The following is a 53,559-nucleotide window of genomic DNA, read 5'->3' on the forward strand; positions in this document are numbered from 1 at the left end:
CTCATGGGCAGCCCGCGCGCCCGCGCCCACTCGGCCGCCGCGCGGTTCCAGCGGTGACGGGACAGGCGGGAATTGAACGTCTCGACGATATCGATATCCGCCGCGATGCGCTCGGTCGCCTCGGGACGCAGGCGATAGCGCTTGAGGGGATCGAAGCCATGCTGCAGGAGCACCAGCCCCCCCTGAGCCTTGATCTCGCGCACGGTCTCCTCGGGCGTGAGTTTCGGGGGGATGCGCTCCTGGAGGAACAGGCCGATCAACTCGCCCTCGCTGGTCGTGACCTCCTCGCCGGGGATGACGCTCAGGCGGTCGTCCAGGCCCTGGTCGCGGACGATCGCCTGCAATTCCGGGCCGCCGCGCTGCTGGTCGTGGTCCGTCACGGCGATCACGCGGGTATTCGTGCGGAGCATCCAGCCGGGAATGTCCCGCAGGGGCGTGCGGCAGTCGTGACTCACCTCGGTGTGCATGTGCAGGTCCATCCGCATGACCTGCACGCCGTCGCGCCACACGAGGTTGTTCTGCATGGTCGCCACAGGGCGCGGCGCCCAGCCCAGCGCGCCGCCCACCCGATCCTGCACGGCGTGCACCACCGCGACCGGCCACGCGCGGCGCAGCGGCACCTCGCGGGCCTCCTGTGGATTCGGAGGGGGCAGGGGCGGGCCGGGCGTCACCTCAGGCCTCCCCGGCGGCCGGGTCGGGCATGGGCACCAGGACGCTCAGCGCGCCGGGCCACGCCTCGATGAGCACGCGGCCCGTCACGCCCTGCATGGGCGGCCGGACCTCCGCGTCCACGTGAAACGCCTGCCCGGTGTAAGGGATCTCCACGCGGCCCGCGCGGGTACTCTCGACACTGCTCAGGGCCTCGAAGTCATCCCGCGCGAGCGCCGCGAGGTACGTCAGCAGCCCCTCGCGGCCCGTCGCGTCGATCCGCACCACGTCCAGCTGCCCGTCCGCCGGATCGGCGTTCGTCGCCAGGCGCAACCTCGGCCCGGTCGCCTTCGTGTTCATGACCTCCAGCAGTGCGAACGGCGTGTCCGGTTCCTCCTGCCCGTCCAGCATGATCCGCACAGGCGGCGGGTCGAAGGTCGTGAGGGTCGTCGTGAGGGCCTGCACGGCCCGCAGCGGGCTCTTGCCTTCCTCCGGGTCGTACTCGGCCATCACGTCCGCGAACGCCCCACACCCGCACGCCTCCAGGAACAGATCCTCCCCCCAGGGGGCCTGGACGCGGCCCAGGTCGAAGGGCCGCACCTCCGCGCGGCCGTACGCGGCGATCACGTCCAGCGGCTCGCCCTGCACGCCCAGCGTGCGCGCCACGTTGTTCGCCGTGCCCATGGGAATCACCGCCAGACTCACCTCCGGGCGGCCCGCCAGCGTCAGGGCCACCGCCCGCTGCGTGCCGTCCCCGCCCGCCACGAACACCGTGCCCTCCACGCCGTCCAGGGCTTCTTTCAGGTCCTCCTCGGAGCTGGTCGCGCGGTACACGGGCGTGAACCCGACGGCGTGAATGGCGCTGACCAGATCGTCCGGCGAGGCGTGTTTGCTGCCCCCCGCGTTCGTGTTGTAGATCAGTGTCGCGGTGCCACGCTGCGGGGCGGCAGGGGCGCCCTCCGGGGCGAGGGAATGGGGTGCGGTCATGCCGCCACTGTAGCCACCCCGCACGGCGCGCGCCTTGAGGAAATCATGACCCCTCCCCAACCCGCCCCGCCCGCGCCCGGTACAGTGCAGGTCATGCCCCCCGCGCCCGCCGTGCTGATCCACAACCCCGGCGCCGGTACCAGCCACCGCGCCGACCCTGCCCAGCTGCGGGCGGCGCTGCGGGACGCCGGATTCGACGCCGAGTACCGCCCCACCCGCACCCCGCACGACCTGGGCCCGGCCCTGAGCGGCCCGCTGCCCGGCCCCGTGTTCATCGCCGGGGGGGACGGCACGTTCCGCGCCGCCGCGCTGCACCTCACCGGACGGGGCGCCACGGTCGGCGTGATCCCACTGGGCACCTCGAACAACATTGCCCGGACGCTGGGCCTGACCGGCGACCCGCTGGACATTGCGCGCGCGTACCGCACCGCCACGCAGCACCCGTTCGACGCGGGCCGCGTGCAGGCCCCCTGGGGCGAGGACGTGTTCTTCGAAGCGTTCGGCTGCGGCCTGTTCGCCGACCTGCTGCACGCCTACGACCCCACCGCGCCCAAGAGCCCCCTGCGGGCCGCGCAGGCCGTCCTGACCACCCTGCCCGGCTTCCAGGCGCAGCCCGTCCCCACCCACGTGGACGGCCAAGACAGCCCCGCGCCGCCACTCGCCCTGCTGGAGATCATGAACATCCAGTCCACCGGGAACAGCCTGCGCCTCGCGCCCGACGCGCACCCCGGTGACGGCCTGCTGAACCTGATCCGCGTGAACGGCCAAGAGCGCGACAGCCTCGCCGCGTACGCCACCGCCATGCTGCGCGGGCAGTTCGACACCCTCCCCAGCGTGCAGGAAGACGTCGCCGCCACCTTCACGCTGCACGCCACCGGCCAGCACGTCGGGCAGGTGTTCCACGTGGACGGCGAAACCCGCACGCACGCAGGCGGACCCGTCCACGTGCAGGTGTGGGCGGGCGCGCTGTACGTCCTCCGACCCGACTGAGGCGGCAGCTGAACAATTGCGAATCAGGCGAGGTCGCCCGGTCGCCCCCTCACCCTTCCGGCGCTGTGCGCCTCTGCTGCGCCGCCCTCCGAGTCCCGCAAGGGGAGAAGGTAGAAAAGAAGATCACCCCTCCGCGCGACCCTCCCGCTCCGACCGCATGGCCGCCGCGTCCTCCAGCATCAGCGCGGGCAGCAGCGCGAAACTCCCCGCGAACAGCGACGCCACCGCCGCCGGAAGGCGCACCCGCGTCCGCCCGTTCAGCACCAGGTACAGCGCGCCCAGCGTGCTCAGCGCCCCGATATCCATGAACATCACCCGCGCGAACGCACTGCGCCGCAGCGTCTCCCGCGTCCCCAGCTCCCCCGGACGCCGCCGCCCCACCACCGCCGTCAACACCAGCATCACCAACAACGACGCAAACAGGCGGAAACGAGCAGGGGAGGGGCGAGCGTAATCAGAGAGAGGCATACGGGCAGCGTACCTGCCTGCACGTTGCGGAATGAATCAGATCACACTGGGCCGCGCCAGATCACCGAGGTTTGGCTGCACCGTGGACAGCCGCTCCTCGAATACATCCACGTTCGCCTCGTCCGCCTCAATGAATGCCCTCTCGGCAGGGTGCAGTGGAATGACCCACATCACCTGAAGGAGCAGATTCGCGACTTTCAACTGCCCATCCGGTTCACCGTACACCTGTGTGTCGTCCTCGTACGGGTACGTGATGTACACGCTGTCGAACGCCCACCCAGGCTCGCTGAAGTTCAGCGTGTCGAACGTCACGACCTGCCCGGCACTCAGGCACCGCTGATTCATGTACGGCCAGTGCGCCAGGTGCAGCAGTAGATGCGCCAGCTGACGAGCATCCTGCGGGTACCCGTGAATCAGGTACTCGTACCGCACGCCACTCACGTTGTGGAACGCCCGATCCGACCCCGGCACCATGAATCGACTCGCCCCACTCGACACCCACGCCAGCGGACGCGTCACACCACGGTCAAATGAAGGATTCTGGGTTTTCGACGCGTAACCCAGCAGGCTGAATTGCTCATCTACCCACGGATGCCTGCCATGTAACTCGATCATGTGCAGCCGTTCCCCGAGCCACTTCTGCCCATGCAGCAGCGCGAAGCCACGCACGTCGTCAAGATTCAGAATCGGCTTTTCGGTATCCAGTTGCATTGTGGACAAGATAAAACCCCGCTCGGGGCGGGGTTAAGCTCGAACAGAGCGTTTCAGTGAGACAGGAGTACTAGCCGCTCAATGAGCGGCTGAAATGTCGTGCAGCACGGCTGAATCTGAAGTTGTCCAGCCGCCCAGCTGACTTCTGCGTGTCCACCGCAAAAGGGGCAGGTGTGGTGCTCAGCTGTCAAACGGGCTCGGTACACAGCAGCCATTTCAGCGTTGATGCGGGCCGCATCTTCGGGGTGATGCATCCAGATCATCATTTCTTCCCCTTCCGCTCTACTTGACTCAAAGCGCTGGCGGCAGCACGTTTCTGAGTGGTCGTGCTCTTGCGATCAGAGAGGACTTTTGACGCGGCAGAGGCGGCTTTAGCACTGGTAGATTTGGTGGCCATAAGGTGTTCATTTCCTCCAGTCGAGAGAAAGGCAGACGAATTGTTGCCGGGTTGCCCTTTGGGCCTCGAAGGGGGTAAGCTCTTGGCACTTTGACGAGTAGCCGGATTGCCTCCCTCAGTGAGGCCGCAGTGATCTGGTTTCTGACGTTCTGGGCGTTGCTCAGAGCGTCGATTTCATTGGAATCACCTCCAATCCAGGGGCGAGAAAGGGGGCCGTAGCCCCCTCCTTTCTTACCCGCATTTGCTGTAGCCGCAGGCTTGGCATTTCAGGCAGCCTTCCTCGCGGATCACGGCTTTCTCCTCGCACACCGGGCACCGCTCACGCCCCATGCCCTCCACGCTGACGCCGCTGGGCGCGGCGCTGGTGGTGACGGGCTGGGCGGTGTCGGTGCTGCCTCCGGCGAGGGGGGGGAGTTTGGCGGCGTCGAGGTCTTTCTGGAAGGTTTCCAGGGCGACGGCGATCAGGTCGGCCTTGCTGCCCACGAGGCGGCCGTTGTAGCTGCCGTACAGGCCGCCGTTGATGCCGCGGAGGGTTTTGACGATGGCCTGGGCGGGGACGCCGTGCTGGAGGGCGATGCTGACGACGCGGCCGAGGGCTTCGCTGTCGGCGTTCGCTTCGTCGCCGGCACGGCCGCTGATGACCATGACTTCGACGGGTTTGCCGCCGAGTTCGTTGACGGTGACGAGGAAGCTGCGGCGGTGGCCGCTGGTGGGGTCGGTGAGTTTGACCATGTCGGTGATGCCGCGCAGTCGGGTGGGGCGTTCGTAGTGCGGCTTCGCCGGGGCGGATGGCTGCTGGCGGATGGCAGTTGCCTGGGTGGTAGTTGCGTCCTGGGCCTTGGCCACCTGCTGTTCGCCTTCTGCCTGTTCGCCCATGACGTCGGCGCTGGCGCTGGTGTCGGGGGTGGGGTCTTCGGTCTTGGCTTTTTTCTTGCTGGTGCTCAGGACCTGGAACTGCCTGGAGCCGTCGCGGTACACGGTGATGCCTTTGCAGCCGGTCTTGTACGCTTCGCTGTAGGCGTCCTGCACGTCCTGGACGGTGGCGTCGTTGGGGAGGTTGATGGTCTTGGACAGGCTGTTGGCGGCGTGCCCTTCGGCGTCGAAGGCGCGCTGCACGGTGCCCTGCATGCGGACGTGATCGACGGGTTTGATGTCGTGCGCGCAGACGAACACCTGCTGGAGGGCGTCGGGGATGAACGGCAGGCCGACGACCGAGCCGTGGTTTTCGCTGACGGCTTCGGTGACCTTGTCCCAGTCCCAGCCGCCATCCTTCGTCATGCCCTGGGGGGCGGGGTACGTTTCGAGCAGTTCGACGAACAGCGGAGCGAGGAGGGCGCGGTATTCGCTGCCGATCTTGCGCCAGATGAACGGGCTGAAGATGGGTTCGATGCCGCTGCTGACGCCCATGAGCATGCTGGTGGTGCCGGTGGGGGCGACGGTCAGCACGGCGACGTTGCGGCGGGGCGCGTGGGGGATCTGTTCGGCGTTGCGGGTGTACACGGGGTAGATGCCGCGTTCCTCGCCGAGGCGTTCGCTTTCGGCGATGGCTTCCTCGCGCAGGGCGCTCATGATGTCGTAGATGGTGTCGCGGCCCGCTTCGCTGTCGTAGCGCAGGCCGAGTTTGATGAGGGCGTCGGCGAGGCCCATGACGCCCAGGCCCAGGCGGCGCAGGTCCTGGCTGGCGACGCGGTTGTCTTCCAGCGCGAACACGTTCACGTCGAGCACGTCGTCCAGGAAGCGCACGGCGGTGCGGACGTCCGCGCGGAACGTGTCGTAATCGAAGGTGCTGCTGTGCACGTACGCCGCGAGGTTGATGGCGCCCAGGTCGCAGGGTTCACCGACGGTCAGGGGAATCTCGCCGCAGGGGTTGGTGCTGCGGATCTGGTACCGCTCGCCGAGGTTCTTCAGGGCGCTGTACTCGTTGATGCGGTCCACGAAGATCAGCCCGGGTTCGCCGGTGCTCCAGGCGTGCTGCGCGATCTGATCCCACAGCCACTGGGCGGGGATGCTGGTCTTGCCGCTCCTGTCGGTGTACACGGGGACGCCCTGCGCGTCGTCCTCGGCGCGGGTGGGCAGGCTGGGGAGGGTGCCCTTGAACGTGCCCTTCTGCGGCGCGAGGTAGTACTTGCCGGGGACGTCCTGCGCGTTCACGTGCCACAGGCCGCCCGCCTGGAGGGTGTCCCAGAAGGCGCTGCTGACCAGGATGCTGATGTTGAAGGTGCTGATGTCCCCCTCGGCGGCCTCGCGGTCGAGGTCCTTGGCGGTCAGGAAGTCCAGCACGTCCGGATGCTCGATGCTGATGGTCGCCATACCCGCGCCGCGCCGGGTGCCGCCCTGACGGACGACGCGCAGCACCGGAGCGTACACGAAGCGCAGGGTGTTGATCGGGCCCGACGCTTCCGCGCCGCGATTGGCCCATTCGAGGAAGTTGTCGAAGATCTCCAGCAGGAAGCTGACAGGGCCGCTGCTCGTGCCGCCCGAGCCCTTGATCGGGGCACCCTCGGGCCGCATGCTGCTCAGGTCCAGGCGGGGCTCCAGGCCGGTCTTGGCGTCCTCGGCGATCTTGCGGGCCGCGTCGATGATGCCGCCCATGTCGTCCGGGACGGCCTGCACGCCCTCGGGCATGGCCTTCACGACGGACACGCCGTTCGCGCGGGCCAGCGCGACCAGTTCCGGCTTGATGACCTGCCCGTACACCACGCGCGTCCAGTTGCGCACCGCGATGGGCTGCTTCTCGCCGTCGGGCTGGGTGGGGGGGCGCATCAGCCCCTCGATGAAATCCTGCACGTCCGCGTGCGCGGCGCTCATGTACACCCAGCCGCGCACGCCGGTGTCGGGGCGGCTGCTCTCGGCGCGGGGCGTGTACACGTCCAGGTTCACGCCGTTCCCGCCGCCGACCTTCGTGACCAGCGCGAGTTTCTTCGCGACTTCCATCACGCCCTCGAAGGTGTGCGGGGCGTGCTCGGTGGCGCCCTGCACGAAGCAGTTCAGGACGTTGCCGTGCTGCGTACCGGCGCCGGCCAGGACGCGCCCGCCGGGGCAGAATTTCTTCTCGGCCATCAGGTCGTAGTACGCCTGCGCCCAGTGCTCGCGCGCGCCCGCCTCCTCGGCGCCGGCCACCCAGGTGGCGATGCGGCGGAACATGCCGCTCAGGTCGCCGTCCGTGCCTTGCAGGTACTGCCGCTTGGCGATGTGGTGGGCGTTCTCGTCGAAGTTGGTCAGGGGCTGGGCGCTCAGGGTGGTCACGGTGGGTCTCCTTGCGGGCGAGGGGGTGATGGCGTGAAAACACAGCACAGAGCCCGCACCGCCCCGGTCGGGGGCTGTGAGGTGAGCTGCTGTGGGTGGCCGGTGAAGTGGGCCTTGCCTTAGATGGCTGACTGTACCACCCGCCCGCAGGAGGTACAAGCACTTGTACGTGCCTTCAGATCCGCATACAACATGCAGCAGAACATGCGGATATGAAGATCCGCCCAAGGCCGTGTGGCACGTTCATTTTCCGTCCCGGGCCAGCCCATGAACCCCCGGTGGGCGGGGTCGATCCGGGCTGCCGGAACTCAGTGCTGCTCGGGTTTCGCCTCGCGTTCCATCAGTCGGGCCACGCCGTCCCCCGGCGTCCACTCGCCCCGCGTGACGTGCGCCACGGCCCGCACGATCGGCAGGTCGTGCCCGTGCGCCGCCGCCCACGCGTCCAGCAGGCCCGCCGTCCGCAGGCCCTCGACGACCTTCCCGCCCTGCCCCGGGTGTTCGCCGCGCGCGATGGCCTCACCCGCGGCGCGGTTGCGGCTGTGGCGACTGGTGGCCGTGGCGACCAGATCGCCCAGGCCACTCAAGCCGTACACCGTTTCTTCGCGGGCGCCCAGCGCCGTCAGGTAGCGGTTCATCTCGCGCAGCCCGCGCGTGATCAGCGCGGACTTGGCGTTGTCGCCCAGGTTCAGGCCGTCCACCAGTCCGGCCGCGACCGCCATGACGTTCTTCAGCACGCCGCCCAGTTCCACGCCGGTCTCGTCGTCGCTGGTGTACACGCGCAGGCCCGGCGTCATCAGCGCCGCCTGCACCGACCGCGCAAACCCCCCGTCCCGGCTGGCGACCACCGTCGCGGCGGGCAGGCCCCGCCCGATCTCCTCGGCGTGATTCGGGCCGCTCAGGACCGCCACGCGCATGAAGCCCAGCTGCCGCGCCAGGACACTCAGCTGCCCCCCGTCCGGCGCGAGGCCCTTGGCGCACAGCACCACACCCAGATCACGCGGCAGCGCCGCGAGCAGGTCCGGGACACCCACGCTGGGCACCACGACCAGCGCGAACGGTGCGTCCGTGATCGCCTCGCCCAGGTGCGCCGTGACCTCCAGGCCCGCCGGGAGCGTCACGCCCGGCAGGTACTCCGCGTTCACCCGCTGCTCCGCCAGCGTCCGCGCGAACTCCGCGCGGCGGGCCCACAGCCGCACCGGGCCGTTCCGCGCCGCGTTCACCGCCAGCGCCGTGCCCCAGCCGCCCGCCCCGAGCACCGGCAGGGCGCTCACACCTCACCTGCCCAGGCGAACACCCACACGCGCGGCGCATCCGGTTCCGGCGGGGCGTAGTCCGGGTACTCCACGATCTCCCAGCGCGCGAACCCCGCCGCCGAGAGCAGCGGCTCCAGGTCCGCCGGGTCGTACCCTCGCTCGCGGTGCGTCTCCACGAACTCCTGATCGTCCACCCGGCAGAACGCCTGCACCACGCCCACATCCTCTTCCGCGTCGTAGTGGTGCGACCAGTGGTAGTGCACCTCCCCACCGTCCGGCAGCGGCGCGAGCCCCTCAATGGCGTCCCCCTCCCACAGTTCCCGCACGCCCAGACGGGTGTTCACGTCGAACGCCAGCAGCCCGCCGGGGCTCAGGTGTGCCCGCGCCCGCGACAGCGCCGCGCCCAGATCCCCCGGCGTCAGCAGGTTGTTCAGGCTGTCGAACACGCACGTCACCAGCCCGAACCGCTCCCCGAGATCGAAAGTCCGCAGGTCCCCCTGCACGAACGGCACGCCCGGCAGCCGCGACCGCGCCTCGGTGAGCATCGCCTCGCTGAAATCCAGACCCGACACGTCCCAGCCCGCCGCGCGCAGTTCGCGCGTGAAACCGCCCGTCCCACACGCCAGATCCAGCGCGCGGGACGGCGAGCCCAGCCCACCGTCCCGCGCGTACGTCAGGACGAAATCCGCCCAGTGGTCATACTCCACGTCCGCCATGATCGCGTCATACACGGCCGCCAGAGCGGTAAACGGCTGCCTCTGCATGCCTGGGAGTATACCCGGGGACTCAGAAGTAGCCTCACTCTCAGGGAAGGTGAGTGCCGCCAGCGCCCGTATCCGAAAAAGCTGTCGCGCCCGGCATGTCAGCACTCAGGGCAGTCGGTGTGACAGTGAAGACCCGGCTGCCACGACGATTCCAGACATCAATAGCGTACTGCGACACCAAAGTAGTCGGTGAACTGCGATCTTTGATGTAGACGTTCTCTGACTTGCAGGCCGCGTTGATGCCATCAGTCAAGGAGTTCAGGCTATCCGGTCCGGTACCAACTATCATGTAGGTCTTCCGGTCTATTTGTGAGATTGCCTGCACGGTCTCTATGCTTTTAGCGCACGCCTGCGCACCCGTATCGTATGAGCGTTTCTGAGCGCCGATAAGAGCTGGGATCGTAATGGCGACCAAGATACCGATGATGGCGATAACGATAAGCAACTCGATGAGGGTAAAGCCTAAGTCGCGATTCAAATGTCACCCCCAGTAGATGGGTATTTCTCTGAATTGTTGAGGAGTACCCTATCTGAATATAAGTTCTTGTTCCATAGTATGCCTGTGATGATTACAACCAAGGATGTTGTCGGGACAGTTATAAACCAAGCAATTAAATATATTGAATAGCCAATAAGAGGAACGGACATATATGCTATGTGTGATGTTGAAAAGTTAGGATTTCTAAAGATAGATAGCAGGATAGCCGTAAGGAATAATCCAACTCCTAAAATACCTTGGCTGTATGCCAAGTCTAGAAGTGCGCTGTGTGAAGAGGTGTAGTTGAGAATGACCTGTTCGGTCTCGCCCTTCGTATTTTTATAAGCGGCCGAATCGTTAATCCTTACCATTTTCTGATTATCTGACAATCCCAGTTCCATTCTGAATAAGCGATCTCCTTTATTTTGAGATATATTATTGTACCACTGGTTATTGAAAGTTTGTAAGCCCCAGCCTAAAATTGGCTTCTTTAATGTCATTTGAGTTGCGGATTCCCATAATATAAGTCTCGTTTTAAATGTTGTTGGATTGGTGATTACCTTATTCGCTGTAGATTTATTAACTACTCCATTAGCTGCAAGATAGTCTGATAAGTTTTTGAGAGGTTTATATAATAACATAGAGGAAAATATAACGACCGGAATCATAATATGATGCAGCCTATGACGTTTCCTAGAAAGAATAAGAAATAATGCTGTTCCCAAAATTGCGGAATAGGATGATGTATTATTGGTGCATCCAAGTGCAACACTGCTAATAACTAAATATAGCCAAAATTTATAATCTAAATTTCTTTTAATATATATAGGTATTATAAGGAGCGTGGTGAATGTAAGCAAGCCAGCTAGATGTTGTCTTAGTCCTATGGTTGCTGCAGGGAAAAGGGATGTAAGTGAAATACTTCTTTCCAAAATGAAGGCCAGTGGCCTGAAACCTAAATACTCTGAAATGGTTATCAGATTGATTATGAAAATTGAAAAAATAAATGGCGTCCAGCTAAAATTTTTTGCCGTATTGTATATTAAGAAAATAAATAAACATATAATTAAAAATATACCCCCAGTCCGCATTGAATAAACGCCAAACCAAGAAGCACTTGGGTCAACAGAAAAAATACTTGACATAACTGTTGAGGCAATAAAGAGTAAGTAGAATAATATATGTATTGGTGTTTTAAATATTTTTTTAAAAACTTCCTCCGTGCCACCTTGTTTAAAATTTATAGACTTTAGAATTGCCATAAGAAAAATAAAAATTACTAAAGAGTATAATCTTAACGGCACAAATTCATCTGAGGCGATGCTTGCTGGCATAACTAAAAATAGATAGATTGCTGGAAAGCAACTTAATAGCCAGTATTCTATTTTCTCTGTATATATATTCATATATTTAAAGGGCGACCTAAGGGCCGCCCCATTACATATTTAATAAATCAGTTGCCGGAGATGTTACTGGGGGTAACCGTGTAGGTGGTTTTACCGCGGGTGTCGCTGATGGTGAAGCTGTAGTTGGACACCGTGAAGTTGGCGGCAGTGACACCCATTGCGATCTCGTTCTTAGAGCAGCCGGCGCTCGCACCGTCCAGAGCGATCAGGTCGGCCTTGCTGGTGGGGCCAGCGTAAGTCTGCTTGTCGATCTGCTGGGTGGCCAGCGCGGTCTGGAGGCTCTTGGCGCAGGCCTGGGCGCCGGTGTCGTAGGCACGCTTCTGGGCGCCGAGCAGGTTGGGGATCAGCACGGCCGCGAGGATGCCGATGATGGCGATGACGATGAGCAGCTCGATCAGGGTGAAGCCTTGGGTGGTGTTCTTCATGCTGTGCTCCTGGTGCGACCACGCCGGTTGATGGATAGATGGGTCCGGGCGGTCTGCGTATGGCGTTGGCCGGGGTTCAGGGGTCCTGCCCTGGCTTGGTGTGAAGTGTAATCCTCATTTTCTCACAGAGGTCTTACGTGACGTGGCATTGTGAAGTCCTCGACTGACGGCTGGCGCTGCCGCTTGACCGACGTCTGAGACGATATGAACGCTTCTTTTTTGACCCTGGGGTGATTTGTGCCGGCCATGTCAGACCGTCAGGGGTGGGATGGGGTGGTATGCTGCGGGACAGTTCGGCCTGCCTGGCATGGGGAGGCGAATGGGATGACCTGCGGGTGTCCCCACACTTGAATTCAGATTGGACGGCGGGAGCGGTTCGGGGTGCTGGTTGCGCCTCGCGCCGCGTGTCCTGCCGGGAGAGAGGCTGCATTTGGAACTCACGCCACGCGTTCCGCCGCACAGCAACGACGCTGAGATCAGCGTGCTGGGCAGCATTCTGCTGGACAACGACACCCTGAATACCCTGGGCGACACGGTCACGCCGGAGATGTTCTACCGCGAGGGGCACCGCAAGATCTTCACCGCCATGCGCACGCTGCAGGAGCGTGGCGAGCCGGTGGATCTGGTGACGCTCAGCGAGGACCTGCGGGTCAAGGGCATGCTGGATGAGGTGGGGGGTCTGACGTACCTGATCGGCCTGTCGGATCAGGTGCCGACGGCCGCGTACGCCGAGCACTACGCGCGCATCGTGCAGGAGAAGGCCACGCTGCGCGCGCTGATCAGCGCGTCCGGGAAGGCCATGCAGCTGGCGTACGAGGCGCAGCTGCCGCTGGAGGATCTGCTCGACCGCGCGGAGAAGATGATCTTCGAGGTCGCGGAGCAGAAGAAGAAGGGTGAGGCGTTCCAGGCGATGAACGAGGTCGTCACGGAGACCTTCGAGTACATCACGCTGCTGCACCAGAACAAGGGCATCCCGGACGGGGTGAGTACCGGCTTCCGCGACCTGGACGAGCAGATCTCGGGGTTGCAGAAGGGCAGCCTGAACGTGCTCGCGGCGCGTCCCTCGATGGGGAAGACGGCGTTCGCGCTGTCCATCGCGCAGAACGTCGCGCTGCGCGGCGAGAAGGCCGTCGCGGTGTTCAGTCTGGAAATGCCCGCCGTGCAGCTCGCGCTGCGCATGCTGTGCAGTGAGGCGCGCGTGGACATGAACCGCATCCGCTCTGGGCAGCTGAATGAGCGGGACTTCGAGCGGCTGGCGCACGCGGCGGGCCGGCTGGCGGACGCGCCGATGATCATTGACGACGAGGCGGACCTGACGCTGAACAACCTGCGGAGCAAGCTGCGGCGGATCGCGGCGCAGCACGGGCGGCTGGGACTGGTCGTCATCGACTACCTCCAGCTCATGTCGGGCAGCAAGGGCGGCGGCGGCACTGAGAACCGCCAGCAGGAGATCAGCACCATCTCGCGTGGCCTGAAGGGGCTGGCGCGCGAGATGGAGGTGCCGATCATCGTGCTCTCGCAGCTGTCGCGCGCCGTCGAGCAGCGCCCCAACCACCGCCCCATGCTGTCGGACCTGCGTGAATCGGGCGCGATCGAGCAGGACGCGGACATCGTGATGTTCATCTACCGTGACGAGTACTACAACAAGGAAACCGATCAGCAGGGCATCGCGGAGATCATTGTCGGCAAGCAGCGCAACGGCCCGGTCGGCACGGTGAAGTTGCAGTTCCACAGCGCGCACGTCCGCTTCAACGACCTCGCGCCGGAGGGCGTGTAATGGCGGAAGAACAGGTCAAGGGAGCTCAGCAGGGCGGCGGGCAGCGTCGCCGCCGTCGCCGCCGGGGCACCGGGGGGGCGCAGGCGCGGCCCGGTCAGGTCACGAACACGACCGCCACGCCGGTCCCGGCGGCGCCCAGCAAACGCGGGCAGAAGCGCCCGCTGGCCGACCCGCGCATCGGGGTGGGCTGCATCGTGCTGCGCGGGGACGAGATCCTGCTCGTGCGCGAGCGGGGCCGCTGGTCGCTGCCCAAGGGTGGCCTGGAGGCCGGGGAGCTCGTGCAGGACGGCGCCCGGCGCGAGACCTTCGAGGAGACCGGACTGGTCGTGGAACTGCGCGACCTGGCGTTCATCGTGGAATTCCAGGCGGTCACGTGGGGCCACCACCTCCAGTTCTTCTACACCGGGCGTGAGGTGGGCGGGAAGCTGGAGCCGCGCGACCCCGACCGGGACGTGCAGGAGGCGCGTTTCGTGCCGATCCGGCAGCTGCGGGAATTCATCCGTTTCCGGCCCCGGCTGGTGGCGCTGGAGACGTGGCTGCGCGAGCGCCGTCCGAGGCACTTCGTGTTCAACCTGGACAAGGAACCCGCGATGCTGCGTAAGCGCCGCCGGGTGGGCGAGCCCTCGCCGGGCGCCCGTGCGCCGGAACCGGAGTTCACGGACGAACCGGACCTGTAAACGGACCGGAGTGGAGCGGTGGGCGGTGGCCCGCCGCTTTTCTTGATTTGAAGAATGCCGACTGCTTATTCTGCTAAAATCGAAGTATGAAGCGAGCGTTCCGCCAGCAGGCCGACCCACTGCCCGCCAGCGGGCGCGGCTACCAGCACGTCTGCCCCCACTGCGCCCAGCCCATGACCCTGCACGACCTGCGAGACGGCGACCAGGGCTACTGGTGCCACGCGTGCGGCTGCGGCCACCGGGCCGGCGATCCACCCGCCCAGGCGCTGCGGCCCCTGCCCCAGGCGGGATAAACGCCGCGCCCACTCCGCTATGCTGAGGAACATGACCCAGCAGACCCCCATCGCTGCCGTGCCCGCAGACACCCCCGTCGGTGAAGTGCTGGCCGGCCAGGTGATCGCCGTCACCGGGGCGGATCAGGGGTACGGGCGCACCATCAGTGCCGCCCTGGCCCGCGCCGGTGCCAGCGTCGTCCTGATCGGCAACAACAGCGAGACCCTCGCCGCCGCCGCCAGCCAGCTCGAACAGGCCGGCGGCAACGCCATTCCCATCAAGGCCGACGTGGGCGTGCCCCTGGACTGGCTGAGCGCCCAGACCCGCATCCTCGACATCTACGGCGCGCTGCACGGCATCGTGCACCTGGCGGACAAACGCGCGCACGCCGAATTCACCATGCTCAGCGAGAACGAGTGGATGGACCTGTTCAACTGCAACGTCAAGAGCAGCGTGGCCATCACGCAGATCCTCCGCCGCCGCCTGCCCGGCACCTGGCTGACCATCATCGGCCCGCACACCGACGAACGCGGCCTGCACGTCCACCCGCAGCGCGGCGCCGTGCAGGGCCTCGTGGAGCACGCCCACCGCGAGCAGCTGCGCCTGAACCTCCTGCTGCCCTCGCGCGGCAGCAGCGGCGAGGACGCCCTCGACCGCCCGGTCGCCAACGCGGTCCTGGCCCTGGCCGCGCCCGGCATGAGCGCCCTGCGCGGCAACGTCATCGAGGTGCCCCTCCCGGCCGTGCCGAAACTGCGCGTGCAGGAGGACTACCCCCTGTGAGACGGATTCCGTCTGTTTCGTTGACAACCCGGAACACCACCGGGTTGCCAACTCCACGCCCGGAACCCGCCCGGCTCCTACTCGCATCCGCTCGGATGGAGCAGGTGCTGCGCACCCTTCCATCGGAGTGCGCATGAGATGCCCGTACTGCTCCGCGCCGGACAGCAAGGTCGTGAACTCCCGGCCCAGCGACGACGGCGCCAGCATCCGCCGCCGCCGCGAGTGCCTGAACTGCGCCCGGCGCTTCACCACCTACGAACGCGCGCAGCTCGAACCGCTGATGGTTGTCAAACGCAGCGGCCCGCGCGAGGCGTTCAACCCCGACAAGCTGCTGCGCGGGCTGGTGCTCGCCACCGAGAAACGCCCGGTGGATCAGGATCTGCTGCGCGCCTTCGCGTACGGTTTCGAGGACGAGGTGCAGACCGGCGAGATCCGCAGCGAGGAGATCGGCCGCCGCGCCATGACCTTCCTGCGCCCCCTGGACGACGTGGCGTACATCCGCTTCGCGAGCGTGTACCGCGACTTCGACAGCCTGGAGCGCTTCATCGAGGAGATCCGCGGCCTGAAAGACGAGCAGTGACCGCAAAAGGAGGGCCGCCCGGCTAGGTGCGCGGGCGGCCCTCCTCCTGTGCCCCCTACCGGCGGCGCCGCCAGTGTTGCAGGGTGCCCACCACGCCCCGGCGGAAGAACAGCACCACCAGCACGAACACCACGCCCGTCACGATGCCCACCGGGAGGTTCGCGGTGGTCAGCACGTCGCGCAGCAGCAGCACCAGCCCCGCGCCGATCACCGGCCCGAACAGGGTGGTGGTGCCGCCCAGCAGGGTCATCATGACGACCTCGCCGGACGTGCGCCAGTTCACGACCTCCAGGCTGACCACGCCGTGCCCGAAGGTGTACATCGCGCCCGCCAGTCCGGCCAGCCCGGCGCTCAGGAGGAACGCCGTGAACTTGAAGCGCGCGGGGTTGTACCCGACGCTCTGCGCGCGCTGCTCGCTGTCGCGCACCGCCTGCTGCGCCTGCCCGAAGGGACTGCGGACCGCGCGGTACGCCACGCCGAAGCCCAGCGCGAACAGCACGAGGCACACGTAGTACCGCAACTGCGCGTCACTGAAGTCCAGCCCCAGGAGGCTGGGCCGCGCGAAGCCCTGCAGGCCGTTCTCACCGCCGGTCAGGTCCGTCCACTGCAGCGCCAGGAACGACACCATCTGCGCGAACGCCAGCGTGATCATGCTGAAGTAGATGCCGCTGGAGCGCACGCTGAGGAACGCCACCGGGACCGCCAGCGCCAGCGCGCCCAGCGTGCCGCCCGCGATGGCGACCGGGACGCTCTGCCCATGCCCCAGCAGGAACGCCGTGAGGTACGCGCTCGTGCCCCAGAACGCCGCGTGCCCGAACGACAGCAGCCCGCTGAACCCGAACAGCAGGTCGAACGCCACCGCGAACAACCCCCACGCCAGGATGTCCAGGGCCAGCACTGGATAGATCAAGTGCGGCAGCGCCAGCAGCAGGACACCCAGGCCGATCAGCCACGCGGCGCGGGTCACGCGGGCCGGATCACGCGTCGCCCCCACCTTCGAGACGGCGCTCACCGCGCCCCCTCAGGCAGGCCGAACAGCCCACTGGGCCGCACGAGCAGCACCAGCGCCATCAGGATGAACACCAGCGTGTTCGCGATCGGTGGGTACACGGCGGCGCCCACCGCCGCGAGCACCCCCACCGCGAAGCCCGTCACGACGGACCCCAGGATGCTGCCCATCCCGCCGATCACGACGACCGCGAACGTCGTGATGATCAGCTCGGCGCCCATGTACGGCTCGACCGAGTAGATCGGGGCGGCCAGCACACCCGCCAGTCCGGCCAGCGCCGCACCCACCGCGAACACCCCGGTCACCCACAGGCTCACGTTGATGCCGAACGCCCGCGTCACGACCGGGTTCTCGGTGCTGGCGCGGATGATCGCGCCCACGCGGGTCTTCTCGATCACGAACCACGTGAGCAGGCACACGACCAGCGACAGGGCGATCACGAACAGGCGGTATTTCGGGAACACCACGAAGCCCAGGTTCACCACGCCCGACAGCAGTTCGGGCGGCGAGTACGGGGCGCTCGACACGGCGAAACGGCTCAGCATCACCTGCTTGACCAGATCCTGCGTGAGTAGCGTCAGGCCGAAGGTCAGCAGCAGGTTGTAACTGGGTTCCAGCCCGTACAGCCGCGACAGCAGCCCACGTTCCAGCACCACGCCCAGCAGGCCCACGAGCAGCGGCGCCAGGATCAGCGACGGCCAGAAGCCCAGGCCCAGCAGCTGCCCCAGCGCGAACGCCGCGAACGCGCCCAGCATGTACAGCGCGCCGTGCATGAAATTCACGATCCGCAGCATCCCGAAGATCACCGCGAGGCCCAGCGACAGCAGCGCGTAGAACGCGCCGTTCACCAGCCCGTTGAACACCTGAATCAAGAGTAACTGTGTATTCATAAGTGTCTGAGGGTCTGAAGGTCACAGGGTCTGAGCATCCAGGGGCAGCGTCTGCCCTTCGACATTCAGACTCTTGGACCCTCAGACCGCTTTCCTCACATGCGGCACTTGTTCTCGCTCAGGGGCATGAAGGCCTTCGCGGCGGGAATGGTGTTCAGGCGCTTGTAGATGTCCCCGGCCTCCTTGGACTCGCTCTTGCCCTTGACCTGCACGACCTGCACGTCGAGCAGGACGCGGTGGTCCTGCGGGCGGATCGTGGCGTTGCGCGCGAAGAAGTCGTCGAAGGCGTAGCCCTCGAGGGCCTTGACGACCGCGTCGCTGTTGTCGGTCTTGGCGCGGGCCACGGCGCCGAGGTACTGCATGGTCGCGGAGTACACGCCCGCCTGCGCCCAGGTGGGTTTCTTCCCGAAGGCCTTCTCGAAGCGGGCGGCCCACTGGCGGGAGCGCGCGTCGAAGTTCCAGAACCACGGCACGGTGGCGATCGCACCGGAGAACGCGTCCTGGCCCAGCGCGGCCACGTCGGTCTCGAACAGCAGCCCGATGCCCAGGCCGATGCCCTGTTTCTTCAGGCCGAACTCGTTGTACTGCTTGACGACGTTCACCAGATCGTTCCCGGCCTGCATCGTCCCGAAGATCTTGGGCCGCACGCTCTGCGCCTTGAGGAGGTACGAGCTGAAGTCGGTGTTCGGGAAGGGGGTGGCGTCGCTGGGCGCGGCCAGTTTCCCGCCGTTTTCCTGCACGGCCGCGACCATCTGCCGGTTCAGGTCCTGCCCGAACGCGTAGTTGGGGTAGATGATGTACCAGCTGTTCCCGCCGCGCTTGGTGACGGCGGTGCCGGTGCCGTTGGCGAGCATGTAGTTGTCGTACGCGTAGTGGAAGGTGTACTTGTTGCACTTCTCGTTCGTCAGGGCGGTGGTAGCGCCGGTCACGACCATGGCGACCGTCTTTTTCTGCCGGGCGACCTCGGTGGCGGCCAGCGCGGCGCTGCTGGTCGGCATGTCCACCAGCATGTCCACGTTCTGGCGGTCGATCATCTCGGCGGCCTTGTTCCCGGCCACGTCGGCCTTGTTCTGATGGTCCACGCCGATCACGCTGACCTTCCCGGCGTAGGCGCGGTTCGCTTTCATGAAGTCCTCGGCGGCCATCTGCGCGGCCTTCACGCTGCCCTGCCCGGACAGCTCGGAGTACACGCCGGACAGGTCGGTCAGGACGCCCACCTTGATCCCCCCGTCGGACAGGGACTGGGCTGAGGCGGCGGGTGTAAGAAGCAGGGCGGTCAGGGCCAGGATGGCGGTGCGGGTCTTGTTCATGGGACAACCTCCAGAGGAGTGAATGGCAGTACGGGAATGGGAGAGAGAAGGGCGGGCCTACACGCTGAGGTACCGCAGCAGGTCCTCCCGGCGGGCCTCGACCTGCTCACGCAGCACCTCGTCCACGATCTGCCCGTCCACGAACACGTAATGCCGGTCCGCGAGGCGCGACGCGAACTTCAGGTTCTGCTCGACCAGCAGCACCGCCATGCCGCTCTGGCGCAGCGTGTCGATGATCTCGCCGATGCGCTGCACGATCACGGGTGCCAGGCCCTCGCTGGGTTCGTCGAGCAGCAGCAGCTTCGGCCCGGCGCGCAGCACGCGCACCATCGCCAGCATCTGCTGCTCGCCGCCCGAGAGCTTGCTGCCCGGGTGATGCCCGCGCTCACGCAGGACCGGGAACGCGTCGTAGATACGCTCGGTACTCCAGCCCCTGGGGCGGCTGGGCGGCAGTTCGAGGTTCTCGCGGACGGTCAGGGTGCTCAGGATCGCGCGTTCCTCCGGCACCCACGCCAGCCCCTGCGCCGCCACGCGGTTGCTGGGCAGGCGGCTGATGTCCTGCCCACCGAACGTGATCTGGCCCGTGCGGCTGCGCAGCACGCCCATCACGCTTTTCAAGGTGGTGGTCTTTCCGGCGCCGTTGCGGCCGATCAGGCTGACCACCTCGCCCGGGTTCACGTGCAGGGTCACGCCGCGCAGCACGTGACTCTGGCCGTAGAAGGCGTTCAGGTCCTGCACCGAGAGCAGCGGCGTCATGCGTGCCCCCCGTCGTCGCCCAGGTACGCCTCGATCACGCGCGGGTCGCGCCGCACGTCCTCGTAGCGGCCGCTGGCGAGCACTGACCCGTACTGGAGGACCGTGATGCGGTCGGCGAGTTCCGCCACGACGCTCATGTTGTGTTCCACGAGCACCACCGTCCGTCCGCGCGCCACCTGCCGCACGAGCGCGATCACCCGCGCGATCCCCTCCGAGCCCATGCCGGACGTCGGTTCGTCGAGCAGCAGCACGCGCGGGTCCTGCGTCATGGAAATCCCGATCTCCAGTTGCCGCTTCTCCCCGTGGCTCAGGTCCGCCGCCAGCCGCTCCGGCATGCCGCCCAGGCCCACGTCCGCGAGAATCGCGTCCGCCCGCGCGCCCAGCGACTCCAGCCGCGAGAGGGGCACCCAGAACCGGTGCGGGAGCGGTGTGGGCGACTGGAGTGCCACCAGCACGTTCTCCCGCACGCTCAGGGTGGGAAACACCGAACTGATCTGAAACGACCGGGACAGCCCCCGGCGCACGATCTCGTAGGGCCGCAGGGTGTCCACCCGCTCGCCGAAGAGGCGCACCTCGCCCGCCGTGGGTTTCAGGAAGCCCGACAGCAGGTTGAACAGCGTGGTCTTCCCGGCCCCGTTCGGCCCGATGATCGCGTGAATCTCCCCGTCATGAATCTGCAGGTTCACGTCGTTCGTGGCCCGGAACCCCCGGAAGTCCTTGACCAGCCCCCGCGCTTCCAGGGCAACGGGCGGCGCGGGGGCCGCCTTATCCATGTGAACCGACGTCGCCGTCACGGCGCGCCGGATGCCTCGTGTCGCATCGCTCCTCCCCTGTGTTGTGTGGTCTGGGAGGAGCCTAGCGGCCGCGCGTCACGCTGCCGTTACAGTCTGACCGGCCCGGACCGGGACAGTCGAGGGGAGAGGAACCAGTTCAGGCCTTGCTGGGGCCGCCCGCCGAGGCCGGACGCGGCACCGCCGGGGTCTCGTTGCCGGGCGTGTGGCCGCGCACGTCGCGGAGCATCTCGCGGATCAGGGCGAAATCCGCCTCGATGTCCCCGGTGGGCGTCACGTACCCGATCACGCCCACCTGCTTGCGGCCCCAGTCCAGCGCGGTCACCGCGACCGGCACGTTCGCCTCCAGCGCCATGTAGTAGAAGCCGGTGCGCCAGTACTCCCCGCGGCTGCGGGTGCCTTCCGGCGCGACGACCAGCATGATCTCCGGTTCGCGTTCGATCAGGGCGACCACGCCGTCCACGAAGTTCCCCCCGGCGCGGCGGCGATCCACCGGCAGGCCCCCCACGGCGCGCATGAACAGCCCCACCGGGAACGTGAACAGCTGGTGTTTCGCCACGAAGTGAACCGGGGCGCGCGTGGCGAACTTGAACATGATGCCGGGCCAGAAGTCCGCGTCGTGCGTGTGCGGCGCGACCGCGCCCACCACCTTCGGGCCGGGTGGGGGGGCCAGCACCGGCGTCCAGCCCGACAGGCGCAGCGCCGCGAGCGCCAGACGGGAGAACAGGGTGTGACGGCGACCGGGCCAGAGAGCAGACATCACTGTGCAGCGTAGCGGGGTGTCACGTCACTGCCCGCAGGTTTGAACGCGGTTCAGAAAAACCATGCTCTGCCGGAAACGGACGCGCCGTTGCCTGCCCGGCGGTCCGCTCAGCGGCGGTCGCGGCGCGGCGCACCGGGGCGCTCCTGCCACGCCGCGAGGATCAGGGACACCACGATGACCAGACCAGCCAGAAGTAGTTCCATAGGGGGATTCTCCTTTTCTTTATCTGACGTTAAGGTCACAGCCCGGTGTCAGGCCATGAAAAACGTCTCAAGATCAGATGAAGACCGCTGAGGTGGAGTGAACCGCCCCACGATACCCACGGCCCGCGAACCCTGTCAAAACCCCACCCCCACCAGGCCCACACCCTGTCAGCTCAGCCCCGCCACCTCCTCCAGGCTCAGGCCCGCCGCGTCCAGCGTCGCCCAGAATGCCCCGGCGTCCACGGGCAGCACGCTCAGGCGCGAGCCCCTGCGGGTCAGCGCCGACCCCTCCCACTCCGGCATCTCCCGCAACGAGTCCAGCGACACCACCTGCGGAAACGCAATCAGCGGCTCCACATCCACCATGCTCCAGCGCGGCGCCTCCACCGTGGACTTCGGATCGAAATACCTGCTCCCGGGGTCGAACTGCAGGTCATCCGCGTACGCCGCGCGGCACACCCGCGCCACCCCCGCCACCCCCGCCGGTTTCGCGTTCGAGTGGTAGAACAGGCACAGGTCACCCTCGCGCATCTCCCGCAGGAAATTCCGCGCCTGATAGTTCCGCACGCCATTCCACGGCTCGCGCCCCACCCGCACCAGATCCGCGAAGCCGAACACGTCGGGCTCCGATTTCAACAGCCAGAAACGCATGGGGGGCAGCTTAGGGCATGCGGCCTCCACCGACGCGTTCGGTTCCCTCTGCCACCGTCCCCGCGCGCGGGGCGTCCTAGACTGACGGCGTGCGCGCCTCGCCCTGGCTTCCTGTCCTGCTGATCCTCGCGCTGGCGGCGTACCTGCTGCCAGAGGCGGACGTGCCGTTCCTGCCGCGCGTGAATGTGGCGCCCCGCGTGGAGACGCAGGCGCCCACGCCCCCCGTCACGCTGCCGGAGGACGCCCGCGCGCTGTTCGACAAGTCCCGCCCCGCCACTGTCCGCGTGGAAAGCGTGAACACTGAGCGCAACAGGGGCGGGATCGGCACCGGCTTCTTCATCAGCGCGGGCGGGCAGCTCCTGACCGCGTACCACGTCGTCAGCGGCGGGCAGGTGTTCCAGGTGAGTACCCTCTCGGGCCGCAGCTATGGCGCGCGGGTCGTGGCCTTCGACGCCTCCGCGGACGTGGCGCTCTTGCAGGTCAACGGGCGCGGCACGAACTTCCCGTACCTGAACCTCACGACCCGCGCGCCCCGCCCCGGCGAGACCGTCCTGGCCATCGGGAACAGCGGCGGGGACTTCCTGCAACCCCGCCGGGGGCGACTGCTGCGCCTGAACGCCGAGGCGGGCCGCGCGGACTTTCCGCAGGGCACGCTGGAGATGACGGCCCCCCTCGCGCCGGGGGACAGTGGCGGGCCGATCATCGACGGGAACGGGCAGGCGATCGGGGTGGTCAGTTACATCAGCCTGGACGGCAGCGGGCAGACGCGGCGCAGCTACGCTGTGCCGGTCGTGGAGGGCAACGACCTGATCAGCGCCCTGCGCGCCGGGATCACGAACGACGTGCCGGTCGTGGGGCTGGTCTTCGACGCGATTCACAGCGGCCAGACCGACCCGCCCGGCGCGATCGTCCGCGAGGTCGCCCGCCGCAGTCCCGCCGAGCAGGCCGGGTTGCGGGGCAGCACCTTCGACGAGCAGGGCAGCCTGACGGGTCTGGGCGACGTGATCCTGCGCGTGAACGGCCAGCGCACCCGCGACGCGAACGAGGTCATCACCGCGATCCGCCGCGCGAAGGTGGGGGATACCGTCACCCTGACCTACCTGCGGGATGATCAGGAACGGCAGGCGCGCATCACGCTCGTGCCGAAAGCCAGCGTGCCCGACCTGCCAGAGTAAAGCAGCGACTACCCTCCGCCCACCCGCGCGTCAGCCGCTCCCGGCAGACTGGAGGGATGTCGAGAGCGTTCGTGAAAGAGGACGAGGGGGAGCGCTGGACGCCGCCTCCCGCGCCGCGCGCCTACCGCGTGCTGTGGACGGGCGACCCGGACGCCCCCGAGGTGCTGAAGGAAACCGATGACCTGCTCGAGGCCCTGCGCTGGATGCAGGCCCGCGACCGCCGCGAGTTCGAACTGCGCGACGGACGAGGGGCGCTGCTCGCGACCGGGTAGGGGAGAGGCCTACCAGTCGCCGTCAAGGGTGACGCGCACGGTGCCCGCGAGCGTCTGCCCCGGCGCCAGCACGCGCAGATCGACCCCAGGCACGCCCTGCGCCGCGAGGTTGAACGCGTCCGTCGCGTGCGACACGGGTTCCAGCGCGAGGCTGCCGTCCGGCGCGGTGAACACCACCAGATGCGAGTACACGTTGTCCGCCGTGAGGGTCAGCGCCCGCGCGCCCCAGTCCAGTCGGGCCACGCCGTCCCACGCCGTGTACGTCGTGTTGATCTCCCGCGCGCCGACCGGTGCGGGCCTGCGGTAGTCCTCGTCGGGGCGCAACTCGCGGGCCGCGCCGACCGTCAGGAACCGCTCGTCCGTGTCGTAGATCAGCTCCGCGCCCACCGTCAGGGCCGGATCCACGCCCGGCAGGTCCGGCTGAAGGCGCGCGAAGTACGGGTGCAGACCCATCCCGGCGGGCATGTCGCTCGTGTCCTCGTTCGTGAGGGTCAGCGTCATGTCGAGGTGCGGGCCGTGCAGGCGGTACTCGACGCCCGCCGTGAACGCCCACGGCCAGTTCACGTCCGCGAAGTCGCGCGAGTCGAAGGTGCAGCGCAGGTGCGTGTCGTCCACCCGCTCGGCGTGCCAGGGTCGGTTACGGACGTCCCCGTGCTGCGCCAGTCCGTCCTTCGTGTTCGGGCGGAGCTGAATTTCACGGCCTCCGAACACGAATGTCGCGTCGCGCACGCGGTTGCTGAACGGGATCAGCGTGAAGCTCGCGCACTGGCTGCTCGTCTCCACGCTCCCCAGCTCGACCGGGCGCAGTACCGGGCGGCCCGAGGCCGCGCGCAGGTTCAGCACGCTGGCCCCCACCTCCGGCAGCACCTCCAGCGTCAACTGCTCACCGCGCAGCACCTCCACCCGGCCGGGGTGGGTCACGCGCGGCCCCGGGACGCCTCGAACAGCAGGATGCCCGCCGCCACCGACGCGTTCAGGCTCTGCACCCGCCCCCGCACCGGAATGCTGACCAGCGCGTCGCACTTCTCGCGCACCAGCCGGCGCATGCCCTCGCCCTCCGCGCCGATCACCAGCGCCACCTTCCCGCTGAAATCCACCTTGCGGAGGTCCTGCGCCGCCTCGCCCGCCGCGCCGTACACCCACACGCCGTCCTTCTTCAGGGCGTCCATCAGGCGCGGCAGGTTCTTCGTCTGCGCGACCGGCAGGTAACTCGTGGCGCCCGCCGCCGTCTTGGCCACCACCGGCGACAGCGGCGCGCTGCGGCGCTCCTCGACGACCACGCCGTGCGCGCCCAGCACCTCCGCGCTGCGGATGATCGCCCCGAAGTTGCGCGGGTCCGTGATGCCGTCCAGCAGCACGATCAGCAGCTCCTCGCCGCGCTTCTCCGCGAGATCCAGGATGTCGTCCACCGACGCCCACTCCAGGTCCTCCACCTCGGCCAGGACGCCCTGATGCTGCGTCGTGCCCGCCAGCTGATCGAGCTCGATGCGCGGCGCGAACTTCAGGCGCACGCCCGTCGCCTTGAGTTGCGCCACGAACGCCTCTTCCACCCCACGCGCGACCAGCACCTCGGACACCCGTCCGTCCTGCAACGCTTCCAGCACCGGATTCCGCCCGTACAGCAACATAGAGGCCAGTGTACGCGCCCGGAGCCGCAGGCGGCCCGCGCGCCGACGGGCGGGGCAGAGGCAACAGGAAAAACCCCCGCGCGGGGCGGGGGCTTCTTCGTCTGGTGGGTCGTGTAGGAATCGAACCTACAACCCGCTGATTAAGAGTCAGCTGCTCTGCCAATTGAGCTAACGACCCAGAGCGGAGGGAAGTATACGGTGCCCCCCGAGGCGTGTCAAGCGCCCCCCAGGAGCGTGCGGGTCTGCCCGGCGAGGTACAGGCTTCCCGCGACCAGCAGCGTGCCGCCGGGCGGCGTGAGCGCCAGCGCGTGCGCCAGGGCCCGCGCTGGGTCGGGGATGGCGTCCCCGCCGTGCTGCGCGGCCAGGTCCTGCGGGGGCGTGGCGAGGTCGCCGGGCGCGGTGAACACCCGCCGAGACGCGACGCCCAGCAGCGGCGCGAGGGTCGCCCCCGTGTCCTTGCGCGCGAGATTCCCGAACAGCAGCACGTCCGCGCGCGGCACTGCCAGCGCCAGCGCCTGCGCCGCGTGCGGGTTGTGCGCGCCGTCCACGAGGACCGTGCGCCCGTCCACGTCGAACCGTTCCAGGCGGCCCGGGTGCGTGGCGTCCAGCGCGCCGTCCACGCCCGCCCCGTACCCCAGCGTTCGGAGAGTGGCGGCGGCCAGCGCGGCGTTGCGCGCCTGATGCGGCCCCGCCAGCCGCGGCGGGCGCGGCAGCGCGAACAGGTCCGGGTGCGTGTCCGGGGTCAGCAGCGGCGCCCCCACCCCCGCCGCGACCTCCGCGATCACGTCCAGCGCCTCCCCTGCGGCTGTGGTCAGCAGCGGCACGCCGGGCCGGGCCGCGCCCGCCTTGTCCCGCGCGATCTGCGCCACCGTCCCCCCAGCACGCCCACGTGATCGAGCGCCACGTTCGTCAGCGCCACCGCTGCCACGTTCTCCAGCGCGTCCGTCGCGTCCGTCGCGCCGCCCACCCCGGCCTCCATCACCGCGACCTCCACCCCCCGCGCCGCGAACACCCGTGCCGAGAGCGCCAGCGTCAGGTCGAAGAACGCCGCGTCCCCCCCGTGCGCGCGCGCCCAGGCGATGAACGCCGCCGTCTCCGCTGCGGGGATCGGCTCGCCGTCCACCCGCACCCGCTCCTCGAACTGCGTCAGGTGCGGACTCGTGAAGCGCCCCGCCCGCACGCCCGCCGCGCGCAGCCCCGCGTCAAGCATCGCGCAGGTGCTGCCCTTCCCGTTCGTGCCCACCACCCGCACACTCCGGAAGCGCGCGTCCGGGCGGCCCAGCGCGTCCAGCAACGCCCGGGCCGCACCCGGCCCCCGTTCACGACCCGCACGGGTGCGGGCGAACAACCACTCGTAATCCGGCACAGACGAGGCACTCACGCCGGTCAGGGTACCGGTCAGCCGCTCCCCAGGTCACGCGGGCGGTAGGTGACCGCCTCGGCCAGATGCGCCTCGCGGATGTCGTCACTGCCCGCCAGGTCCGCCACGGTGCGCGCCACGCGCAGCACCCGGTCGAAGCCCCGCCCGGTCAGGCCCAGTTGCCGCGCCGCCGCCCGCGCGAAATGCTCCGGCCCGGCCCCCAGCGGCGCGGCCCGCCGCAGCGCCTGCCCGCTCAGGTCCGCGTTCCGCACGCCCTGCCGCGCCAGCATCCGCGCCCGCGCCGCCAGGATGCGCGCCCGCACCAGCCCTGAGCCCTCCGGTTCCGGCGCGCGGGTCAGCTCGTCCACGGTCAGGCGGGGCACCCGCACGAGCAGGTCGATGCGGTCGAGCAGCGGCCCGCTCAGCCGCGCCGCGTAGCGCGTCCGTTCGGCCGGCGTGCACGCACACGCCTTCTCCGGGTCGCCGTGATGCCCGCACGGGCACGGGTTCATCGCCGCGATCAGCTGGAAGCGCGCCGGGTACTGCACGCTGGCCCGCGCCCGGCTGATCGTCACGTGCCCGTCCTCCAACGACAGTCCGGTTTCAGTATCAGAGTGCGCTTAAAGCGCCGCCAGCTTCAGGTCAGCCCGGCCGTCGGGGTGCAGCGTGACGTGCAGGTCCAGCGTGCGGGCCATCTCCGCCAGGTCCTCGCCTTCCAGCACCTGTGAGAGGCGGTCACGGGCCTGGGTGAGGTTGTTGGGTTGCAGGGGGACGTTGGCGGGGGCCATGAGGGCGTCGCGTTGCGCTTCAAGTTCCTGGCGGGTTTCCTTGTACTCGGTGGGGGAGAGGCCGCCGTCGAGCGCGAGGAGCTTCAGGTTCTTCAGGCGCTTGTCGATCGCGGCGATGGCGGGCGTGACATCCAGGGGTTGCGGGGTGGGGACGTCCAGGGCCGCCATAAGGGCCGCGTCATCAGTGAGCAGGGCGCGCAGCTGCTCAAGGATGAAGGGGTGGATGGTGCGGGCGTTGTAGTACCGGCGGTGCGTGCACAGCTCGCCTCTGGAGCCGTCGCGGCGGTAGATGCGGTAGCAGTGGTAGAAGCGCTGCGTGGTGCGCTGCTTGGGGCGGCTGGGGCCGGGTTCGTTCGTGACGGCGCTGAGGGTGCCGCCGCACTGGCCGCAGTGGAGGCGCTTGGCGAGGGGGAACTCGTGGGCGTCCGTGCGGGTGCCGGGGCGTCCGCCGCGCCGGCGGCCCTGGATGACGCGCTGCGTGGCGTCCCAGTCCGCCGGGGGGATGATGGCGGGGACGGTGCAGGTGACGAGGTCGCGCCCGTCGCCGCGGCCTTTGCGTGCGCGACCGAACACGTACTGGCCTTTGTGGAGGGGGTTGGCGAGGATGTACTTCACGCTGCTCTCGCTCCACCTCGCGCCGCGCCGGGGTGCGCCGAGGCGGTTGAGTTCGGTGGTGATGGCGTGGGCGCTCTGGCCTTCGCGGGCCCAGGTGTAGATCTGCCTGATCCACTGGGCTTCCTCTTCCTGGATTTCGCCTTTGTGCCAGCCGTACCCGCTGGGTGGGATGACGGGCCGTCCGGCTTCGCGGACTTTGGCGAGCATGCCGCCCCGGAGGCGCTTGGCGATGCGCATGTGCTCCGACTGCGCGAAGACACTGCGCACGCCGAAGTTCATGCTGGACATCTCGTCCTTGGGGTCGATGAGGCCCATGTCGGCGCTGTGCACCTCGGCGCCCGTTTCGAGGAGTTCCTCGAGGACGGCGTACGCGATGGCGGTGCGGCGCGCGAGGCGGTCCACGGCGCTGACCAGCACCGCGTCGTACTGGTGGGCGACGTTCAGGAGGGTGTCCAGTTCCTGCCGGGTGGCGCGGGTGCCGGTGATGACGTCCTGGAAGGTGCGGACGATCTGCAGGCCGTGCAGCTGCGCGTACTGCTGCGCGGCGCGGGTCTGGACGGCGAGACCGAAGCGTTCGTCACCGGCCTGAGCGGCCGTGCTGACGCGGAGGTACAGGGCGGCGGTACGGGTAGGGGAGGTGGTCATGGCTTCAGTTCAGTATGACGTGGAAGACAACCTCTTCCCGAAGTGTCATGTGCTGAGGAGTCTGTCAGTGGCACAGCATGGAACTCTTAAGCGCCCACCCACCTCCCTCTATCCTGGCGATGCGCTGGAGGGAGCCCAGGTATTCGTCACTGTGAGTCACGTGGAAGCTGACGATGTCGTGCGCCAGCTTGGCCCTACCTGAGCGTGACCGCCGCCCGCCGAACTGCCTCGTCTCTACAGGCGAAGGAACGAAGCTGTCGGGTGCTGAGCACACCTGCCCTTGATTTCCGCCAATACTGTAGGGAATGTCCAACGTTGGTGCGTCTGACCTTGACCGTCTCCATGTGCTCCTCGCGCAGCGCACCTTCCTGCTTACTTTCAATGACGCAGTGAGGCCACTCGCCGACCCGGTCGACATTCAGACAACGGCAATTCGCGTGCTGGGCGAGCACCTGGGTGCTAACCGGGTTCTGTACTTCGAGATCCATGGGAGCGATTACGTCGTCGAGCACAATTACGTCCACGGCGCGGCGGCGCTCACAGGCACCTTTCCGGTGGATTCATTCAGTCCGTGCGTGCTGGAGGCCCAGCACGCCGGCCGCACCGTGGCCATCGCCGAGGTCGCTGCCGATCCCGACTTATCCCCGGAGCGGAAAGAAGCTTATGCGGCGATTGGGGTCAGTGCCCTGGCAGACGTGTCTCTGGTCAAAAATGGCGTGTTCATCGCCGGCCTGGCCGTCCATTTCTCCCAGCCTCACACGTGGACCCCTGAGGAGATCACCCTGTGTGAAGATGTCGCCGAACGCACGTGGGGCGCCGTGGAACGGGCCCGCTCCGAAACCGCGTTGCGGGAATCGGAGGAGAAATTCCGCAGCCTGTTCAATGCCATCGATGAGGGGTTTTGCATCGTTGAGATCCTGTTCAGCAAGAACGGGACACCGGTGGATTACCGCTTCGTTCAGGCGAATCCGGCGTTTGTGGAACTGACAGGACTCCCCGCCGACGCTCTCGGCAAAACCGCACGGGAACTCGTCCCGGATCTGGAAGCGTTCTGGGTAGAGACGTACGGCAGGGTCGCGCTGACGGGCCATGCCGTGCGGTTTGAGAACCGATCGGACGCGATGAATCGCTGGTTCGATGTGTACGCCTCTCGCATCGGTGGTGCTGGCAGTCACCAGGTCGCCATCGTGTTCAACAACATCAGTGAGCGGAAACAGGCGGAAGCCGACATCAAGGAACTCAACCGCTTCTTGGAGGCGCGCATTGAGGAACGGACTCGCAACCTCGCTGCTGAGCGCGCCGCCCTGGAAGTATCGAACGATGAGCTGCAGGCCTTCAACCACAGTGTTTCGCACGATCTGATGACCCCGCTGCGGCATATCGCCGGCTTCGCGCAGCTGGCTTCCAAGAGTCTTGACGATCCGCAGAAGAGCCGCCGCTACCTGGACATCATCGTTCAGGGCGCGCAGCGCATGGAGACGATGATCGAGGGCATGCTGGCTCTGTCAAGAACCGGACAGCGCGAACTGAGCGTGGGAGTGGTGGATCTGAACGACCTCCTCAAACAGTCGCGGCTTGATGTGGAGTCCCAACTTGACGGCCGGACCATCGAGTGGCGGTTGGGCCAACTTCCTGTCGTTCAGGGCGACCGCGTGACGCTGCAGCAGGTAATGAACAACCTCGTGGAGAATGCGGCAAAATACAGTCGGGAACGCGATCCGGCGGTCATTGAGGTCTGGGCTGAAGAGGCGGTGCAGCACTGGACGGTTTTTGTGCGGGATAATGGAGCGGGCTTCGATCCGGCGCGGGCGGGCAAGCTGTTCGGGATCTTCCAGCGCCTGCACCATCAGGATGAATTCAAGGGTACTGGGATTGGACTGTCGCTGGTGCGGCGGATCATCACCCGACATGGCGGGACGGTGAGTGGGACAGCGACCCTGGGTCAAGGAGCAACGTTTTGCTTCACTTTGCCCAAACCTGAACGTGCGCTGACCATAATGTAAGTGTCCACGCTTTCGATACTGACAAGCAGGATTTGCATCTGTCTCCGTTTCAATGACGTGATGCAGATCCCGTACTGGGTTCAGGACGCGATTGCTGTCGAGCTCTTACCGCGTGGTCACTCTCCCACCTGTGCTTGCCACTCGTCTGCTGGGATGCCCAGTGCTTGCCGGAGGGCTTCCAACCGCTGGGGTCCAAGTGAGGTGAGTTTGATCCGACCGCACTCGACGTGGGAGAGCCGCGTCCGGGAGATGGTGGACTGTGGGCCGAGTTGGGCGGTGTAGGTGGAGATGTGCTCTTGGCTGAGCCGGCGGGATTGGCGCGTGTGTTTGAGCCAGAGGCGTGGGGGGATGGGTTGGGTGGGGTCGGTTGGTGGGCGTTTCTTCTGCCGTGCGGTGTGCCAGGTCACGCCGACTCCCACTGCCCCACAGTCACTCCCCCCACGCCTCCAGCAGGAGGCCGGAGTTGAGTGGTCGGAGCGCCGATGGCGCGGGCTGCTGCGCAGGGTGTTACTGTCCTGCGCCGGGCCTGTAGTAGCACACGTCCACCTTGCCGTCTTTGGTTTTGATGCACTCCATGTACTCTTCGCCGTCAATCGGGGCACCTTTGAGAATGTCGTAGAAGGCCGCGTTCCGTTTATACGTGAGGGCGGTTTTGCCGTCGAGCGTCGGTGCCATGTTGGGTCGGATGTTCGGAAACTTGATGTAGTGGTTGCGGTTCCCGAAGATCAGGTTCATGTACTGCGCGCCGGCGCCGTACCCGGTGCCGATGACGCAGGCGGCGGTCTGAGTGATTTTGCCGTTGGTGAAGGCGTAGCAGATGCCGAGTTGGTCAGGGTATGGCCGGGCGAGGGCCGTGGTGAAGAGGAGCAGGACGCCGCCAGTGATGGTGAAGAGGATGCGTTTCATCAGATTTTCTCCAGGGGGAGGCCGGGCTGTGACACTCCGGTAGGCGGGGGCAATGTCGTTCCGGGACGTTGTCCCTGAGGTTCACCGTTTTGCGAAGGGAATCAGTTGCTGAGTCCTCGGTACTTCACGGCATGCCAGGTCACGCCGTCCGCGCTGGTGGCGTACACGCGGCCCCGGTTGCGCACGGCGCCGGTGAGCCGCACGGGTGGGTAGTCGGGGTTGTCGCTGTGCATGGCGGGGCGGCCGTGGTGGAGGTTGTAGCGTTTGACGACCATGCTGCCGTCTTCGAGTTGGAAGGCGAACAGCCAGCCGCGGTCGGTGCAGAGGTCTTTCTGGTCAACGAGGACCCAGCTGCCTTCGCGCAGGCCGTGTTCACCTTCGTGGGTCATGCTGTCGCCGGTGACTTTGAAGGCGAGCATCCCGAAGCGCCGGAAGGGCGGGGGGATGGGGACGCGGCGAACGGGTTGGAACGGAGCGGGATCGGCGGGATTTCCGGCGGAGATGAAACCCCAGACGGGGGCTTTGCTTGGGGCGTAACGTCGGGGCAAAAAGTAGGACTGCACGAGAAATTCCTCCTCTCAGTTCAGGTTCGGGTCGTAGTCACTGGCGACGGATACCACGCGGCCGATGATGGTGGCTTCGGTCGCGGGGATGTCTTCGAAGGTGCGGTTCTCGGCGCGGAAGACCGGGCCGAGGCGGGTGGTGGTGTACAGGCGGACGTGCGCGCCGTCTTGGTCGGTGAGGACGTACACGCGGCCTTCTTCGGGGGTGGTGTCGGCCTGGTCGATGTGGAGGGTGCTGCCGGGGCGGATGCTGGCGGAGCTGACGCCGAGCATCTCTTCGCTGTCCATGCGGAGCAGGAGGGGGCGCTTGATGCCAGGGGTGACGAGCTCGTGGTCGACGGCGGGACCGGGGGTGTCGAGGTTGAGGGCGGCGGTGAGCGGGTACACGTCCGAGCTGCCTTCACCGACGAGGGTGGCATCCATGACCCCAAGGTCAATGCCTGTTTCTCGCTGAAGCTGAGTCAGAGACCAACCTAGTGCGCTGGCCAGAGCAACGACTTTTGAGAAGCCAGCGTTCCGCAGATCTACCTTGCCCCGCTCGACGTCACTGACCCACCCTTGCGTCATCAGATCGCCCGCTGCAGCCACGATGTCCTCTTGCCCTTTCCCCAGTTCCAGGCGCCGCATTTTGAGGCGCAGCGCCCAGGTGGGCGGAGCCAATCGTGCGGGTTTGGTCTTAGGCGTCGGCATAGAGGTTAGGGCGTACATGGTGCCTGTACTACGCTCACTGTACGGATTGAGTTCCGGAATCCCCAACGATAAATCCGTGAAATGTCCTCACATCCGCCAATGTACATTGACACTGTACGGATAAATTTATATATTTGTCCTATGCGAATGACTGAATTACGGCGGCTGCGTGAGGAGCGCGACCTGACACGCGATCAACTCGCAGCCAAGTCCGGCGTCTCCTCGCTGACTATTCGCGCGCATGAGCTGGGCAGCGTGAAAGGCACTGAAACCCGCACCTCGGAAGCGCTGGCAGGGGCGTTGGGCGTACCTGTCCAGGCTCTTTTTTTTCCTCTCAATACGGATAAATCCATAAACACGGAGATTTCGGAATTGGTGCCCGCATGACCCGTCAGGCCGCCCCCGCTCTGTACCTCGGCAGCGTCACCACCGGCAGCGGCGTGGACATCCACAGCCGCGAAGGGCAGATCAAGCTCGCCCGCGCCCTCCTGAGCGTCACCCCCAAGACCACTGACACCGCTCGGAAGGGCGTGCAGCAGACCGGCAAGAAAGTCGGCTGAAACGAAAAACCGCGCCCTGACCCTGGAAAGTCGGCGCGGAAAGGAGCAATTCCTATGACTCATACGATACCAGTTCCCGCCCGCTTCCGCGCCCAGCTCGCTCTGGCCCACGGGGACGCCCGCCTGCGCGGCATGCCGTTCAGCCCCCTCAGTGGGGAGCGCCTCACCCTGGACGGCCGCACATACGCGCTGGAACTGCTCGAAACGGGCGGCTTCCTGACTGAGAGTGGCCGCGCGAAGTACACCGCGACCCTCACCGACCTGAGCACCGGCCGGCGCCTCGAGTACGCCGGACTGTGGGCCAAAGCTCGCCGCGCCAGGGACGGCACCGTCCGGCACAGCTACAGCCAGCCGCGCGTGGGCACGCACCGCACCTGGGTGGACTTCACGTGCGCCCTGCTGACCCACGCCGCGCAGATCTGGGGGCAGGGGGTGGCCGCGTGACCCGCTGGCGGTTCGGCGTGCACGCCACCCGCGCCCTGTGCGGCGCCTGGACTGGCGCGGGCCTCGTGGCCCTGAGCGTCCTCGCGGTGGCCCTGGCGGTGCACGCATGACGCTCAAGGCCACACCCAAGGAGCGGCCCGCGCACGCCCTCGCGTTCCTGGCCCGCGCTGGGCTGGGGGAGATCGTCGTGCGCCGCGCTGGGCACCTCGTCGAACGCCGCTACTACCCGCTGCCCACCTGCACCGAGTGCCGCGCCCACGTGGACCCCGGGACCACCCTCTGCTGGCTGTGCATCGAGGCGCGCCGCTGATGGCCCGCTTCAACGATTCCACCCCCACGCCGGACCAGCAGCGCGCCGCCCGGCCTGCCGCCCCTGAGATCTCCGCCGCTGAACACGATCGTCACGCTGCCGCGAACGCGGAACAGGTGCGTCTCCTGCGCGCCCACCTCACTGGAGGGAAACCATGCTGATCGGCCTCGCCACCATCGGGATCACGCTGATCCTTGCCTACGCCCTCACGCACCTGCCCCGCTCGGCGGTGGACGCATGACCACCCTTGAACACGCCCGCCCCACCAGCATGACCCTCGCTCCCGCGCAACCCGGCCTGACCCGTGAGCAGATCGACCTCGTCAAACGCACCATCGCCAAAGGCGCCACCGACGATGAACTGAGCCTCTTCGTGCAGCAGTGCGACCGCACCGGTCTCGACCCGTTCGCGCGGCAGATCTACGCCATCAAACGCTGGGACAACAAGGAGAAGCGCGAAGTGATGGGCGTGCAGGTCAGCATCGATGGCCTGCGCCTCATCGCCGAGCGCAGCGGCAAGTACGCCGGGCAGATGGGCCCCCTCTGGTGCGGCAAGGACGGCCAGTGGCGCGAAGTGTGGCTGGACGCCACGCCCCCCGCCGCCGCGAAGGTCGGCGTGCTCCGCGGTGACTTCCGCGAGCCGCTGTGGGCAGTGGCCCGCTGGGACTCGTACGTGCAGACCAACCGCGACGGGAAGCCCGGCCCGATGTGGTCGAAGATGCCGGACCTGATGCTCGCCAAGGTGGCCGAAGCCCTCGCGCTGCGCAAGGCGTTCCCGCAGGACATGAGCGGCCTGTACACAACCGAGGAGATGGCCCAGGCCGAGAACGGCCGTGAGGAGCGTCCCGCTCAGCAGGCTCAGACCACCCGCCCCGTCGATGTGACGCGCGAGGTCCAGGAAGCCGCGGGCACGCCTGCCCACACCCCAGCGCCCAGTTCCGCGCTGGTGAGCGACATTCGGCGCCTGTGGGCCGAAGCGCGCCCGCACATTGATGAGCAGGCGTTCGCGGCGAAGTACCCGGAGTGGCGCACCGTTCCGGCCCAGGCCGCTGCCCTGCGGGAAGCATTGGTGAGCGTGCTGGGTACTGCGCCCATGCCGGAGTCCGCCCCGCAGGCCCAGTCGGAGCCCGCCACCGTCCCCGCCGAGGCGATGCTCACCGAAGGGCAGCGCAAGGCCCTGTGCGCCCACGCCAGCCGCGCCGGGGCCACCACCAGCGAGGACCGCGCCAGCCTCTGGGCGTACCTCCTGAACAGCGACCTGGGCATCCGAACCCGTGACCTCACGGAAGCGCAGGCGGACGTCATCCTCGGCACTTCAGCACCTGGAGCAACGACGAAGCCGCCCAGGCCCTGCTGGAAGCCAAGAAGGCGGTGCTGCCGTTTTGACCGCCACGCCTCGCCAGATGACCCCCGGCCTGCATCAGGTCTGGGTGCGTGATCTCCGCCCCCTCGACGCCCGCCAGCAGGACGCCTTCCTCGTCAGCCTCGCCCTGCACTACGGGCAGAAGGCCGCTGACAAGATCCGCCACGCCCTGAACCGAGGCGCACCATGACCCCCGCGAAGAACCTGGTGCTGTTCCCGGAGAAGGCCGGCAGATCCGGTGTGCGCCGGGAGAAGGGCACCTACGGTCTGATCGACAACCCGGTCCTGACGTACCAGAAGCGCAACGGCCGGGCGGACACCCGCGTGCTGACTGCCCTGGCTGAGCAGGCCAACTACCGGCAGAAGGCCCTGACCATCCCAGAGCTGATGGTTCAGACCGAGCTGGGGCAGCGCGCCGTTGAGAAAGCCCTGGCCCAACTGGTCAGCGCGGGGCTGTGCGTGGCCGACGGAAAGGCGTGGCGGTACGGCGCTACGAACGGGCGTGCGAACCACCGTGCGAACAGCTGTGCGAATGACCGTGCGTCAGTTAAGTGCGGCGATGCCGTGCAGCACGCGAAATCCTTCGGCCTGAAGGAAGTAGAAGGACTTAGAAGGAATTTGAAGACCTACAACAACACCTCTTCCACGACTTGGACCACCCGCCCCGCGCCGGTTGGTGCTGCTGAGGCAAGCCCAACACGAACCACCACTCAAGGGCAGGCGCCTGACGGCGCGGCCTCTGACGAGGCCGGGACCGGACACCTGAACTCGTTTCAGGTTGAACCCACCCACACCCACGGAGGACTCGAGAACGTGACAGGCATTGAAGACATTCCGGCCGCGCCCGCCGCGCCGCAGACCTACCGCGAGGCGCAGGAAGTCCTCACCGCCACCGGCACGTGGGACATCTGGGCCGCGTGGACGAAAGCGCGCCGCCTGGACCGGGCCGCGCAGGACGCGCAGATCGTCCAGTTCGCTACCTGGGCGCAGGCCGGGCTGAGCACCGAATTGCGGCAGAACGCCAGTGAGATCACTGCGGCGGGCAGTTACGCCCACCCGTACCTCGCCCTGGCTGACCGCATGAAGCGCGCCGCGAAGGTGTTGGAATCCGAGGCCGCGAACCGTGACGAGCTCCGGCGCACGTACGGTGAGCCCCGCTGTCAGCCCGGCGAGCGCCGCCTCGCCCCCAGCGGGCAGGTGTGGACGGTCGACTACGTGGAGTACGGCCTGGTGTACTTCGCCGAGTCCGGCGCGCCGATGGATCAGGGCGACGCCATCGTGGCCCGCTGGCCCCTGGACGGGGGCGAGGCATGAAGCGCGCCCCGAAGCATGACACTGGGTACGCACCGTTGTTCCCCTATCTGGGCCTGGCCGCCGGCGCGGTCGTGGCCGAGGGTGAGCTGATCGTCGACAACTTCGCCGGGGGTGGTGGCGCCAGCACCGGCCTGGAACAGGCCCTGGGCCGCCCGGTGGACATCGCGGTCAACCATGACCCCGAAGCGGTGGCCATGCACGAGGTCAACCACCCGCACACGCAGCACTTCTGCGAGAGCGTCTGGGAAGTCGACCCGCGTCAGGTCACCGCTGGGCGGCCCGTCGCCCTGGCGTGGTTCTCGCCCGATTGCAAGCACTTCAGCAAGGCCAAGGGTGGGAAGCCGGTCAGCAAAGAGATCAGGGGCCTTGCGTGGGTGGCGCTGCGCTGGGCCGCCACGGTCCGCCCCCGCGTGATCGTGGTGGAGAACGTCGAGGAGTTCAGGACGTGGGGGCCCCTCGGCGAGAACGGCCGTCCCTGCCCGAAACAGCAGGGCCGGACCTTCCGCAGCTGGGTGAACGCCCTGCAGCGCCACGGGTACCAGGTGCAGTGGCGGGAACTGGTCGCGTACGAGTTCGGCGCGCCCACCAGCCGCAAGAGGCTGTTCATCGTGGCCCGCCGTGACGGTCAGCCCATCGTCTGGCCCACCCCCACGCATGGCAAGCCCACCGATCCCCGTGTGCAGTCGAGTGAGCTGGAAGTCTGGAAGACCGCGGCCGACTGCATCGACTGGAGCATCCCCATCCCCTCGATCTTCGGGCGGAAGAAAGTCTTGGTCCCCGCCACGCACCGTCGGATCGCGCAGGGCATCCTGCGGTTCACCCTCCGCGCCGCCCGGCCGTTCGTGGTGACCTGCAACCATCAGGGCGACTCGTTCCGGGGTCAGGGCGCAGACGAGCCCATGCGGACCCTGACCGCCGCGCACGACGCGCACGGGGCCGTCGTGGCTCAGATGGTCCCGCAGACCTACCAGAACGCTCCCCGCGCCGCCAATGCGCCCCTGGGCACCGCCACCACGCAGAGCAACGCACAGACCCTCGTGACCGCGTCCATCGTCGGCTGTGGGGGCCGCGCCGCTCAGGCGCAGCCGCGCGGGCTGGATGAGGGCGTGGGCACCATGACCACCAAGGCGGACAAGTGCCTGACCGTTGCCAGTCTGACCAAGATCCGCACCGGCAGCGTCGGCACGCCTGCCACCGAACCCCTGCACACGGTGACGGCCGGCGGTGAACCGGCCCGGCCCAGCACGGGGAACGTCCACGCCCTGACCAGTGCCACGATCGTAAAGATCGACAACCAGCGCAGCCGCAGCCTCGGCGCGTACCCGGTGGACGTGCCCGGCACCACCGAGGTCACCAAGGCCAGCAAGGCCGTGGCCACGGTGCAACTCGTCCGGCAGAACGGCGGGCACTGCGCTCCGGAGACTGCCCCGTACCCCGCCGACGTGCCCGTGAAGACCGTGACCAGCCAGGGCAAGCCGCACGACGTCCTGACCGCGCAACTCGTCCAGTACAACCGCAACTCACCGCCCAAGTCGGCGGGCCGCCCGATCAACACCCAGTCCACCCGGGAACGCTTCGGGCTGGCCACCGCGCAGGTGGTGCGGCAGTTCGGGACCAGCGTCGGGCACGCCGTCAGCGAACCCGCCCGGACCATCACCACGCAGGGCGGCGGGAAGAGTCTCCTGCTCACCGCCGAATGCGGCACGGGGCTGACGGCCGAGCAGCAGGCCGGGGCGCGGAAGGTGTACGCCTTCCTGCGCGAGCACCTGGGCGCACAGCTGGACCCGCACGCCGATCATGACCGCGGCCTGGTGCTCGTGCACCTGAACGGCGAGGCGTACGTGATCACCGATATCGGCATGCGGATGCTTGAGCCACGCGAGCTGTACCGCGCGCAGGGGTTCCCGGAGACCTACCAGATCGAGTTCATGACGCGGAACAAGAAGGGCAAGGCCGTGCCGCTGTCGAAGCGCGCACAGGTGCGGATGTGTGGGAACGCCGTGCCACCACCCTTCAGCCGCGCCATCGCGCACGCCAACCTCGCCATCCCCATGCAAGAGGCGGCGGACTGATGACCGACTCCGCCCCTCGCGTCGCGCCGCACAACATCGAAGCGGAAACCGCCTTGCTGGGTAGCGTCCTGCTCGACAACGACACCCTCACCAACGCCGCCGTCGGCCACCTCACCCCCGCCGCCTTCTACCAGCGCCGCCACCAGCTGATCTGGGCGGCCCTCCCCGCCCTGCGCGAGGCCCGTACCGACGCCGGGCAACCCGGCCCCATCGACCTGATCACCCTTAGCGAAGAACTCACCCGGCGCGGCCAGCTGGACGAGGCGGGCGGCCTGACCTACCTGATGGGCCTGGGTGATCAGGTGCCCACCGCCGCGTACGCCGAGCATTACGCCCGGATCGTGCAGGAGAAAGCCATCCTCCGCGCCAAGATCAGCGCGGCAGGCAAGGTCATGCAGGCCTGCTTCGACCAGCAACTGCCCCTCGAGGAGATCGACGCACTGACCTCGCTGATCCCCACGCTCACCCGGGCCGATGCCGGACTGGAAAGCATCGGCGGCGCCGTGGAAGCCGTGCTGCACCAGGCGGAACACGGCACCGGCCCCAACGGTGCACCCACCGGCCTCAAGGACCTGGATGACCTGATGGGCGGCCTGGAACCCGGGCGCCTGTACGTCCTCGCTGCCCGCCCCGCGATGGGGAAGACTGCGCTGGCCTTCCAGATGGCCATGCACGTCGCCCAGAAACGCGGGCGGGTGCTGGGCTTCAGCCTGGAAATGCCCACCGAGGAGATCGGCGCGCGCCTGCTGTGCAGCGAAGCCCGCGTGGACCTCGCCCGGTTCAGTGACAGCCGCCGGGGCAACCGCACCGCCCTGAACGGCCGGGACTGGGAACGCCTCACCAGCGCCGGCAACCGCCTGCACCAGCTCCCCATGGAGATGCTCGCCAAGCCCGGCCTGCGCCTGCAGGAACTGCTGGACACGGTGCGCCGCGCCCACGCCGCCCAGCCGCTCAGCCTGTTCGTGCTGGACTACCTGCAACTGGTGCAGGTGTCCGGCCGGGCCGGGGAGAACGCCGTGCAGCGCGTCACCATGATCAGCACTGCCCTGAAGAGCCTTGCGATGGAACTGGGCATTCCTGTGCTGGCCCTATCGCAGCTGAGCCGCGCCGTGGAGCAGCGCCCCAACCACCGCCCCATGCTCAGCGACCTGCGCGAGTCGGGTGCTGTCGAGCAGGACGCCGACGTCGTGATGTTCATCTACCGCGACGAGTACTACAACAAGGACACCGACCAGCACGGCGTGGCTGAGGTGATTCTCGGGAAGCAGCGCAACGGACCGACCGGCACCGTGAAACTCCAGTTCCACAGCGCCTTCACGCGCTTCAACGACCTCGCCCTTCACTGACCCCCAGCCTCCCGGCCGGTGGGCTGGGGAAGGAGCAGCAACATGACCACGACGCACCGCACCTACGGCATCTACGCACTGGAATTCCTGGGACTCACCTCGAAAGAAGTCCGCGAGATCGGCTGGGTGCACGACATCAAATGGGCGTTCATGGTGGGCGCCAAGCCCGAACGGAAGTTCGAACTCGACCACGCCCAGGTGCTGTTCGGTGCGGCGGACAGCAGCGGCCTCAAGCTGGAGATCTGCCCCCGCATGTCCGGCGGTCACCTGCCCGGCGTGATGGTGCCCACGACGCTTCAGGGCAGCCTGAACACCGTCGCGGAGGGACCGAAGACGAAGTTCACGACCCGCGTGTCCCAGGAGGCGCTGGAACAAGCCGGGCTGACCTCGGCCGTGCTGTTCGAAGCGAGCTGCAGCCTGGAATGCACGGTCAGTGACATGCCCACCCTGGAAGAGCAGACCGAAGCGCAAATCCAGGAAGAGCTCGCCGCGAACCGGGCACTGGAAGGCCAGGAACCCCTGTTTGACGACGTGCAGGCGGAAGTCCAGCAGGTGGCAGCTGAGCGCCAGCACCGCACGGACCTCGCTGCTCACTTGAACGCCGCGCCCGCCCTCGACGAGCCCGTCTTCGTGGATGCCGGTCCCGTGCCGCCCCGCTTGGTCATCGACCCGAAACAGCCGGACGAGGACCTGCCCTTCAACCTGCCCGACACCGACGGCGCCGCCGACTGAACTCAACACGCGGGGCGAGCACATCACGCTCGCCCCAGGAGACCGTTATGCCTGCACCCACATCACAGCAACTTGTACAGCCCCCGCGAGACCCGCTCCAGATCCTGAAACTGAGCCGCGTGAGGCCCCACGGCATTCGCGCACATGAAGGTCGAGATGTGCCGCCGGATGTCAGCGTCCGAGTACGGCGTCTGTCGGGCGCGCAACACCTCCAACACATCCTGCACCGAAAAAGTACCGCTGGGGCGAGCGTCACTCAGCTCACGAGCCACAGCAAGGATGTCATCTCGGCACGTCATTCGACCATTGTCGCAGGCCGGGTGGGCTGCGGGCCGGTGAGCGCATGACCACCCTGCCTGAAGTGCAGCCCCTCACCACTCAGGAACAGCAGCACCTCACCCAGCTGGAAGGCACCATCCGCGACGGCTGGCACGGCTTCGTGACCGTCGGTGAAGCCCTGCTGACCATCCGCGATCAGCGCCTGTACCGCGCCGCGCACCGCACGTTCGGGGACTACTGCGAGCAGGTGTGGGGCTGGTCCCGCCAGCGTGCCCAGCAACTCATGGACGCCGCCCAGACTTCGCAGGCCCTGTCAACCATTGGTTTACAGCCCGAGAACGAGCGGCAGGCCCGGGACCTGAAAGAAGCCGCGAAGGTCGTACAACACTTGGAGCCGGAGCAGGTTGTGGCGGTGGCCCAGTACCTGAAAACCGCCACCGGCAGCGAGAAGCCCACCACCAGCCAAGTCAAGGCCGCAGCGGAGGTGGCCGCCAGCATCGACGCGCACGCCACGGTGCAGCACCCCGACACTGGGGCCGAGGTGCCGCTGCACACCCTGACTGGAGAGCAGCGCGCCGCCGCGATCGCAGAGAACGTCAGCACCGGCACCCACGAACGCCTGCAACGCCAGAAACAGCACATCGAAGAGAGCAAGCTCCAATCCAAGAGCAACGGGCGCGGCGGGTGGACGGACTGGTTCATGGACTACGTCAGCCAGCACCTCACGCCCACCCAGGAACTGCGGATCGTTGGCAAGCAGGACGCCAGCGGCAACCCGAAGGTGCAGGCCCTGATCGTCGACACCGAAACGCACGCCACCATCGCCTACGGTGAGCCCGCCGACTGGCTGAAGAAAGCCGTCCTGAACCTCGTCGAGGAGGTCAAAGCGTGAGTCTGCAGCTCCTACTGACGGATCATCTCCGTCTGCCACGAGTCCCACAGACCCCACAGGTTCACGGCAGCACTCACGGCGATCAATCCCAGCAGGAACGCCAGCATCAGCGGCTTCACCCACCCCGCACGCCACCCCACCAGGGCCATCGACCCCACCAGCAGCACCTGACCCCCCACGATCAACAGGGTCTTCAGGGCCTCCCGCGTGAACGACGTGGGCGTGCCCTGCGCCGCGCCGATCAGCAGCAGCGCCAATCCCACCCAGGTCCAGATAGGGGGTCGCGACAGCCGCGGATTGCGTTGCGTCATACCGTGATCCTACCTGCCCCGTGGAGACCAGCGTGAACCCCTTCTCGACCCGGCAGGCGGCCGAGGCGTACCTGTCCAAAATCACGGACGCGGGTGTGCGCGACGCGACCCGCGCCCGGCTGGGCCTGGAAGCGGAGGTCAGCCCGCCGTCTGTCCCCGCGATGGCATCGTCCACGCGACCTATCGCTTGTCAGCCGAGAGCTCCAGAACCCTCTCCGGCTACCGCCCTGACCTTCACGCTGCCGTTCCCGCCCAGCCTGAACAGCATCTGGCGTGCCACCCTCGTCCCCTGCAAGCCCAAGAAACCCGGCGCGCCACCCTGGGCCGCCCGCATTCTCCTCAGCCAGGACGGCCGCCAGTACCGTCGCGCCGTGCGCGACATCATCCGCGCCCTGAACAGCCCCAGCACGCCGCCCGGCGCCCGACTCGCCCTGCACCTGCACGTCTGCCCACCCGACCGCCGCGCCCGGGACCTCAGCAACCTGCCCAAAGCCCTCGAGGACGCCCTCACCCACGCGGGCGTCTGGGCCGATGACTCGCTGATCGACGAGCTGCGCGTCACGCGCGGGCCCGTCACCACCGGCGGGCAGGTGCACGTCACCATCACGCCCCTCACCGCCACCCTCTTCGAGGTGCAGTCATGAAGCGCCACACCAAGAGCAGCGACCGCCCCGCGCAAGGGGACCGCGAAACCCGGTCCCACGCCGCCCCCCACGCCCGCGCCGCGCACCGGACCCTCATGAAGGGCCTGCGTGACGCCGGGCACACCGTCACTACCGTCGACGCCGCCATCAAGCTCGGCCTCCTGACAGAACGCGACTGGTGCGAGGAACTTGAACGGCAACGCGACGCCCACAACGTCGGCAAGAGGCAGTCATGACCCCCCACCACAGGAGCCAGCACCGATGACCATGACCCGCCCCCACCCCGAGGTGCCGATGCCCCGCACGAAACCCCAAATCACCGTCAACCGCGGGCGAGACACCATCCGCCGCCTCACCGCCCAGCGCACCGAAACCCGCGACGCCCGCCAGTACGCCGAGCAGTGGTACCAGACCTTCCGCACCTGGGACGTCCACTTCCCGGACGTCCTCCCGAAGATCAGCTACGCCGCGTTCCGCGACCAGGGCGCCTACGACCCCCTCACCATGGGCGAGGGCGGCCCACCCCAGAAGACGTACCTGCGCACCCCAGCAGGGGAGATCAGCGAAACGGAGATCGGCCAGCTCATCACTGACATGACCCTCAGCGCCCTCCCGGACACCGTGCAGCTGGGCCGGATGCTTGACCGCCTCCGCCGTCAGGACAATGGCTGCATGGCTACCCTGCTCCGCCCAGATGGCCGCTGGGAGCGGAACCGGGAAGCCGCACTGCGCTACGCCCTGGCCGTGCTGACCCTTGCCGTCCGCCTGGGTGACATCCATGCAGAACGCCCCCGGCAACTGATCGAGCGGGATCTCTATCAGCTCACCAAATTAACTTGTTAAATTGGCGCATTCCGCATATGATTTTGGTAAGTTCCACGAAACGTCACTACCAGCCGCCTCACGAGGCGGTTTTTCATTGGAACCCGCACCCATTCTTGAAACGTGCCGCATGAGAGCCGTTGAAGACGGCCACTGAGGGCGCGGGCGGTCCCGCTCCTTGCCACCCTGACCCCATGCCAGCAGCGGAACACCGCAGCGAGTCCAGGCCACCCCACTCAAGGCCAGGCGGCTCAGCCTCCCAGAGCGCCACGCGCTGCCCCGGACCACCAAGCTATACGGGAAGCCCCGGGCAGCACCTGTGCCTCATCAGGGCAGCAGCCTCAGCTGGTGCAACCCCGGCAACCCTGACCCCTTCACATCGTGCGCCACAACATGAAGATCTCCAGCGACCGACCCTGACTCACGACCACCTTCACCACGCCGAACTTCGTCACGATCTCCAACGGGACTGGAGGGTTGACCATGCTCGCCGTCTGCAACAGATTCGCATCTCGTTTCGACATGCGACTGGCATACACCTGACGACCGCTCCTCAAGGGCGAGACGCCCACATCAATCACGGTCTCTAAGCGTTCCATCCCTCACCCTACGGCCCCACTCCTTCATCCGGAGGCGACTCCCATGAACCAGCCCCAACAAAGCGCGCGCATCCTGCTTATCCCCCGTGCGACAGCATGATCTCGTCCCGGCGACGCACCGCCTCCGCATGCGACATGCCGCACTCCACCAGGTAACTCTCCACCGCCGCGCCCGCCGACGTGATCGAATCCTCCTTCGAACTGATTGAGGAGAACAACATGATGTACAACCGGAACAGGTGATCAGCCGTCGTGAGGGCCACTCGATTTGCGTCCATCCCCAACACTACGTCACGCCGTCCGCGGTTCCCCACGAACTCAGTGAAGGCGCTGCGAGGGCACAGCCGACCTAATAGTCCTGTTCCAACCGGTCACACGCCTGATCAAACATCGCACGCACCTGCCCACTACGCGGCGGGTAGACAGAGGAATCAGAACTGGCCAGCGGACTCCCCAGAATGTCCACCCACGACACCATGAATGTGTGAGGCTGATCCGGTGCCACCGTGACTTCCACCTGTCGTTCACCCACCTGAAGAGCACGCATCCTCTCACGGCGCTGCTGATCCAGATGAACATGCCAGCGAAGTTCAAAAGCCCCAACGGCTTCCAGCGCCCACCGCTCCCTGCGAGATTTCTCGTCCATCCCACACTGTGCGCCGCCGGAGGTAAAGACACCGTGGGCCTGAAGACCAGCATTGCCACACCCAGCGAAGTCCCCCACCCGCGCCCGCTCAACCCAACACCCAAGGGACCCCTCGCTCCGCTACGAATCAAGCCAGCGAAGTACCCACCCCTGAATCACACGCTCCATGCCCACCTGATCAGCATGATCAAATTCCAGCGAGCCATGCCCTTCAAAGGGAGGTTGAGCCGTAAGCACGATGGTGTCACGCAGAGGGGCTTTCGACGCAGAGATCAACGCACTCTTGCGAGGCCCGGTCTTCGTGGCAATGTCAAGGTGCGTTACGGTATGGCCATCTGCCGTAGACCACGTCTCGAGCGCCTGCGCCTCCAACCCGTGCAAGCGCAGACGCTCAGCCATGCGGTCAAACACCACACCAGCAGAATCTCGAACGATACGCATGGAATGGTCCTGCCGGACCTGTTTGTCCCTGGCAACTCGAACGGCTGCACGTTCCTCAGCCTCCTGCTCAGCTTGCCGTGCATCCATGCGCGCCTTGACCTGCAGGTCAAAATCATCCATTCCCAACCCTACCAGTGAGGCACCCCATGACGGCCCCTGGACCGCTTCATCCCACCTGCACACTCAGCGTGAACAACATGTGAACACGTTCCAGAGGTCAACTCACGGGTGGTACACGACAATGGTGAATGCATGCACCCTGGGAAGACACCGGGTGCACGCCAATTTGCAGTAGGGTCCCGCTATGCGACTCTTCATCCGCGGCCTCGTCCGCCCCAAAGACCTGGCCGACGCCAGTCTCGCCGCCGCGGATACCAGCGACGACATATTCACCTTCACGAGTGAAGGGCCCGGCCAGGACGGGTACGTCGGCACAACTCTCACTTTCATCGGGGAGCGCAACGCCGCGCTGCGATTCCGGAGCGTCTGGAAAACTGAAATGGAACGCTGCGGTTACCACGTCGAACTCCGCTGACCCTGCCCCACTCTCAGCCCCGCCCAGCGCGGGGCTTTTTCACGCCCACAGGAGCCCCGCATGGTCAAGGTGAAGGTCAAGAAAGCCCACTAGCGCACCATCAACGGCACGCGCTGCAACCTGCTTAGTCCGTATGCATCAACATAATCTGCTGCCGGTGCCACGCGGCTTCCGCATGTGACATGCCACATTCCACCAAATAACTTTCAGTCGCCGCAGCGGCTGAAGCTATCGACTTCTCCTTCGTGCTGGTCGAAGAAAACAAAATGGCGTACAGCCGGAATAGGTGCTCGGCCGTCGTGAGTGCCACTCGATTCGCGTCCATCCCCAAGCCTACGTCAGACGAGCAGAGACTCCCCACCACCAAGGTGAAGAAGGTGCACGGTCACGGTCATCTCAGAAGTTCTGCTCCAACCGCTGACACGCCTGGTCGAATAGCTCGCACACCTGTTCACTGTGGGGCGGGTAGGCGTAAGAATCCGAGTTCGACAGTGGGCTTCTCAGGACGTCCAGCCACGACACCATGAAGGTGTACGGCTTCTGTGAGGACACCGTGACTTCAGCGCTTCGACCACCAGCCGTCAGGAAACGCAACCGCGCGAGGCGTTCTTGATCCAGGTGGACCTGCCAGCGCAGCTCGAACGCCATGATGGCCTCCGTCTCCCACATATCTCTGCGCAGTTGTCCGTCCATGTCACACCCTACGCCCCCTGGAGATGAGCTTCCCGTGGACCAGCCCGACGTGCCGAAACACCCCACCGCTGAGGCGCTGGGCGCGGCTCTCATGGGAAAGTAGCTCGCCCTCAGCTTGAGCCCCGCCACTGCGCGGGGGTTTTCCATATCAGGAGGTGATTCATGGCATCCCCCAAACGAGACAACCTTCGCGCGGCGCGTGCCCTAGTGGACGCCGCACTGCAGGGAGACGCGACAGCTTGCGCCAAGCACGAAATCACGTCCAGGACGCTCCAGAGATACCGTGCGGCCCTCGAAACAGACGAGGAGTTGTCGGCCTTCTACGCCCAGTTGTCGCGCACCGTGACCACGCAGAACTGGGCGAACGAACTCAACGTCACCCTCACCACAGCCATCCGGAAGCAGGGTGACCTCATCCGGGGAATCACCACCAGCAGCGCCGAGAACATCAGCGCCGTGACCGGAGCGATCAAGGCCCTCTCCGAGATCGCGATCACCCGTGACGTGCTGGGAGCTGGGGAGGTGAACGATGCTGGAGATGGTGACGCGGATTAAAGCCACCCAGAAACGCGTTGCCCGCATCACCCCCAGAACACCTAAGGCCCGTACCGGCACGACCGCCCGGCAACGCTGGCTGCTGACGGCCCGAACGAACCAACTGCCGCCGCAGGGCGAGTGGTTCGTCTGGCTGATCCTCGCTGGGCGCGGATTCGGGAAGACGAGGACCGGCGCGGAGACCATCGCTCAGTGGGCCAGAGAGACCCCACGGGGCCGCTTCGCCCTGGTCGCGCAGACCGCAGCAGACGCCCGGGACGTGATGGTGGAAGGGGAGTCCGGCTTGCTCAGTGTCTTGGACGAATCCGAACTCCGCGGTGGTTCCGTAGACACCGCTTGGAACCGCTCTCTCGGGGAGCTGTACCTGAAGAACGGCGCGCGATTCAAGTGCTACTCAAGCGAAACGCCCCGCAAGCTGCGCGGCCCGCAGCATCACGGCGCGTGGGGCGACGAGCCGGCCACCTGGAACGATGCTGACCAGGGAACGGGGGAGGACACCACCTGGTCGAACCTGCTGTTCGGGTTGCGCCTCGGGAAAGATCCGCGTGTGGTCATGACCGGCACGCCTCGCCCGAACCGCCTGATCCGGGAACTGAAGAAGGACGAGGGCACCGTCCTCACCGGGGGCAGCACGGCAGAGAACCTCGGGAACCTCTCCGAGACGTTCAAGCGGAACGTCATCCGCAAGTACGAAGGCACGCGGCTCGGCCGCCAGGAGCTCGACGGTGAACTCCTCGAGGACACGCCCGGCGCCCTGTGGAAGTACGCGATGTTCAACCGCGAAGGCTTCCGCCTGAAGTTCGACCAGCTGCCCGACCTGATCCGGATCGTGGTGGCCGTGGACCCGCAGGCCAGCCAGAGCAGCGACAGCGCCGAGACCGGCATCATCGTCGCCGGTAAGGACGCCCATGGGCACGCCTACGTCCTGGGCGATCTGTCCGGGAACTTCAGCCCGAGCGAGTGGGCGCAGACCAGCATCGACGCGTACAACTACCACCGTGCCGACGCCATCGTGCCTGAGAAGAACAACGGCGGGGACATGGTCACGCACACCATCAGCACCGTGGACAAGCGTGTGCCGGTCAAGCCCGTCTGGGCCAGCCGGGGCAAGCAGACCCGGGCGGAGCCGATCAGCACCCTCTACGAGCAGGGCCTCGTGCATCACGTCGGCGTGTTCCCAGACCTCGAAGGGCAGATGACGACCTGGGTCCCAGGAGAGAAGTCCCCCGACCGTATGGACGCCCTCGTGTGGGCGCTCACTGAGTTGATGCTCGGTGAGGAAGAACCCGAGCTTCCCCCCTCCGGCATTGCCGGGTACGAGCAGGACGACACCTACCAAGGAGGTGACTGGTGATTCTCGACCAATACGGCCAACCCGTGACCGCGCGCCACGAAGACGCGCAGGACATGCAGGGCGGCTGGCAACTCACGGGCGGCATCGGCGGTCCAGTCACCCTCCCGCAGCAGGTGCGCCTGCTGGGCGCCCTCTCCCGGGCCGACACGCAGCGTGCGGCCGTCGTGGCGTGGTACCTCAACCCCCTCCTGTACGGCGCTATCGAAGTCATCAAGAGCTTCGTGCTGGGCACGTCCGTCACATACGGGGATCACCCGGACAAGACCGTGCAGGCCGTCATGGAGGAATTCTGGGCCGCCAACAGCTTCGACACCCTGATCGAACGGTGGTTCACGGAACACCTCCTGCTGGGCGAGAACCTGACCATCTGGCCGGATCCGAAGCGCTTCACCCGGCGTGACCAGGCCGCCCGGATCGGGCAGTACGGCGTGATCGATGGGCAGTTGAAGTTCACGACCGCGCCAGGCCTGCCCGACGTCGTCGAGAGCATCGGTATTGCCGGGAAGCGCACCCTCCGCGAGGGTGAGTACGTCTGGTCCGCCCACGACAGCCTCCTGAACGACGTGCGCGGCTGGCCCGCCGTGGGCCGCGCGCTGGGACCGGCCCTGGCGTACCTGAACTTCATCAACGCCCGCACGAAGGTGCACGAGCTGGCCAGCCGGATCAACGCGGTGTACTACGCCTTCGCGAAGGACGAGAAGGAACTGAACGCCAAAGCGGGCCGCTTCCGAAACGTCCCCAGGAACGGCGCCGTGCTGACCCTGGCGCAGAACGCTGAGGGCAAGCGCGAGGAGTTCGACTTCCACATCCCGGACCTGAAGGCGCAGGACTCCGCGGTCGACGCGAAGCTGATCAAGCAACTGCTCGCCGTGGCCCTGGGCCTCCCAGAGCACTACCTCGCCGAGGGTGGAGGCGTGACCCGCACAACGGCGGACAGCATGGGCGAACCCGCCCGCAAGAGCTTCCAGCGCCGGCAGCGCACCGTGTGGAACTGGCTGCAGGCCACCTTCCGGACCGAACTCACCCGGCGGTATCCGGATGGCACCTTCACCACCAAGAAGGGGAGCCGCAAGCGCGTGTCCGCTGCGCAGGTCGAATTCCCCTTCAACTTCCCCAGCCTGCAGAACGAGGACCTCACCGCCCTGATCGCCAAGATCAACCTCGTCGCCCGCGAGGGCCTGGCCAGCCGTCAGACCATGACCGCCGAGCTGGGCTACGACCCAGCCGCAGAGGTGGAGAAGCTGGCCAGCGAGGCCAAGGAGGCAGAGACGAATGGACCGGAAGCCGACCCGAAAGCCAAAAAGCCAACCGCCGACCCCAAAGCCAGTCAATGACCAGGAAGCCCCGCCGGAGCACTTCCCCGCCCGCCGTCACCCGGAACTCAAACCGGGTGAAGTCCTGATGCAGGACAAGGAGCGAACATGACAGACCAGCGCACCCGCAGCCCCACCACGCCCGACGGCATCCTCCGAGATGCCGTCGAATCCTTTGACCTGCAGCCCATGCAGGACGCCGACGCTGGGAAGCCCCGCCGGATCAGTGGTGTCGCGAAGGAAGCCGACAAGGTCAACCTGAACCGGCGCTTCTTCAGTCTCGCTGTCCTGACCGGCATGTGTGCCGCCGCGCAGGACGCCCTGAAGACCGGCGAACTGTACGGCCTGGTCCAGCACCCCGACCCCTGGTACGAAGGCCCCAAAGGCCTGATCCAGAACGTGGGCGTCAAGTACGACCGCCTCTGGATGGACGGCACGCTGCTGCGCTTCGAAGGCGTGGTCGTGGCCACCACGCAGGGCCGGGACCTTCAGGCCGTGCTGGACGCCGGGGTCAAGGTCGGGATGAGCACCAATGTGCGTGGCAGCGCCCGGTACCTGCCGGCCAAGGAAGTGGATCCGGAGTGGCCGGATCCGGAGGAAACCATTCAGGTCGTCAATGACGACGCGCGCCTCGTCACGATCGACGCCGTGATGGGACCAGCCGACCTCGCTGGGGAGCTGAACGCGGCCGACAGCGTCAGGGAGGAGGATCACGTGAAAGACCTTGCGGAACTGAAAGCGAAGTACCCCGCGCTGTACGACCAGGCCGTCGCGGCTGGCAAGCAGGAAGCCGGGGCCAACAGCCTGGAAGACCAGCTGGCCACGGAGCGGAAGGCCCGCCTGGATCTGGAGAAGAAGATCCGGGATGACGGCCGCCGCGCCATCGCCACGAAAGCCCTGGCGGACGCGAAGCTGCCCAAGCTGGGCAAGTCCGGGGACATCGACCTGGACGCCCGCTTCGAGAAGCGCGTGATTGACGCGGCGCTGCGCATGGATAGCGACGAGGAAGCCCAGGCGGAAGTCACCGCCCTGATTGCGGAACGTGGCGATAAGACCGGCGCCGCGCAGGACGAGGCGAACAACCCCGGACTGGACACCACGGCCACCGTGCAGGACGGCAAGAAGACCACCGGCAAGAGCCGCAGCACCTTCAGCGCGGCCCGCCGCTCGTTCGGCCTGTAACCCCGGCCCTTCACCCTCACACCACCCCATAGGAGGGGCACACCATGGCGAAGAACCTCAACCGCACCGCGAAAGGCAACATCAGCCTCGCGATGCCCGTCCCCGCCGGCACGAAGAGCGGCGACGTCGTCCTGATCAACACCAAGGGCCTCAAGGGCTGGGCGCAGACCGACCGCGCCACCGCTACCACCGTCGCGGACGGCACCGCCGCCCCTGGTCTCGCCGACGGGCAGGCCACCGTCGAGCTGATCGGCATCAGCACCAGCGTGAACCTGCCCGTCGCTGGAGCTGGCTCGGCAGGCGACAAGGTCTACAAGGTCGCGGCGGACGGCACGTACAGCGGCGTCGCCAGCGGCAACGCCCTGATCGGGTACGCACTGGCCGACTGGACGGACGGCAAGGTCACGCCCGTCGGCCTCACCAACGCCTGACCGGCCCTCACCCCCTCACCGCCCGGCCTGAACGCCGGGCTTCTTCATGCCCCAAGGAGGGCCATTCATGTCCAAGACCCTGCTCCTCAAGATGCAGCTCGCCGAAGCCAAGGGCGAGATTCCCACCGGCACCGCGCAGGCCGCCACCGACGCCGTGATCGTCGAGGCGGGCACCCGCGCGTTCTACCAGGGCTACCACGGCGCGCAGAACGTGGCCGACGCGTACACCGCCGTCCGCGCTGAGCGCGCCACGCTGAGTGACGCCCAGGTCGAAGCGCAGGTCGAGTCGCTCGCTGACGAGTTCATCGACAGCATCGGCCCCCTGATGGCCGCGCAGCGCCTCACCGACACGCACACCACCAGCGACCTGCCGCTGGCCCTGGCCAACCTGCGCCAGCGCACGCTGCTGCCCGCGTACCAGGGGCCGATCAGCAACTGGCGGTCCTTCGCCCGCGTGATCACCGTGCCGGACTTCAAGACCATCCGCACGATGCGCCTCAGCGAGATGGGCGAACTGGCCCTGCGTCCCGAGAAGGAAGACGTCCAGTACGCCACCTTCAGCGAGGCTGAGGGCGGGTACCGCGTCGCGAACTACGAGAAGGCCCTGGCCTACACGTGGGAGATGAGCCAGAACGACGAGGTGGGTGTCTTCACGCGCGGCCTGGAAAGCCTGGGCCGCGGCGCCGGACGCACGGAAGCCATCGTGGTGTTCAAAGCCATCCTCGACGGCCTGAGCAGCGGGAAGATCACCGTGGCCGGGGACGGCTCTGGCGCGCCCACCATCGACACCATCAAGAAGCTGCGCGCCAAGTTCGCTGCCCGAACTTTCAAGGATGGGGACGGCAACGACTTGGAGTACGGCGTCGACATCACTGACATCATCTTCGGCACGGCCAACCGGGACGCGTTCAACCTGGCGAACACTCAGGAGTACGAGGACGCCCGCAGCGGCCGCACCCCGAACATCCTGCGTGGTGCGTTCACACTGCACCTCGAGCGCCTGTGGAGCCGCGTGTTCGGTCAGGATTACGTGGCGTTCGACCGCATGGTCGACTGGCTGGAAGTGGCGTTCCTGGAAGGCTTCGCGGGCGGGCCGCTGACGTACACGGAGATGCCCACCACCCGCGAGTACCAGGATCAGGGCAGCTTCCGGAACCACAGCTTCGCGGTGAAGGTCGGTCACGTGCTGGGCGCCCGCGTCGTGGACCCGAACGGTGCCGTGCTCGTGCAGGGCAGCTGAGCGAGGGGGTGACCCATGGCCCTGAGCGCAGATGACCTGAAGCGGTTACGGGTGCTGGTCACCCCCGCCGCCTGGGCCGCCCACGAGGCCCTGGACTCCGCTGAGCAGGTGGATGCCGAGCTGGCCTTCGAGGTGCACGGCGACGTGCGGCTCGTGGCGGCCGACATCCTCGAAACGGTGTGCCTGAAGGCGCGCGGCGCGGCGCTCACGGCCCCCGGCAAGAAGCGCTTCAAGATCGAGGGCATCGAGATCGAGAAGGCGGCTACCGGGACGGTCAGTGCCGCGAACGCCGATGCATGGTGCACGCTGGCCGGACGCCTGCGTGATCAGGCCGCCGGGAGTGGCGTTCCCGCCCCCACGCTGGTGGGCTGGGATGACAGCGAGGTGTGGCCATGACGGGTGCACTCACCCTTGAGATTCAACAGCTCCTCAAGCCGGAGCTGGACGAACTATTCGAGGACCTTGGGCACGATCTGATCGTCGTGCGCGGTGGCAGTAATACCGCGTGGAATCAGAGCAGCGACCCAGGCGCGGGCATCAACGTGCGGGGCCTGCTGATGCCCGCCAGTCAACGGCGCCGCGCCAGCACGCCCGCCGGGCTGCC

General features: G+C 66.8%; 61 protein-coding genes, 1 tRNA gene and 1 pseudogene (2 of these 63 only partly in view). 32 read left to right on the forward strand and 31 right to left on the reverse strand.

Features of this window, described 5'->3' with window-relative positions; all coding sequences use genetic code 11:
* Together AUC44_RS01955 and AUC44_RS01960 are read right to left on the reverse strand one after the other, a co-directional pair.
* A protein-coding gene (locus AUC44_RS01955; protein ID WP_062159632.1) for a PHP-associated domain-containing protein crosses the window boundary here: on the reverse strand, positions 1-524 show its 5' portion. 193 nt of this gene lie to the left of the window's left edge; 524 of the gene's 717 nt are visible here — the first part of the coding sequence; the start codon lies at positions 522-524; its stop codon lies off the left edge, out of view.
* A gap of 148 nt (positions 525-672) precedes the next feature.
* Positions 673-1,635, reverse strand: a complete 963-nt coding sequence (locus tag AUC44_RS01960) for a diacylglycerol/lipid kinase family protein (protein ID WP_062157152.1) — start codon at positions 1,633-1,635, stop codon at positions 673-675.
* Between the two features lie 93 nt (positions 1,636-1,728).
* Here AUC44_RS01960 and AUC44_RS01965 point away from each other — a divergent pair, with 93 nt between their 5' ends.
* Complete coding sequence (locus AUC44_RS01965) at positions 1,729-2,625, forward strand: diacylglycerol/lipid kinase family protein (RefSeq protein ID WP_062157153.1); 897 nt, start codon at positions 1,729-1,731, stop codon at positions 2,623-2,625.
* A 123-nt stretch (positions 2,626-2,748) separates the two neighbouring features.
* Here AUC44_RS01965 and AUC44_RS01970 read toward each other — a convergent pair whose 3' ends face one another.
* The 8 genes from AUC44_RS01970 to AUC44_RS01995 form a co-directional block, all read right to left on the reverse strand.
* On the reverse strand, positions 2,749-3,027 hold the full coding sequence (locus AUC44_RS01970; protein ID WP_082689118.1) for a hypothetical protein: 279 nt from the start codon (positions 3,025-3,027) through the stop codon (positions 2,749-2,751).
* Positions 3,028-3,129: 102 nt separating this feature from the next.
* Positions 3,130-3,804 (reverse strand): suppressor of fused domain protein, encoded by a 675-nt coding sequence (locus AUC44_RS16050; RefSeq protein WP_082688909.1) that lies wholly within the window; start codon positions 3,802-3,804, stop codon positions 3,130-3,132.
* Between the two features lie 628 nt (positions 3,805-4,432).
* Entirely contained in the window at positions 4,433-7,447 is a 3,015-nt protein-coding gene (locus tag AUC44_RS01980) for an adenosylcobalamin-dependent ribonucleoside-diphosphate reductase (RefSeq protein WP_062157156.1), read from the reverse strand.
* Between the two features lie 308 nt (positions 7,448-7,755).
* Positions 7,756-8,718, reverse strand: coding sequence for an NAD(P)H-dependent glycerol-3-phosphate dehydrogenase (locus AUC44_RS01985; RefSeq protein WP_062157157.1), 963 nt, complete (start codon positions 8,716-8,718; stop codon positions 7,756-7,758).
* Positions 8,715-9,464: a class I SAM-dependent DNA methyltransferase gene (locus AUC44_RS01990; protein WP_062157158.1), complete on the reverse strand. Its 750-nt coding sequence runs from the start codon at positions 9,462-9,464 to the stop codon at positions 8,715-8,717. Before AUC44_RS01990 ends, AUC44_RS01985 begins: the two co-directional genes overlap by 4 nt.
* 40 nt (positions 9,465-9,504) lie before the next feature.
* Positions 9,505-9,909: a type II secretion system protein gene (locus AUC44_RS17220; RefSeq protein WP_261340325.1), complete on the reverse strand. Its 405-nt coding sequence runs from the start codon at positions 9,907-9,909 to the stop codon at positions 9,505-9,507.
* Between the two features lie 29 nt (positions 9,910-9,938).
* Positions 9,939-11,276: an O-antigen ligase family protein gene (locus tag AUC44_RS16060; RefSeq protein ID WP_197408567.1), complete on the reverse strand. Its 1,338-nt coding sequence runs from the start codon at positions 11,274-11,276 to the stop codon at positions 9,939-9,941.
* A 119-nt stretch (positions 11,277-11,395) separates the two neighbouring features.
* The gene (locus AUC44_RS01995; protein WP_062157159.1) at positions 11,396-11,773 is read right to left on the reverse strand and encodes a type IV pilin protein; all 378 of its coding nucleotides are present in this window, start codon (positions 11,771-11,773) and stop codon (positions 11,396-11,398) included.
* A 430-nt stretch (positions 11,774-12,203) separates the two neighbouring features.
* Here AUC44_RS01995 and dnaB (AUC44_RS02000) point away from each other — a divergent pair, with 430 nt between their 5' ends.
* The 5 genes from dnaB (AUC44_RS02000) (at position 12,204) to nrdR (ending at position 15,860) form a co-directional block, all read left to right on the forward strand.
* A complete protein-coding gene (dnaB, locus tag AUC44_RS02000; protein WP_062157160.1) occupies positions 12,204-13,550 on the forward strand; it encodes a replicative DNA helicase in 1,347 nt (448 codons plus the stop codon).
* Complete coding sequence (locus tag AUC44_RS02005; RefSeq protein ID WP_062157161.1) at positions 13,550-14,227, forward strand: NUDIX hydrolase; 678 nt, start codon at positions 13,550-13,552, stop codon at positions 14,225-14,227. The genes dnaB (AUC44_RS02000) and AUC44_RS02005 overlap by 1 nt, the downstream gene beginning before the upstream one ends.
* An 86-nt stretch (positions 14,228-14,313) precedes the next feature.
* A complete protein-coding gene (locus tag AUC44_RS02010; RefSeq protein WP_062157162.1) occupies positions 14,314-14,520 on the forward strand; it encodes a hypothetical protein in 207 nt (68 codons plus the stop codon).
* 31 nt (positions 14,521-14,551) lie between these two features.
* Positions 14,552-15,280, forward strand: coding sequence for an SDR family NAD(P)-dependent oxidoreductase (locus AUC44_RS02015; RefSeq protein WP_062157163.1), 729 nt, complete (start codon positions 14,552-14,554; stop codon positions 15,278-15,280).
* A 133-nt stretch (positions 15,281-15,413) separates the two neighbouring features.
* Positions 15,414-15,860 carry a transcriptional regulator NrdR gene (gene nrdR / locus AUC44_RS02020; protein WP_046844060.1) on the forward strand — a complete coding sequence of 149 codons (447 nt, stop codon included), beginning with the start codon at positions 15,414-15,416 and terminating at the stop codon, positions 15,858-15,860.
* A gap of 55 nt (positions 15,861-15,915) precedes the next feature.
* Here nrdR and AUC44_RS02025 read toward each other — a convergent pair whose 3' ends face one another.
* The 7 genes from AUC44_RS02025 to AUC44_RS02055 all read right to left on the reverse strand — a co-directional run bounded on the left by AUC44_RS02025 (position 15,916) and on the right by AUC44_RS02055 (position 22,233).
* Positions 15,916-16,872, reverse strand: a complete 957-nt coding sequence (locus AUC44_RS02025) for a branched-chain amino acid ABC transporter permease (protein ID WP_062157164.1) — start codon at positions 16,870-16,872, stop codon at positions 15,916-15,918.
* Positions 16,869-17,732 carry a branched-chain amino acid ABC transporter permease gene (locus tag AUC44_RS02030; RefSeq protein ID WP_231724502.1) on the reverse strand — a complete coding sequence of 288 codons (864 nt, stop codon included), beginning with the start codon at positions 17,730-17,732 and terminating at the stop codon, positions 16,869-16,871. The genes AUC44_RS02025 and AUC44_RS02030 overlap by 4 nt, the downstream gene beginning before the upstream one ends.
* 122 nt (positions 17,733-17,854) lie before the next feature.
* Entirely contained in the window at positions 17,855-19,069 is a 1,215-nt protein-coding gene (locus AUC44_RS02035; RefSeq protein WP_062157166.1) for an ABC transporter substrate-binding protein, read from the reverse strand.
* A gap of 57 nt (positions 19,070-19,126) precedes the next feature.
* Positions 19,127-19,825: an ABC transporter ATP-binding protein gene (locus AUC44_RS02040; protein ID WP_062157167.1), complete on the reverse strand. Its 699-nt coding sequence runs from the start codon at positions 19,823-19,825 to the stop codon at positions 19,127-19,129.
* Positions 19,822-20,598: an ABC transporter ATP-binding protein gene (locus AUC44_RS02045; RefSeq protein WP_062157168.1), complete on the reverse strand. Its 777-nt coding sequence runs from the start codon at positions 20,596-20,598 to the stop codon at positions 19,822-19,824. Before AUC44_RS02045 ends, AUC44_RS02040 begins: the two co-directional genes overlap by 4 nt.
* 157 nt (positions 20,599-20,755) lie before the next feature.
* On the reverse strand, positions 20,756-21,376 hold the full coding sequence (locus AUC44_RS02050) for a 1-acyl-sn-glycerol-3-phosphate acyltransferase (protein ID WP_062157169.1): 621 nt from the start codon (positions 21,374-21,376) through the stop codon (positions 20,756-20,758).
* A 374-nt stretch (positions 21,377-21,750) separates the two neighbouring features.
* Positions 21,751-22,233, reverse strand: a complete 483-nt coding sequence (locus AUC44_RS02055; RefSeq protein ID WP_062157170.1) for an EVE domain-containing protein — start codon at positions 22,231-22,233, stop codon at positions 21,751-21,753.
* An 89-nt stretch (positions 22,234-22,322) separates the two neighbouring features.
* On the opposite strand from AUC44_RS02055, the gene AUC44_RS02060 reads away from it, so the two are divergent.
* Both AUC44_RS02060 and AUC44_RS02065 read left to right on the forward strand, forming a co-directional pair.
* Positions 22,323-23,408, forward strand: a complete 1,086-nt coding sequence (locus AUC44_RS02060) for a S1C family serine protease (RefSeq protein WP_062157171.1) — start codon at positions 22,323-22,325, stop codon at positions 23,406-23,408.
* A gap of 56 nt (positions 23,409-23,464) precedes the next feature.
* The gene (locus tag AUC44_RS02065) at positions 23,465-23,680 is read left to right on the forward strand and encodes a hypothetical protein (RefSeq protein WP_062157172.1); all 216 of its coding nucleotides are present in this window, start codon (positions 23,465-23,467) and stop codon (positions 23,678-23,680) included.
* Positions 23,681-23,689: 9 nt separating this feature from the next.
* Here AUC44_RS02065 and AUC44_RS02070 read toward each other — a convergent pair whose 3' ends face one another.
* From AUC44_RS02070 to AUC44_RS02095, 6 genes and pseudogenes are all read right to left on the reverse strand, one after another.
* Positions 23,690-24,601: an aldose 1-epimerase gene (locus AUC44_RS02070; protein WP_062157173.1), complete on the reverse strand. Its 912-nt coding sequence runs from the start codon at positions 24,599-24,601 to the stop codon at positions 23,690-23,692.
* Entirely contained in the window at positions 24,598-25,308 is a 711-nt protein-coding gene (rlmB, locus tag AUC44_RS02075; protein WP_062157174.1) for a 23S rRNA (guanosine(2251)-2'-O)-methyltransferase RlmB, read from the reverse strand. The genes AUC44_RS02070 and rlmB overlap by 4 nt, the downstream gene beginning before the upstream one ends.
* A 102-nt stretch (positions 25,309-25,410) precedes the next feature.
* Positions 25,411-25,486: transfer RNA gene (locus AUC44_RS02080), tRNA-Lys, on the reverse strand.
* Between the two features lie 37 nt (positions 25,487-25,523).
* Positions 25,524-26,698, reverse strand: a pseudogene (locus AUC44_RS02085) (bifunctional folylpolyglutamate synthase/dihydrofolate synthase).
* An 8-nt stretch (positions 26,699-26,706) separates the two neighbouring features.
* On the reverse strand, positions 26,707-27,243 hold the full coding sequence (locus AUC44_RS02090; protein ID WP_082689120.1) for an ATP-binding protein: 537 nt from the start codon (positions 27,241-27,243) through the stop codon (positions 26,707-26,709).
* Between the two features lie 45 nt (positions 27,244-27,288).
* Positions 27,289-28,716, reverse strand: a complete 1,428-nt coding sequence (locus tag AUC44_RS02095; RefSeq protein ID WP_062157175.1) for a recombinase family protein — start codon at positions 28,714-28,716, stop codon at positions 27,289-27,291.
* A 305-nt stretch (positions 28,717-29,021) separates the two neighbouring features.
* Here AUC44_RS02095 and AUC44_RS02100 point away from each other — a divergent pair, with 305 nt between their 5' ends.
* The gene (locus AUC44_RS02100; protein WP_062157176.1) at positions 29,022-30,719 is read left to right on the forward strand and encodes a sensor histidine kinase; all 1,698 of its coding nucleotides are present in this window, start codon (positions 29,022-29,024) and stop codon (positions 30,717-30,719) included.
* A 507-nt stretch (positions 30,720-31,226) separates the two neighbouring features.
* Here AUC44_RS02100 and AUC44_RS02105 read toward each other — a convergent pair.
* The 3 genes from AUC44_RS02105 to AUC44_RS02115 all read right to left on the reverse strand — a co-directional run bounded on the left by AUC44_RS02105 (position 31,227) and on the right by AUC44_RS02115 (position 32,611).
* Positions 31,227-31,625, reverse strand: coding sequence for a hypothetical protein (locus AUC44_RS02105; RefSeq protein ID WP_062157177.1), 399 nt, complete (start codon positions 31,623-31,625; stop codon positions 31,227-31,229).
* Positions 31,626-31,726: 101 nt separating this feature from the next.
* Positions 31,727-32,188, reverse strand: a complete 462-nt coding sequence (locus AUC44_RS02110; RefSeq protein WP_417926361.1) for a S24 family peptidase — start codon at positions 32,186-32,188, stop codon at positions 31,727-31,729.
* A 15-nt stretch (positions 32,189-32,203) separates the two neighbouring features.
* Positions 32,204-32,611 carry a S24 family peptidase gene (locus AUC44_RS02115; RefSeq protein WP_062157179.1) on the reverse strand — a complete coding sequence of 136 codons (408 nt, stop codon included), beginning with the start codon at positions 32,609-32,611 and terminating at the stop codon, positions 32,204-32,206.
* 408 nt (positions 32,612-33,019) lie between these two features.
* On the opposite strand from AUC44_RS02115, the gene AUC44_RS16065 reads away from it, so the two are divergent.
* The 10 genes from AUC44_RS16065 to AUC44_RS02150 all read left to right on the forward strand — a co-directional run bounded on the left by AUC44_RS16065 (position 33,020) and on the right by AUC44_RS02150 (position 41,018).
* Positions 33,020-33,265 (forward strand): helix-turn-helix transcriptional regulator, encoded by a 246-nt coding sequence (locus tag AUC44_RS16065; RefSeq protein WP_197408568.1) that lies wholly within the window; start codon positions 33,020-33,022, stop codon positions 33,263-33,265.
* Positions 33,262-33,438, forward strand: coding sequence for a hypothetical protein (locus AUC44_RS16360; protein ID WP_157445125.1), 177 nt, complete (start codon positions 33,262-33,264; stop codon positions 33,436-33,438). The genes AUC44_RS16065 and AUC44_RS16360 overlap by 4 nt, the downstream gene beginning before the upstream one ends.
* Positions 33,439-33,492: 54 nt before the next feature.
* Entirely contained in the window at positions 33,493-33,882 is a 390-nt protein-coding gene (locus AUC44_RS02120; protein ID WP_157445126.1) for a hypothetical protein, read from the forward strand.
* A gap of 106 nt (positions 33,883-33,988) precedes the next feature.
* On the forward strand, positions 33,989-34,192 hold the full coding sequence (locus tag AUC44_RS02125) for a hypothetical protein (RefSeq protein ID WP_062157181.1): 204 nt from the start codon (positions 33,989-33,991) through the stop codon (positions 34,190-34,192).
* Positions 34,193-34,429: 237 nt separating this feature from the next.
* A complete protein-coding gene (gene bet / locus AUC44_RS16755) occupies positions 34,430-35,629 on the forward strand; it encodes a phage recombination protein Bet (RefSeq protein WP_082688913.1) in 1,200 nt (399 codons plus the stop codon).
* Positions 35,622-35,744, forward strand: a complete 123-nt coding sequence (locus AUC44_RS17165) for a hypothetical protein (RefSeq protein WP_257721366.1) — start codon at positions 35,622-35,624, stop codon at positions 35,742-35,744. The genes bet and AUC44_RS17165 overlap by 8 nt, the downstream gene beginning before the upstream one ends.
* Positions 35,741-36,868, forward strand: a complete 1,128-nt coding sequence (locus tag AUC44_RS02135) for a hypothetical protein (RefSeq protein WP_062157182.1) — start codon at positions 35,741-35,743, stop codon at positions 36,866-36,868. Before AUC44_RS17165 ends, AUC44_RS02135 begins: the two co-directional genes overlap by 4 nt.
* 35 nt (positions 36,869-36,903) lie before the next feature.
* On the forward strand, positions 36,904-38,940 hold the full coding sequence (locus AUC44_RS02140; RefSeq protein WP_062157183.1) for a DNA cytosine methyltransferase: 2,037 nt from the start codon (positions 36,904-36,906) through the stop codon (positions 38,938-38,940).
* Positions 38,940-40,286, forward strand: a complete 1,347-nt coding sequence (gene dnaB, locus AUC44_RS02145) for a replicative DNA helicase (protein ID WP_062157184.1) — start codon at positions 38,940-38,942, stop codon at positions 40,284-40,286. The genes AUC44_RS02140 and dnaB (AUC44_RS02145) overlap by 1 nt, the downstream gene beginning before the upstream one ends.
* A gap of 42 nt (positions 40,287-40,328) precedes the next feature.
* Positions 40,329-41,018 carry a hypothetical protein gene (locus AUC44_RS02150; RefSeq protein ID WP_062157185.1) on the forward strand — a complete coding sequence of 230 codons (690 nt, stop codon included), beginning with the start codon at positions 40,329-40,331 and terminating at the stop codon, positions 41,016-41,018.
* A 62-nt stretch (positions 41,019-41,080) separates the two neighbouring features.
* On the opposite strand, the gene AUC44_RS17390 is transcribed toward AUC44_RS02150, so the two are convergent.
* On the reverse strand, positions 41,081-41,317 hold the full coding sequence (locus AUC44_RS17390; RefSeq protein ID WP_062157186.1) for a DUF7669 domain-containing protein: 237 nt from the start codon (positions 41,315-41,317) through the stop codon (positions 41,081-41,083).
* Between the two features lie 44 nt (positions 41,318-41,361).
* Here AUC44_RS17390 and AUC44_RS02160 point away from each other — a divergent pair, with 44 nt between their 5' ends.
* Positions 41,362-42,189 carry a hypothetical protein gene (locus tag AUC44_RS02160; protein ID WP_062157187.1) on the forward strand — a complete coding sequence of 276 codons (828 nt, stop codon included), beginning with the start codon at positions 41,362-41,364 and terminating at the stop codon, positions 42,187-42,189.
* 11 nt (positions 42,190-42,200) lie between these two features.
* On the opposite strand, the gene AUC44_RS02165 is transcribed toward AUC44_RS02160, so the two are convergent.
* Entirely contained in the window at positions 42,201-42,500 is a 300-nt protein-coding gene (locus AUC44_RS02165; protein WP_062157188.1) for a hypothetical protein, read from the reverse strand.
* Positions 42,501-42,532: 32 nt separating this feature from the next.
* Here AUC44_RS02165 and AUC44_RS02170 point away from each other — a divergent pair, with 32 nt between their 5' ends.
* Genes AUC44_RS02170 through AUC44_RS02180 form a run of 3 tightly spaced genes read left to right on the forward strand, consistent with a single transcriptional unit; the run spans position 42,533 to position 43,987 of the window.
* The gene (locus AUC44_RS02170) at positions 42,533-43,144 is read left to right on the forward strand and encodes a RusA family crossover junction endodeoxyribonuclease (protein WP_197408569.1); all 612 of its coding nucleotides are present in this window, start codon (positions 42,533-42,535) and stop codon (positions 43,142-43,144) included.
* Complete coding sequence (locus tag AUC44_RS02175) at positions 43,141-43,380, forward strand: hypothetical protein (RefSeq protein WP_062157189.1); 240 nt, start codon at positions 43,141-43,143, stop codon at positions 43,378-43,380. Before AUC44_RS02170 ends, AUC44_RS02175 begins: the two co-directional genes overlap by 4 nt.
* 31 nt (positions 43,381-43,411) lie before the next feature.
* Positions 43,412-43,987: a hypothetical protein gene (locus AUC44_RS02180; protein WP_157445127.1), complete on the forward strand. Its 576-nt coding sequence runs from the start codon at positions 43,412-43,414 to the stop codon at positions 43,985-43,987.
* A 353-nt stretch (positions 43,988-44,340) separates the two neighbouring features.
* On the opposite strand, the gene AUC44_RS02185 is transcribed toward AUC44_RS02180, so the two are convergent.
* Both AUC44_RS02185 and AUC44_RS16370 read right to left on the reverse strand, forming a co-directional pair.
* Positions 44,341-44,565 carry a hypothetical protein gene (locus AUC44_RS02185; protein WP_062157191.1) on the reverse strand — a complete coding sequence of 75 codons (225 nt, stop codon included), beginning with the start codon at positions 44,563-44,565 and terminating at the stop codon, positions 44,341-44,343.
* A 766-nt stretch (positions 44,566-45,331) separates the two neighbouring features.
* On the reverse strand, positions 45,332-45,772 hold the full coding sequence (locus AUC44_RS16370; RefSeq protein WP_157445128.1) for a hypothetical protein: 441 nt from the start codon (positions 45,770-45,772) through the stop codon (positions 45,332-45,334).
* Positions 45,773-45,956: 184 nt separating this feature from the next.
* Between AUC44_RS16370 and AUC44_RS02195 the strand changes: the two genes are divergently transcribed.
* Positions 45,957-46,187: a hypothetical protein gene (locus AUC44_RS02195; protein WP_062157193.1), complete on the forward strand. Its 231-nt coding sequence runs from the start codon at positions 45,957-45,959 to the stop codon at positions 46,185-46,187.
* Between the two features lie 396 nt (positions 46,188-46,583).
* On the opposite strand, the gene AUC44_RS02205 is transcribed toward AUC44_RS02195, so the two are convergent.
* On the reverse strand, positions 46,584-46,880 hold the full coding sequence (locus AUC44_RS02205; RefSeq protein WP_062157195.1) for a hypothetical protein: 297 nt from the start codon (positions 46,878-46,880) through the stop codon (positions 46,584-46,586).
* 162 nt (positions 46,881-47,042) lie between these two features.
* Here AUC44_RS02205 and AUC44_RS16375 point away from each other — a divergent pair, with 162 nt between their 5' ends.
* From AUC44_RS16375 to AUC44_RS02245, 8 genes are all read left to right on the forward strand, one after another.
* Positions 47,043-47,435, forward strand: coding sequence for a hypothetical protein (locus AUC44_RS16375; protein WP_157445129.1), 393 nt, complete (start codon positions 47,043-47,045; stop codon positions 47,433-47,435).
* The gene (locus AUC44_RS02215; RefSeq protein WP_082688915.1) at positions 47,419-48,789 is read left to right on the forward strand and encodes a DNA-packaging protein; all 1,371 of its coding nucleotides are present in this window, start codon (positions 47,419-47,421) and stop codon (positions 48,787-48,789) included. The genes AUC44_RS16375 and AUC44_RS02215 overlap by 17 nt, the downstream gene beginning before the upstream one ends.
* On the forward strand, positions 48,786-50,123 hold the full coding sequence (locus AUC44_RS02220) for a hypothetical protein (protein WP_157445130.1): 1,338 nt from the start codon (positions 48,786-48,788) through the stop codon (positions 50,121-50,123). The genes AUC44_RS02215 and AUC44_RS02220 overlap by 4 nt, the downstream gene beginning before the upstream one ends.
* 87 nt (positions 50,124-50,210) lie before the next feature.
* Positions 50,211-51,284 carry a hypothetical protein gene (locus tag AUC44_RS02225; RefSeq protein ID WP_157445131.1) on the forward strand — a complete coding sequence of 358 codons (1,074 nt, stop codon included), beginning with the start codon at positions 50,211-50,213 and terminating at the stop codon, positions 51,282-51,284.
* 44 nt (positions 51,285-51,328) lie between these two features.
* Positions 51,329-51,715: a capsid cement protein gene (locus AUC44_RS02230; protein WP_062157199.1), complete on the forward strand. Its 387-nt coding sequence runs from the start codon at positions 51,329-51,331 to the stop codon at positions 51,713-51,715.
* Positions 51,716-51,782: 67 nt separating this feature from the next.
* Positions 51,783-52,955 carry a phage major capsid protein gene (locus AUC44_RS02235; protein ID WP_062157200.1) on the forward strand — a complete coding sequence of 391 codons (1,173 nt, stop codon included), beginning with the start codon at positions 51,783-51,785 and terminating at the stop codon, positions 52,953-52,955.
* 15 nt (positions 52,956-52,970) lie between these two features.
* On the forward strand, positions 52,971-53,351 hold the full coding sequence (locus AUC44_RS02240; RefSeq protein ID WP_062157201.1) for a hypothetical protein: 381 nt from the start codon (positions 52,971-52,973) through the stop codon (positions 53,349-53,351).
* Positions 53,348-53,559: the 5' portion of a hypothetical protein gene (locus AUC44_RS02245; protein WP_062157202.1), read on the forward strand. It continues 199 nt past the right edge of the window; only the first 212 of its 411 coding nucleotides appear in the window; the start codon lies at positions 53,348-53,350; the stop codon falls past the right edge of the window. The genes AUC44_RS02240 and AUC44_RS02245 overlap by 4 nt, the downstream gene beginning before the upstream one ends.

Origin of the sequence: Deinococcus actinosclerus (assembly GCF_001507665.1) — a bacterium.
In the GTDB taxonomy this organism is placed as follows: Bacteria; Deinococcota; Deinococci; order Deinococcales; family Deinococcaceae; genus Deinococcus; species Deinococcus actinosclerus.

Bases quoted from the DNA above. Each gene is read 5' to 3' on its own strand.
- AUC44_RS01960 (WP_062157152.1), bottom strand. From the start codon at position 1,635: ATGACCGCACCCCATTCCCTCGCCCCGGAGGGCGCCCCTGCCGCCCCG.
- AUC44_RS01965 (WP_062157153.1), top strand. From the start codon at position 1,729: ATGCCCCCCGCGCCCGCCGTGCTGATCCACAACCCCGGCGCCGGTACC.
- AUC44_RS01970 (WP_082689118.1), bottom strand. From the start codon at position 3,027: ATGCTGGTGTTGACGGCGGTGGTGGGGCGGCGGCGTCCGGGGGAGCTG.
- AUC44_RS16050 (WP_082688909.1), bottom strand. From the start codon at position 3,804: ATGCAACTGGATACCGAAAAGCCGATTCTGAATCTTGACGACGTGCGT.
- AUC44_RS01990 (WP_062157158.1), bottom strand. From the start codon at position 9,464: ATGCAGAGGCAGCCGTTTACCGCTCTGGCGGCCGTGTATGACGCGATC.
- AUC44_RS16060 (WP_197408567.1), bottom strand. From the start codon at position 11,276: ATGCCAGCAAGCATCGCCTCAGATGAATTTGTGCCGTTAAGATTATAC.
- AUC44_RS01995 (WP_062157159.1), bottom strand. From the start codon at position 11,773: ATGAAGAACACCACCCAAGGCTTCACCCTGATCGAGCTGCTCATCGTC.
- AUC44_RS02005 (WP_062157161.1), top strand. From the start codon at position 13,550: ATGGCGGAAGAACAGGTCAAGGGAGCTCAGCAGGGCGGCGGGCAGCGT.
- AUC44_RS02010 (WP_062157162.1), top strand. From the start codon at position 14,314: ATGAAGCGAGCGTTCCGCCAGCAGGCCGACCCACTGCCCGCCAGCGGG.
- AUC44_RS02015 (WP_062157163.1), top strand. From the start codon at position 14,552: ATGACCCAGCAGACCCCCATCGCTGCCGTGCCCGCAGACACCCCCGTC.
- nrdR (WP_046844060.1), top strand. From the start codon at position 15,414: ATGAGATGCCCGTACTGCTCCGCGCCGGACAGCAAGGTCGTGAACTCC.
- AUC44_RS02035 (WP_062157166.1), bottom strand. From the start codon at position 19,069: ATGAACAAGACCCGCACCGCCATCCTGGCCCTGACCGCCCTGCTTCTT.
- AUC44_RS02040 (WP_062157167.1), bottom strand. From the start codon at position 19,825: ATGACGCCGCTGCTCTCGGTGCAGGACCTGAACGCCTTCTACGGCCAG.
- AUC44_RS02045 (WP_062157168.1), bottom strand. From the start codon at position 20,598: ATGGATAAGGCGGCCCCCGCGCCGCCCGTTGCCCTGGAAGCGCGGGGG.
- AUC44_RS02050 (WP_062157169.1), bottom strand. From the start codon at position 21,376: ATGTCTGCTCTCTGGCCCGGTCGCCGTCACACCCTGTTCTCCCGTCTG.
- AUC44_RS02055 (WP_062157170.1), bottom strand. From the start codon at position 22,233: ATGCGTTTCTGGCTGTTGAAATCGGAGCCCGACGTGTTCGGCTTCGCG.
- AUC44_RS02065 (WP_062157172.1), top strand. From the start codon at position 23,465: ATGTCGAGAGCGTTCGTGAAAGAGGACGAGGGGGAGCGCTGGACGCCG.
- rlmB (WP_062157174.1), bottom strand. From the start codon at position 25,308: ATGTTGCTGTACGGGCGGAATCCGGTGCTGGAAGCGTTGCAGGACGGA.
- AUC44_RS02095 (WP_062157175.1), bottom strand. From the start codon at position 28,716: ATGACCACCTCCCCTACCCGTACCGCCGCCCTGTACCTCCGCGTCAGC.
- AUC44_RS02100 (WP_062157176.1), top strand. From the start codon at position 29,022: ATGTCCAACGTTGGTGCGTCTGACCTTGACCGTCTCCATGTGCTCCTC.
- AUC44_RS02105 (WP_062157177.1), bottom strand. From the start codon at position 31,625: ATGAAACGCATCCTCTTCACCATCACTGGCGGCGTCCTGCTCCTCTTC.
- AUC44_RS02115 (WP_062157179.1), bottom strand. From the start codon at position 32,611: ATGGATGCCACCCTCGTCGGTGAAGGCAGCTCGGACGTGTACCCGCTC.
- AUC44_RS16065 (WP_197408568.1), top strand. From the start codon at position 33,020: ATGCGAATGACTGAATTACGGCGGCTGCGTGAGGAGCGCGACCTGACA.
- AUC44_RS16360 (WP_157445125.1), top strand. From the start codon at position 33,262: ATGACCCGTCAGGCCGCCCCCGCTCTGTACCTCGGCAGCGTCACCACC.
- AUC44_RS02120 (WP_157445126.1), top strand. From the start codon at position 33,493: ATGACTCATACGATACCAGTTCCCGCCCGCTTCCGCGCCCAGCTCGCT.
- AUC44_RS02125 (WP_062157181.1), top strand. From the start codon at position 33,989: ATGACGCTCAAGGCCACACCCAAGGAGCGGCCCGCGCACGCCCTCGCG.
- bet (WP_082688913.1), top strand. From the start codon at position 34,430: ATGACCACCCTTGAACACGCCCGCCCCACCAGCATGACCCTCGCTCCC.
- AUC44_RS02135 (WP_062157182.1), top strand. From the start codon at position 35,741: ATGACCCCCGCGAAGAACCTGGTGCTGTTCCCGGAGAAGGCCGGCAGA.
- dnaB (WP_062157184.1), top strand. From the start codon at position 38,940: ATGACCGACTCCGCCCCTCGCGTCGCGCCGCACAACATCGAAGCGGAA.
- AUC44_RS02150 (WP_062157185.1), top strand. From the start codon at position 40,329: ATGACCACGACGCACCGCACCTACGGCATCTACGCACTGGAATTCCTG.
- AUC44_RS17390 (WP_062157186.1), bottom strand. From the start codon at position 41,317: ATGACGTGCCGAGATGACATCCTTGCTGTGGCTCGTGAGCTGAGTGAC.
- AUC44_RS02160 (WP_062157187.1), top strand. From the start codon at position 41,362: ATGACCACCCTGCCTGAAGTGCAGCCCCTCACCACTCAGGAACAGCAG.
- AUC44_RS02165 (WP_062157188.1), bottom strand. From the start codon at position 42,500: ATGACGCAACGCAATCCGCGGCTGTCGCGACCCCCTATCTGGACCTGG.
- AUC44_RS02175 (WP_062157189.1), top strand. From the start codon at position 43,141: ATGAAGCGCCACACCAAGAGCAGCGACCGCCCCGCGCAAGGGGACCGC.
- AUC44_RS02180 (WP_157445127.1), top strand. From the start codon at position 43,412: ATGACCCGCCCCCACCCCGAGGTGCCGATGCCCCGCACGAAACCCCAA.
- AUC44_RS02185 (WP_062157191.1), bottom strand. From the start codon at position 44,565: ATGGAACGCTTAGAGACCGTGATTGATGTGGGCGTCTCGCCCTTGAGG.
- AUC44_RS16370 (WP_157445128.1), bottom strand. From the start codon at position 45,772: ATGGATGATTTTGACCTGCAGGTCAAGGCGCGCATGGATGCACGGCAA.
- AUC44_RS02195 (WP_062157193.1), top strand. From the start codon at position 45,957: ATGCGACTCTTCATCCGCGGCCTCGTCCGCCCCAAAGACCTGGCCGAC.
- AUC44_RS02205 (WP_062157195.1), bottom strand. From the start codon at position 46,880: ATGGACGGACAACTGCGCAGAGATATGTGGGAGACGGAGGCCATCATG.
- AUC44_RS16375 (WP_157445129.1), top strand. From the start codon at position 47,043: ATGGCATCCCCCAAACGAGACAACCTTCGCGCGGCGCGTGCCCTAGTG.
- AUC44_RS02215 (WP_082688915.1), top strand. From the start codon at position 47,419: ATGGTGACGCGGATTAAAGCCACCCAGAAACGCGTTGCCCGCATCACC.
- AUC44_RS02225 (WP_157445131.1), top strand. From the start codon at position 50,211: ATGACAGACCAGCGCACCCGCAGCCCCACCACGCCCGACGGCATCCTC.
- AUC44_RS02230 (WP_062157199.1), top strand. From the start codon at position 51,329: ATGGCGAAGAACCTCAACCGCACCGCGAAAGGCAACATCAGCCTCGCG.
- AUC44_RS02235 (WP_062157200.1), top strand. From the start codon at position 51,783: ATGTCCAAGACCCTGCTCCTCAAGATGCAGCTCGCCGAAGCCAAGGGC.
- AUC44_RS02240 (WP_062157201.1), top strand. From the start codon at position 52,971: ATGGCCCTGAGCGCAGATGACCTGAAGCGGTTACGGGTGCTGGTCACC.